Annotated in this window: 48 protein-coding genes (1 of these 48 running past the window's edge); 22 read left to right on the forward strand and 26 right to left on the reverse strand. The window is 36.3% G+C overall.

Translation table 11 applies throughout. The features are described 5' to 3' along the window. From porK to H344_RS0108055, 5 genes are all read left to right on the forward strand, one after another. On the forward strand, positions 1-230 hold the 3' portion of the coding sequence (porK, locus tag H344_RS0108035) for a T9SS ring complex lipoprotein PorK/GldK (RefSeq protein ID WP_026809855.1). The gene continues 1,159 nt to the left of window position 1, outside the view; only the last 230 of its 1,389 coding nucleotides appear in the window; the start codon falls outside the window, past its left edge; the stop codon is at positions 228-230. A gap of 87 nt (positions 231-317) precedes the next feature. Next, on the forward strand, positions 318-974 hold the full coding sequence (gene porL, locus H344_RS0108040; RefSeq protein WP_026809856.1) for a type IX secretion system motor protein PorL/GldL: 657 nt from the start codon (positions 318-320) through the stop codon (positions 972-974). A gap of 57 nt (positions 975-1,031) precedes the next feature. Next, complete coding sequence (gene porM / locus H344_RS0108045; RefSeq protein WP_026809857.1) at positions 1,032-2,600, forward strand: type IX secretion system motor protein PorM/GldM; 1,569 nt, start codon at positions 1,032-1,034, stop codon at positions 2,598-2,600. Between the two features lie 110 nt (positions 2,601-2,710). Next, complete coding sequence (gene porN, locus H344_RS0108050; protein WP_026809858.1) at positions 2,711-3,613, forward strand: type IX secretion system ring subunit PorN/GldN; 903 nt, start codon at positions 2,711-2,713, stop codon at positions 3,611-3,613. A 133-nt stretch (positions 3,614-3,746) separates the two neighbouring features. Then, positions 3,747-4,793 (forward strand): NAD(P)/FAD-dependent oxidoreductase, encoded by a 1,047-nt coding sequence (locus tag H344_RS0108055; protein ID WP_026809859.1) that lies wholly within the window; start codon positions 3,747-3,749, stop codon positions 4,791-4,793. Here the strand turns inward: H344_RS0108055 and H344_RS0108060 are convergent. Next, a complete protein-coding gene (locus tag H344_RS0108060) occupies positions 4,790-5,179 on the reverse strand; it encodes a DUF983 domain-containing protein (protein ID WP_026809860.1) in 390 nt (129 codons plus the stop codon). The genes H344_RS0108055 and H344_RS0108060 overlap by 4 nt on opposite strands. Before the next feature lie 65 nt (positions 5,180-5,244). On the opposite strand from H344_RS0108060, the gene H344_RS0108065 reads away from it, so the two are divergent. The 3 genes from H344_RS0108065 (at position 5,245) to H344_RS0108075 (ending at position 8,769) form a co-directional block, all read left to right on the forward strand. Then, entirely contained in the window at positions 5,245-7,161 is a 1,917-nt protein-coding gene (locus H344_RS0108065) for an ABC-F family ATP-binding cassette domain-containing protein (protein WP_026809861.1), read from the forward strand. Between the two features lie 316 nt (positions 7,162-7,477). Continuing rightward, positions 7,478-8,380, forward strand: coding sequence for a leucine-rich repeat domain-containing protein (locus H344_RS0108070; RefSeq protein ID WP_026809862.1), 903 nt, complete (start codon positions 7,478-7,480; stop codon positions 8,378-8,380). A gap of 209 nt (positions 8,381-8,589) precedes the next feature. Next, a complete protein-coding gene (locus tag H344_RS0108075; RefSeq protein ID WP_026809863.1) occupies positions 8,590-8,769 on the forward strand; it encodes a CPXCG motif-containing cysteine-rich protein in 180 nt (59 codons plus the stop codon). Positions 8,770-8,946: 177 nt separating this feature from the next. Here H344_RS0108075 and H344_RS0108080 read toward each other — a convergent pair whose 3' ends face one another. Next, positions 8,947-11,664, reverse strand: a complete 2,718-nt coding sequence (locus tag H344_RS0108080; protein WP_026809864.1) for a M16 family metallopeptidase — start codon at positions 11,662-11,664, stop codon at positions 8,947-8,949. Positions 11,665-11,837: 173 nt separating this feature from the next. Here H344_RS0108080 and H344_RS0108085 point away from each other — a divergent pair, with 173 nt between their 5' ends. From H344_RS0108085 to H344_RS0108100, 4 genes are all read left to right on the forward strand, one after another. Beyond that, positions 11,838-12,839, forward strand: a complete 1,002-nt coding sequence (locus H344_RS0108085; RefSeq protein ID WP_026809865.1) for a formylglycine-generating enzyme family protein — start codon at positions 11,838-11,840, stop codon at positions 12,837-12,839. Positions 12,840-12,876: 37 nt separating this feature from the next. Then, the gene (locus H344_RS0108090) at positions 12,877-13,413 is read left to right on the forward strand and encodes a YceI family protein (protein ID WP_026809866.1); all 537 of its coding nucleotides are present in this window, start codon (positions 12,877-12,879) and stop codon (positions 13,411-13,413) included. Positions 13,414-13,586: 173 nt separating this feature from the next. Further along, positions 13,587-14,591, forward strand: coding sequence for an FAD:protein FMN transferase (locus H344_RS19870; protein ID WP_051254199.1), 1,005 nt, complete (start codon positions 13,587-13,589; stop codon positions 14,589-14,591). Between the two features lie 222 nt (positions 14,592-14,813). Next, positions 14,814-15,998 (forward strand): M20 metallopeptidase family protein, encoded by a 1,185-nt coding sequence (locus H344_RS0108100; protein WP_026809867.1) that lies wholly within the window; start codon positions 14,814-14,816, stop codon positions 15,996-15,998. An 84-nt stretch (positions 15,999-16,082) separates the two neighbouring features. Here the strand turns inward: H344_RS0108100 and H344_RS0108105 are convergent, their stop codons facing one another. Continuing rightward, positions 16,083-16,553, reverse strand: a complete 471-nt coding sequence (locus H344_RS0108105; protein WP_026809868.1) for a hypothetical protein — start codon at positions 16,551-16,553, stop codon at positions 16,083-16,085. A 265-nt stretch (positions 16,554-16,818) separates the two neighbouring features. On the opposite strand from H344_RS0108105, the gene H344_RS0108110 reads away from it, so the two are divergent. The 3 genes from H344_RS0108110 to H344_RS0108120 all read left to right on the forward strand — a co-directional run bounded on the left by H344_RS0108110 (position 16,819) and on the right by H344_RS0108120 (position 19,605). Next, the gene (locus H344_RS0108110; protein ID WP_026809869.1) at positions 16,819-18,375 is read left to right on the forward strand and encodes a hypothetical protein; all 1,557 of its coding nucleotides are present in this window, start codon (positions 16,819-16,821) and stop codon (positions 18,373-18,375) included. Positions 18,376-18,465: 90 nt separating this feature from the next. Beyond that, entirely contained in the window at positions 18,466-18,888 is a 423-nt protein-coding gene (locus H344_RS0108115; protein ID WP_026809870.1) for an arsenate reductase family protein, read from the forward strand. Positions 18,889-19,122: 234 nt separating this feature from the next. After that, complete coding sequence (locus tag H344_RS0108120; protein WP_026809871.1) at positions 19,123-19,605, forward strand: Dps family protein; 483 nt, start codon at positions 19,123-19,125, stop codon at positions 19,603-19,605. A 222-nt stretch (positions 19,606-19,827) separates the two neighbouring features. Here H344_RS0108120 and H344_RS0108125 read toward each other — a convergent pair whose 3' ends face one another. The 9 genes from H344_RS0108125 to H344_RS0108170 all read right to left on the reverse strand — a co-directional run bounded on the left by H344_RS0108125 (position 19,828) and on the right by H344_RS0108170 (position 25,160). Continuing rightward, a complete protein-coding gene (locus H344_RS0108125; RefSeq protein ID WP_026809872.1) occupies positions 19,828-20,859 on the reverse strand; it encodes a helix-turn-helix domain-containing protein in 1,032 nt (343 codons plus the stop codon). Between the two features lie 232 nt (positions 20,860-21,091). Continuing rightward, entirely contained in the window at positions 21,092-21,244 is a 153-nt protein-coding gene (locus H344_RS21655) for a hypothetical protein (protein WP_157378186.1), read from the reverse strand. A 263-nt stretch (positions 21,245-21,507) separates the two neighbouring features. Next, complete coding sequence (locus tag H344_RS0108135) at positions 21,508-21,954, reverse strand: response regulator (RefSeq protein ID WP_026809873.1); 447 nt, start codon at positions 21,952-21,954, stop codon at positions 21,508-21,510. 12 nt (positions 21,955-21,966) lie between these two features. Further along, positions 21,967-22,527: a helix-turn-helix domain-containing protein gene (locus H344_RS0108140; RefSeq protein ID WP_026809874.1), complete on the reverse strand. Its 561-nt coding sequence runs from the start codon at positions 22,525-22,527 to the stop codon at positions 21,967-21,969. A 242-nt stretch (positions 22,528-22,769) separates the two neighbouring features. Then, complete coding sequence (locus H344_RS0108150) at positions 22,770-23,072, reverse strand: hypothetical protein (protein ID WP_026809875.1); 303 nt, start codon at positions 23,070-23,072, stop codon at positions 22,770-22,772. A 169-nt stretch (positions 23,073-23,241) separates the two neighbouring features. After that, positions 23,242-23,433: a hypothetical protein gene (locus H344_RS0108155; protein ID WP_026809876.1), complete on the reverse strand. Its 192-nt coding sequence runs from the start codon at positions 23,431-23,433 to the stop codon at positions 23,242-23,244. Positions 23,434-23,512: 79 nt separating this feature from the next. Then, positions 23,513-23,674, reverse strand: a complete 162-nt coding sequence (locus H344_RS21365; RefSeq protein WP_026809877.1) for a DUF1328 domain-containing protein — start codon at positions 23,672-23,674, stop codon at positions 23,513-23,515. 161 nt (positions 23,675-23,835) lie between these two features. Next, the gene (locus H344_RS0108165; protein ID WP_026809878.1) at positions 23,836-24,573 is read right to left on the reverse strand and encodes an SOS response-associated peptidase family protein; all 738 of its coding nucleotides are present in this window, start codon (positions 24,571-24,573) and stop codon (positions 23,836-23,838) included. A gap of 137 nt (positions 24,574-24,710) precedes the next feature. Then, entirely contained in the window at positions 24,711-25,160 is a 450-nt protein-coding gene (locus tag H344_RS0108170; protein ID WP_026809879.1) for a ferritin-like domain-containing protein, read from the reverse strand. Between the two features lie 142 nt (positions 25,161-25,302). Between H344_RS0108170 and H344_RS0108175 the strand changes: the two genes are divergently transcribed. Beyond that, entirely contained in the window at positions 25,303-26,571 is a 1,269-nt protein-coding gene (locus tag H344_RS0108175; RefSeq protein ID WP_026809880.1) for a hypothetical protein, read from the forward strand. Between the two features lie 15 nt (positions 26,572-26,586). Here H344_RS0108175 and H344_RS19875 read toward each other — a convergent pair whose 3' ends face one another. Continuing rightward, positions 26,587-27,468 (reverse strand): mechanosensitive ion channel family protein, encoded by an 882-nt coding sequence (locus H344_RS19875; protein WP_034256331.1) that lies wholly within the window; start codon positions 27,466-27,468, stop codon positions 26,587-26,589. A 518-nt stretch (positions 27,469-27,986) separates the two neighbouring features. Here H344_RS19875 and H344_RS0108185 point away from each other — a divergent pair. Both H344_RS0108185 and H344_RS0108190 read left to right on the forward strand, forming a co-directional pair. Next, entirely contained in the window at positions 27,987-29,285 is a 1,299-nt protein-coding gene (locus H344_RS0108185) for a DUF2254 domain-containing protein (RefSeq protein WP_026809881.1), read from the forward strand. 44 nt (positions 29,286-29,329) lie between these two features. Continuing rightward, positions 29,330-30,691, forward strand: a complete 1,362-nt coding sequence (locus tag H344_RS0108190; protein WP_026809882.1) for an NAD-dependent succinate-semialdehyde dehydrogenase — start codon at positions 29,330-29,332, stop codon at positions 30,689-30,691. Positions 30,692-30,797: 106 nt separating this feature from the next. On the opposite strand, the gene H344_RS0108195 is transcribed toward H344_RS0108190, so the two are convergent. The 5 genes from H344_RS0108195 to H344_RS0108215 all read right to left on the reverse strand — a co-directional run bounded on the left by H344_RS0108195 (position 30,798) and on the right by H344_RS0108215 (position 35,082). Next, the gene (locus tag H344_RS0108195; RefSeq protein ID WP_034256332.1) at positions 30,798-31,409 is read right to left on the reverse strand and encodes a nitroreductase family protein; all 612 of its coding nucleotides are present in this window, start codon (positions 31,407-31,409) and stop codon (positions 30,798-30,800) included. A 317-nt stretch (positions 31,410-31,726) separates the two neighbouring features. Continuing rightward, entirely contained in the window at positions 31,727-32,635 is a 909-nt protein-coding gene (locus tag H344_RS0108200) for a YihY/virulence factor BrkB family protein (RefSeq protein WP_026809884.1), read from the reverse strand. A gap of 214 nt (positions 32,636-32,849) precedes the next feature. Further along, positions 32,850-33,869, reverse strand: a complete 1,020-nt coding sequence (locus H344_RS0108205) for a TQO small subunit DoxD (protein WP_026809885.1) — start codon at positions 33,867-33,869, stop codon at positions 32,850-32,852. Positions 33,870-33,922: 53 nt separating this feature from the next. Further along, a complete protein-coding gene (locus H344_RS0108210) occupies positions 33,923-34,297 on the reverse strand; it encodes a hypothetical protein (RefSeq protein ID WP_026809886.1) in 375 nt (124 codons plus the stop codon). 257 nt (positions 34,298-34,554) lie between these two features. Continuing rightward, the gene (locus tag H344_RS0108215; protein ID WP_026809887.1) at positions 34,555-35,082 is read right to left on the reverse strand and encodes a hypothetical protein; all 528 of its coding nucleotides are present in this window, start codon (positions 35,080-35,082) and stop codon (positions 34,555-34,557) included. 272 nt (positions 35,083-35,354) lie between these two features. Between H344_RS0108215 and H344_RS0108220 the strand changes: the two genes are divergently transcribed. Beyond that, entirely contained in the window at positions 35,355-36,668 is a 1,314-nt protein-coding gene (locus H344_RS0108220) for a serine hydrolase domain-containing protein (RefSeq protein ID WP_026809888.1), read from the forward strand. 222 nt (positions 36,669-36,890) lie between these two features. Here H344_RS0108220 and H344_RS0108225 read toward each other — a convergent pair whose 3' ends face one another. The 3 genes from H344_RS0108225 to H344_RS0108235 all read right to left on the reverse strand — a co-directional run bounded on the left by H344_RS0108225 (position 36,891) and on the right by H344_RS0108235 (position 39,543). After that, entirely contained in the window at positions 36,891-37,136 is a 246-nt protein-coding gene (locus H344_RS0108225) for a hypothetical protein (protein ID WP_026809889.1), read from the reverse strand. A gap of 24 nt (positions 37,137-37,160) precedes the next feature. After that, positions 37,161-38,552, reverse strand: coding sequence for an MBL fold metallo-hydrolase (locus H344_RS0108230; protein ID WP_026809890.1), 1,392 nt, complete (start codon positions 38,550-38,552; stop codon positions 37,161-37,163). A gap of 184 nt (positions 38,553-38,736) precedes the next feature. Beyond that, a complete protein-coding gene (locus H344_RS0108235) occupies positions 38,737-39,543 on the reverse strand; it encodes a sulfite exporter TauE/SafE family protein (RefSeq protein WP_026809891.1) in 807 nt (268 codons plus the stop codon). A gap of 243 nt (positions 39,544-39,786) precedes the next feature. On the opposite strand from H344_RS0108235, the gene H344_RS0108240 reads away from it, so the two are divergent. Together H344_RS0108240 and cydB are read left to right on the forward strand one after the other, a co-directional pair. Then, positions 39,787-41,127 carry a cytochrome ubiquinol oxidase subunit I gene (locus H344_RS0108240; protein ID WP_026809892.1) on the forward strand — a complete coding sequence of 447 codons (1,341 nt, stop codon included), beginning with the start codon at positions 39,787-39,789 and terminating at the stop codon, positions 41,125-41,127. 3 nt (positions 41,128-41,130) lie between these two features. Then, a complete protein-coding gene (gene cydB, locus H344_RS0108245; protein WP_026809893.1) occupies positions 41,131-42,207 on the forward strand; it encodes a cytochrome d ubiquinol oxidase subunit II in 1,077 nt (358 codons plus the stop codon). Positions 42,208-42,429: 222 nt separating this feature from the next. Here the strand turns inward: cydB and H344_RS0108250 are convergent, their stop codons facing one another. Next, the gene (locus H344_RS0108250; protein WP_026809894.1) at positions 42,430-42,843 is read right to left on the reverse strand and encodes a YeeE/YedE family protein; all 414 of its coding nucleotides are present in this window, start codon (positions 42,841-42,843) and stop codon (positions 42,430-42,432) included. A gap of 119 nt (positions 42,844-42,962) precedes the next feature. Further along, positions 42,963-43,520, reverse strand: coding sequence for a YeeE/YedE family protein (locus H344_RS0108255; protein WP_026809895.1), 558 nt, complete (start codon positions 43,518-43,520; stop codon positions 42,963-42,965). Between the two features lie 356 nt (positions 43,521-43,876). Here H344_RS0108255 and H344_RS0108260 point away from each other — a divergent pair, with 356 nt between their 5' ends. Then, entirely contained in the window at positions 43,877-44,332 is a 456-nt protein-coding gene (locus H344_RS0108260; protein WP_026809896.1) for a DUF4168 domain-containing protein, read from the forward strand. Between the two features lie 114 nt (positions 44,333-44,446). Here the strand turns inward: H344_RS0108260 and H344_RS0108265 are convergent, their stop codons facing one another. The 3 genes from H344_RS0108265 to H344_RS0108280 all read right to left on the reverse strand — a co-directional run bounded on the left by H344_RS0108265 (position 44,447) and on the right by H344_RS0108280 (position 50,896). Then, positions 44,447-45,487 carry a proline iminopeptidase-family hydrolase gene (locus tag H344_RS0108265; protein WP_034256334.1) on the reverse strand — a complete coding sequence of 347 codons (1,041 nt, stop codon included), beginning with the start codon at positions 45,485-45,487 and terminating at the stop codon, positions 44,447-44,449. Positions 45,488-45,773: 286 nt separating this feature from the next. Next, positions 45,774-49,076, reverse strand: a complete 3,303-nt coding sequence (locus H344_RS0108270; RefSeq protein ID WP_026809898.1) for an amidohydrolase family protein — start codon at positions 49,074-49,076, stop codon at positions 45,774-45,776. Between the two features lie 275 nt (positions 49,077-49,351). Next, the gene (locus H344_RS0108280; protein WP_026809899.1) at positions 49,352-50,896 is read right to left on the reverse strand and encodes an IS1182 family transposase; all 1,545 of its coding nucleotides are present in this window, start codon (positions 50,894-50,896) and stop codon (positions 49,352-49,354) included. Positions 50,897-50,971: the final 75 nt, after the last annotated feature.

Raw genomic sequence — 50,971 nt, forward strand, 5'->3', positions numbered from 1 at the left:
GGACGAACAGTAGTTACGACCCAAATTCTTATGAGTATGTATCTACTATGAACCCTAATGCTGGTTCTGCCAATAACAACCGGAAAGTAATTCGCGGTGGATCTTGGAAAGATGTGGCTTACTTCTTACAGGTGAGTACCAGAGATTATGAATACCAAGACTCAGCACGTAGCTATATTGGCTTTAGAACGGTGCAAGACTATATGGGCGAAGAAGATACAACGAGATAATCTAATGTATAAAGGTGCATTTGCACTTTAAAAATAACAACCAAAACCAAATACTTATTATTAATTTATTTATTTAAATCTTGAATTATGGCACAATCAAAATCAACAAAAAAATTATTTCAAATGGCCTATGGCCTGGGAGCATCTATAGTTATTATAGGGGCCTTATTTAAAATTCTTCACTGGCAGTTTGGTCCTTTAACAGGAGGGTTGCTCTTGGCAATTGGTCTTATTACAGAAGCTTTAATTTTCGCTATTAGTGCATTTGAGCCTGTAGATGACGATGTAGATTGGTCTTTAGTGTATCCTGAATTAAACGGGGGTGAGACTTCTAGAAAATCTAATGCTGTAGTTGAAAACGAGGTTAAGGAGGCAGAAGTGTCCTTATCTAGAAAACTAGATGAGCTTTTAAAAGAAGCTGGTGTAGATGCAAATCTTATGCAGAGTCTTGGATCTAGTATCAAGAATTTTGAAGGAGCAGCTAAAGGTATCGCACCTACAGTAGATGCTATGGAGTCTACCAGGAAATATTCTGATGAGATGATACAAGCAGCAGCTCAAATGGAATCTTTAAATAGCCTTTACAAAGTTCAGTTAGAAAGTGCAAGCAGACAGGCTTCTATTAATGAAGAAGTAGTTCAGAACTCTAGTGCTTTAAAAGAGCAGATGCAATCATTGGCTACAAACCTTTCTTCTTTAAATGGAGTGTATGGAGGTATGTTGTCTGCAATGAATAGAAACTAATTAGTTGTCTTATGATAACCAATCCCAAATCAATTAATAATAAAAACTAATTAGAAAATGGCAGGAGGAAAAGAAACACCACGTCAGAAGATGATCAACCTAATGTATTTGATCTTCATCGCGATGTTGGCCCTAAATATGGGAAAAGAAGTGCTATCGGCTTTCGGTCTTATGAACGAAAAGTTAGAAGCTTCTAACGTAAAGACTACAGAAAATAACCTAGCTTTTTTAAGTGGTCTTGAAACTAAAGCGTCTGAAAACAATGAGAAATTTGGACCTCTTTTGGCAGATGCAAAGAAAATTAAAGAATTATCCGAAGAGTATTATTCCTATTTAGAAGGTATTAAGAAGGATATGATGGCTAATGTTAAGGATCCACAGGACTACCAAGTAATGGATATGACCGATTATTTGGATCAACGATTCTTTAAAGGAGGAAAGGTTAGTCCAGAAGGAAAAGAATTCTTGGATAAACTAATAGACTATCGCACCCAAATTTCAGCTGTGATGCCTGAAGAGCTTGATGCAGTAAAATCTTCAGTGCAAACTAGGTTTGAAACTGGTGATGAAAATGGGATGGTAGAAAAACGTGATGGTACTAAGCAAGATTGGTTAAGCTACAACTTTGAGGGATATCCATTAATTGCGTCTTATACGAAGTTAACCGCCCTTCAGGCAGATATTAAGTCTACAGAGGAGGATGCTTTAAAAGCTATGTTGCAAGGGCAATTAAGTAGTGAAGTTTCTATGACCAACTACACCACCTTATTAGAGCAAGAGAAATCTGCTTTTTATGCTGGAGAAAAATTTGCAGGAAATATTGTGTTAGGTCGTAAAGATGCTAGTACTAAACCTAATGAGGTAAACCTAACTTTAGACGGAAGAAAACTGAACGAAGGTACAGATTACGTTATAGAAGACGGTAAGGTCAGATTAACGATAAGTGCTGGTAATGCTGGTGACCATAAAATTGAAGGTAACTTGGTATTTATACAAGATGGAGAGCGTACAGAAGTGCCGGTATCCTCTACATTTGCTACAATTACCAAACCTAATGCAGCTGTAATTTCTGCAGATAAGATGAATGTGGTTTATCGTGGAGTAGCTAACCCTATTACGATTTCTATTCCTGGAATTCCAGATAATAATGTAAATGCGTCTGCACCTGGTCTTTCTAAGCGTGGTGGAAGTAAGTATGTTATGAACCCAGGAACGGGAAGAACGGTTTCCATTTCTGCTTCTGGTAAATTACCAGATGGTCAAACGGTAAGTTCTTCTACGGAGTTTAGAATTAAGGATATTCCAAGACCTTCAGGATCTATTAGAGGGGAAACTGGAAGTGCAAGAATGGGGAAACAAAACCTAGAGATTTCTACTGTAGGTGCCCTATTAGAAGACTTTGATTTTGATTTAAATATTGGTGTTAGTGGCTTTAAATTTAAAGTTCCAGGACAGCCAACTGTTAGTGTAAGAGGTAATAAATTAGATAGTAGAGCTAAATCTGCTCTTAACAGAGCAAGTCGTGGAGATGCTGTTCAGATATTCGATATTGAAGCTTATATTACAAACAACAAAAGCTATAAGCTTCCAAAAGTTTCTCCAGTTGTAGTGGAGATTACAAATTAGTAAATGATGAAATTTACCATGACAGAAGGCTTTAGTTTAGCCGTCTGTCATTGGTAATTAATAGCTGCCGTTAGGTAGTCTAAGTTTTTAATACAATAAATTTAATATAGATGAATTGGAAAAATGTTTTGTTAATTGGAGCTGTATCGCTGCTTCCCCTATCTATTTGCGGCCAAGCAAATATTCTGAATGCTAAGAAGCCAGAGGAGATAGGTAAGAAAACAGCAGCACAGAAAGCATTGGATAATGACGCCCCATTGCCATATGGCTATGTAGACGATAGGGATATCCTTTGGTCTAAAACAGTTTGGGAGGTAATTGACCTAGATGAACGCGTTAATTTTCCGCTTTATTATCCTTTAGATACCATAGATATTGGTCCGGATAGAAGGTCTTTATATGATGTTTTGATTAAAAACATTAAAAACGGAAGACTTAAAGATATCTATGTTGATTCTTATTTTACGGAAAAAAGAAACTTTAGTGACTTAGAAGCTACTTTAAAGAAAAGCGACACTTTAGATCTTGGTTATCAGCAATTAAATGCAGGAGAGCCTATTTCTCCTGAGTATATTAACCAAAGAACTCTTGTTGCGGCTGATTTGGAGGAATACCTTATTAAAGGAATGTGGTATTTTGATAAAAGATTAGGGGAACTTAAATACAGGCTATTAGGAATAGCTCCTGTGGCTCCGGACGTTAACTTTATAGACGACGAATCTATGGACCCGGCCGACGCAAAAGTAGCCTTGTTTTGGGTGTGGTACCCAAGTGCTAGACAAATTCTACACGAAGCAAAGGTTTTTAACCAACGTAATTCTGCACAGCCAATTTCATTTGATATGCTATTGAACGCAAGACGTTTCAATGCTACCATTTACAAGGAAGATAATGTGCACGGAGATCGTGAAATTAAAGACTATATTACCGATAATGCCCTGTTTCAATTACTTGAAGCTAAGCGTATAAAGGAAGTTATAAGAGACAGAGAGCAAGACATGTGGGCCTATTAGCCTAAAATATATCCAATTCATACATCTATTAAAGTGCTGCATCGTAAGATGTGGCACTTTTTTTATGCGCCTCATTGTGGATTAATTTGCTGTACGTGATACAGAATTAAAATTCCTTCTCTACTTTTACAGCATGGTAGATTATATAGTAGTGGGCATGGGGCTCGCAGGTATTTCTTTTTGTGAAGTCCTTAAAAAAAATAAAAGATCGTTTATAGCAATAAGTGACGATTCCCAGGTTTCTTCGGTGGTTGCAGGCGGCTTATACAATCCTGTTATCTTAAAACGTTTTTCCCTCGCTTGGAATGCCAAAGAGCAGATGGAAAGTGCTATTCCTTTTTATAAGGAAATAGAGGAGCGATTAAAAAGAAGATTGCTATATAAAATTCCAGTTCTAAGGAGATTTACTTCTATAGAAGAACAAAATTTGTGGTTTGAAGCTGCAGATAAACCTAATTTAAAGCCCTTTCTTTCGCCTGATTTAAAATTTAATACTAATGAGCATATAGAAGCGCCCTTTGGATATGGAGAGGTGTTAGGTACAGGAAGGTTAGATACTGCTGTACTGGTAGAGGCTTATGCAGCTAATCTACGTGAGAAGAAGTTATTATTATCCGAAACCTTCAACTTTAACGAGCTTAGAGTTTTTGATTCCCATATAGAATACAAGTCCATTAGTGCCAAACAAATTGTATTTGCTACTGGTTTTGGCTTAAGAGAGAATCCCTATTTTAACTATTTGCCTCTTAACGGGACCAAGGGGGAGCTATTAACAATTAAAGCACCGTTGTTAAAAGAACCTAATGTGATTAAATCTTCGGTATTTATTATCCCAAAGGAAAAAGACCTTTATCGGGTAGGGGCTACTTATAATAGGGAAGACAAGACCAATTTAGCTACAGATGGAGCTAGAGAAGAGTTGCTTAAAAAGCTAGATAGTTTTCTTAAGTGTCCTTATGAAGTGGTAGATCAAGTTGCCGGTGTGCGACCTACTGTTAAAGATAGAAAGCCATTAATTGGAAGGCACCCCCGGTATCCTCGTTTGTATTCTTTAAATGGTTTTGGTTCTAGAGGAGTTATGTTAGCACCAACTGCAGCTCAACAACTTTTTGATTTGGTAGAGAATAATAAGTCCTTAAATAAGGAAATAGATATTTCCCGTTTTCCCTATAGTAATTAAGAGGTTTTTTTTGCAGCATTGGGGTCGTAGTGCACAAAGAAATTAATCCAAATATTTCTAGATACCCTAATTATAAATGGCATAAATACCACTAGTGTTAAGGTGATAGCTATAAATGTATTGATTAAAGTGGTTTGAAAAATTAAAAATGCTATAACGAAAGCGGCTACTCCAAAAGCTACTCCCACCGCATAACTAACATACATTGCACCAAAAAAGAAAGAGGGTTCAATTTTATATTTAGTTCCGCAATGCGAACATTGCTCGTGCATTTTAAAAATGTTTAACATGTTATAGGGGTTCTTATCCTTATACATGCTCTCTTCGTGACATTTAGGACAAGTTCCTGTTAAAATACTATAGAGTTTGGTTCCTTTTTTTAACATTTGCAAAAGTTTATGCGAACTTACAATTTTTGTACATTATTTCATTCTGAAAATCAACACAAATTATGCTGAATATCCATAACCTCTCTGTTTCTTTTGGAGGGGAATATTTATTTGAAGAAATATCTTTCCGATTGAATTCTGGGGATAGGGTAGGGCTTATTGGTAAAAACGGAGCTGGAAAGTCTACCCTCTTAAAAATTCTATCCAAAGATATGCCTGTGGATTCGGGGACAATAGCTGCAGATAAAGATCTTAAAATGGGTTTTCTGCGTCAGGATATTGATTTTGAGCAGGGAAGAACCGTAATGGAAGAGTCTTACCAAGCATTTGTAGAGATAAAGGAACTGGAATTAAAATTGGATGAGATTAATCATCAGCTAGCGGAACGTACCGATTATGAATCTGAAAGTTACAGTCAGCTCATTGTAGATTTAAATGACGTTACCCATCATTTCGAAATCTTAGGGGGTTATAACTATGAGGGGGAGACAGAGAAAGTATTATTAGGCCTTGGTTTTAAGCGTGAGGATTTTGATAAAAAGACAGAAACTTTTTCGGGTGGATGGCGTATGAGGATTGAGCTAGCAAAATTGCTTTTACAGAACAATGATGTATTGCTGCTGGATGAGCCTACCAACCACTTGGATATAGAATCTATAATTTGGTTAGAGAACTTCTTAAAAAATTATTCTGGTGCAGTAATGATTGTATCTCACGATAAGATGTTCTTAGACAATGTTACTAACCGAACTATTGAAATATCCCTAGGAAGGATTTATGATTATAGTAAGCCTTATTCTGAATACTTGGTATTGCGGAGCGAGATGATGCAGCAGCAATTAAATGCGCAAAAAAACCAGGAGAAGGAGATTCAGCAGGCAGAGCGCTTAATAGAAAAATTTAGGGCAAAATCTACAAAAGCCTCCATGGCGCAATCCTTGATTAAGAAATTGGATAGAATGGAGCGTATAGAGGTAGATGAGGATGATAATAGTGTGATGAACCTTAGGTTTCAGGTATCCGTTACCCCAGGAAAGGTTGTTGTAGAAATGGAGGGGCTAAGTAAAAGCTATGGGGATAACCAGGTGCTAAAAGATATAGACCTGTTGATAGAAAGAGATAGCAAAACTGCCTTTGTTGGTCAAAATGGTCAAGGTAAATCTACATTAGCAAAAATACTAGTAGGCGAATTAGATTATACAGGGCATTTAAAATTGGGGCATAATGTTCAGATAGGATATTTTGCACAAAACCAAGCGGAATACCTAGATGGTAACAAAACCATCCTAGATACCATGATTGATGCCGCTAATGAAAGTAATAGGAGTAAGGTAAGAGATATTTTAGGGTCCTTTTTGTTTAGGGGAGATGAGGTAGATAAATACGTAAAAGTATTGTCTGGAGGAGAGCGAAACCGCTTAGCATTGGCAAAGATGCTATTACAGCCCTTTAATGTCCTAGTAATGGATGAGCCCACCAACCACCTAGATATAAAGTCTAAGAACGTCTTAAAACAAGCGTTGCAGAATTTTGATGGCACCTTAATCTTGGTGAGTCACGACCGAGATTTTCTTCAGGGGTTAACCAATAAGGTGTACGAGTTTAAAGACGGGAATATTAATGAGTACTTGGGAGATATCGATTACTATTTGGAAGAGCGAAAAGTGACCGACTTTAGAGCGATTGAGAAAAAAGATACTCCTTCCAAAAATAAAGAGAAAGTTAAATCGGCCTCCAATAATTTTGAGGATCAGAAGAAATTAAAATCTCTGAAAAACAAATTGAGTAACACCGAGAGTAAGATTTCCAGTTTAGAAAATAAAATTGCGGAAATAGACCAAGAGTTGTTAGAGAATTATGATGCAGCTATTGCAAAACCTAATTTTTTTGAAACCTATCAAAAGAAAAAAAAGGATTTGGAAAAACTAATGCAAGATTGGGAAGATCTTAGCATGGAATTGGAGGAGTTTCAGGAATAAGCGCTACTAATTATACTCGGTTTCATCATACCCTTAATGTCTATTTAATATAGGTGAGTTGGTCTCAATTAAACTTTAAGTTATTATAAGGCTAGGGTTTTGTTGTTTGTAAAGCAAAACTAATCTTTAAGGTGGCGCCTCATTATTGTTATAGGCTATATTATTTCGCCACACATATAGCTACTTTCACAACAAAATTTGGGCTTAGCATTACCATTGAACGATTATTTTTGCGTTTAGGCGTATAAAACACGTCGTTTGTGAGGTAATTAATTGGACTATAAAGGGTTAGTCTTAATTAGAAAATCTCGGGTATATGAAAAATCTAATAGGTCAATTAGGAGTTAAGGTTACCATACTACTCGTAGGATGCTGTTTTAACTTTATTGCGGTCCAAGCGCAAGTTCCTAAGCAGGAAAAAGAGGCTCTCCTAGCCTTATATAAAAGTACTGAAGGTTCTAATTGGAATACTAAATGGAATCTAGAAGAGGAGGTAGATAAATGGTATGGAGTAAGCGTAAAAAATGGACATGTTTATGCCATAAACCTATTGATGAATAATTTAAAGGGGAGTTTGCCTAATACTATTGGGAGTCTTAAACATCTAGAGCAGCTAAACCTTGCTTTTAATACCATAGAAGGATATATTCCAGAAAGTATAACTACACTTACAGAATTAAAAATTCTAAAATTAGAAATGAACCGTTTAAGTGGTCAGATTCCAGCCCGTATAGGAAATATGGAAGCGTTGGAGGAGTTTGTAGCATTTAATAATTTCTTATCTGGGAATTTGCCTGAGAGTCTTGGTAATCTTAAGAATTTAAAGGCTCTTAATTTATCGAGTAATAAATTAGTTGGAGAAATTCCGGATTCTTTAGGGGGCTTAGTCAATTTAGAGCGATTAGGCTTGTTTGAAAATAAACTAGTTGGAAGTATCCCCATGGAATTGGGTGGCTTAGGGAAATTAAAAGAGTTGATTCTAGCTAATAATGAATTGAGAGGGGCAATTCCTGTGGAGTTTGGTCAATTGGTAAGTTTGGAAGTGCTCCAAATTCAGAATAATAATATCTACTCATTTGATGGGTTAGAGGGGTTAATTTCCCGTGAAACTTTGGTGTTGGATTACGATAAGAAAAAAGAGAGAAAGAAATTTAAAGAATTTGATACAAATCTATTAAGAATGGTGGATACCAAATTTGAGGATGATGTAGATGAATAAAAGATGTGGTATGGCAGTTTAGTTAAGTATTATGAAGGGGAGTTAATTAGCTCCCTTTTTTTGTGCTTAAAGATATCGCTAATAAAAGATAAGTGAGCGGTTACTTATTTAATTAACTTAACTAATTTTATGAAGAAGCTATTTCATTAAGAAGGTGTTTCTTTAATTTAAGGATCACTATTTTTATCTAGCATGAATAACATTTAAATATGTACGAACACTTTTTTCAATGTCCCTACTGTTGGGAGGAAATTTCTATGTTGCTAGATCCCTCCATATCAGAACAGACCTATGTAGAAGACTGTGAGGTCTGTTGTAATCCTATATCGGTGAGTCTTTCTTTTAGTGGTGGTGAGCTTATTGGGTTTGAGGCAACGGATGTTGGCTAATCTAAATTGACTACCTACTAAGTGAAATTAGAAGTGTCACGGATCTTACCTTGATTTCATATCTATAATTTCGGAAATAGGTAGAGTGTGATTGTAGACTAGACTATTAATAAAAAAACAGCCTAAAAAAAATAACTTTTTAGGCTGTTTTTAGTTAGGAAATGATTATTGAAGAAGTTATTTTTTATAATCTCCAGCATTAACCACAGTCCATTCTTTGTAGGGTTTAATATATGTCCTGATTGCTTTATTGACGTCTTCAACAGTTAAGCTTTTCACTTTTTCTTCTAACTGCTTTTGGAAGTCCATACTGCGGTTATAGAAAATGTTGTTGTTGATTAGACTAGCCAATTCGCCATCTTTTGCTCTAGATACATTTTCTTCTTGAATCCAACCGTTTACTGCATTCTTTAATTCGTCCTCGGTTATACCATCTTTTATGAAACGATCTATCTCTTCTTTGAATCCTTGCTGAACCTTTTCGTAATTAGTAGGTGCGTAGATAGCATATAGGTACATGGAAGAATTTTGGTCGTCATTATCTAAATCGACCTGAAAACCTGCTCCTGCTCCATAACTAACTCCATCTTTTTGGCGTAGTCTTTCTGCAATCCTAGAATTTAAGAAACCTCCTCCCAAAATGGTGGAGCCAATACTCAATGCAGCATAATCTTCACTATCCTGACTGATTTTTATATTTAAATTTCCTAGAGTCATAGCATTCTGCTTGTCTGGTGTTAGGATATCTTCGCTTATAGGTTGCGACTCAAAATATGGGTTTTTAAGCCTTGCATAAGGATGATCGCTCTTGAAATTTGAGAATTCTTTTTCCATAAAAGACGTTACTTCTGAAGGTTGTAAATCTCCAATGCTTACCATAATGGACTTGCCTAAACCGTAAAATGATTTGTGAAAGGCTTTAAGATCTTCTATAGTTAACGCTTTTACAGCAGCTTCTTCTTCCTCTATAGTCATAGCATATAGTGGATGTCCTTTAGAATAGCGATTGTTTATTTGTGATAATCGTTTAGAGGCTAGGAATTGAGGCTCGGTTTTATTGCTCTCTAACATAGCGAGATGTTCGGTTTTTAGCTTTTCTAATTCCGCTGCACTAAACGAGGGGTTTTTTAACATGTCGGCCATTAGATCCAAGGAAGCCATAAGGTGTTCTTCCGTAGAATTTATGTATGCATAAATGTTTCCATTACTCGCTCTAAAGCCAACAGAGGACTGTAGTTTGCTAAGTTCATCTGCTATCTGTTGTCTTGTCTTTGTTTGGGTGCCCTTGTCTAGCATTCTTGCTGTGTAGGAAGGTATTATTCCCTTGTTAAATAGAGATTGCTCATCTCCGTTTCTCATACTGAAATTAAGAAGCACCGTTTTCCCTCTATTGTTTTTCTTAATGATGCCGTAGTTAATTCCGTTAGATAATTCACCCGTGTCTAGCCTTTCTGATATAGCATCATAAGAAACATCAAAAGCTTCTCCTTTTCCCATATCTTCCTTGCCCTTATAGTTAGCAACTAAAGCGTCTAAATCTTTCGTATGCTCAATAGTCACTCTTTCTGGCTGTTTGGTAGGGATAAACCTTCCAATAGTCCTATTGGTAGGAATAAGATATTTGGTGGCAGCACTATTCACTTGCTCCAACGTCATTGCTTCTATTCTGTCTCTATGTATAAATGCTAAACGCCAGTCGCCAGCACCAATAAATTCGCTCATATACGTGCCCAGGTAAGAGGAGTTTCTAGAGATTTGGTCTATTCGTTTTAGTAAGTTGGCTTTTGCTCTATCTAATTCCTCTTGTGTTATAGGATTTGTTTTTAAGCCATCCATAGTGTCTTTAAGCTCACTTTCCGCCTGCTCCATATTTTTTGTGGAGGGAACATCTACATTTATGTAAAGGAAGCCAGGCTCCTTTGTAAAAGGAGAAAACGACCATAAAGAAGATGCCTTTTGAGTTTCTATCAAGTTTTTATAAAGTCTTCCTGATGGCTGATCTGTAAGTACATTCTCCACAATAGCCATGGCTGCATAATCTTCATGTGAACCGGCTGGTGTATGATACATCGCTGAAACTACTTGTAGATCACCTATTCTACTTAGGCTTACAATTTTTTCACCGTCTTGGGCAGGTTCTTCGGTATGGGAGTCCCTCAAAGGAGTACTAGGTTTTTGAATCTTCCCGAACTTTTTTTCGATAAGCGCTAAAGTTTTCTCCTCATCAAACTTTCCGGTAACCATAAGAACAGCATTGTCTGGTCTATAATATTTCTTATAGAATGCTTTTAGGTTTTCTATAGGTACTCGCTCAATATCTGATCGGTTCCCAATAGTAGAATTTCCATAGTTGTGCCAAAGGAATGCTGCACTGATTACTTTTTCCATAAGCACTCCAACGGGATTGTTTTCCCCACTTTCAAATTCGTTTCGCACAACGCTAAATTCGCTTTCTAAATCTTCTTTGGCGATATAAGAATTCACCATTCTGTCTGCTTCTAAATCTAATGCCCAATCTAAATTGTCCTCAGTGGCATTAAAGGTTTCAAAGTAATTGGTCCGATCGTACCAAGTAGTGCCATTGGGTCTTGCACCACGTGCACTTAATTCCTTTGGGATATCTGGATGGTTAGGGGTGCCCTTAAAGACCATGTGTTCTAGTAAATGGGCCATTCCTTTTTCTCCGTAACCTTCATGCCTAGAACCTACTAAGTAGGTGATGTTTACCGTAATAGTCTGGGCAGAATTATCTGGGAACAACAATACTTTTAAACCATTGTCCATCTGGAATTCAGTAATGCCTTCTACGGATGCCACCTTTTTCATTTGCCCATACGAGTTGTAAGTGCATATGAGTAGACATACGATAAAAAGGTTAAATATTTTACTTTTCATATTATGTGGTTTTGATTCTAATCAATAATACGATTATTTTCTGTAAGAATACCTGTCAGTATTATTAGATTTTTTATAGTTGTGTTCGGCTTATTGGATAAATAGTAATATTTTTATCGCTTAAATCAAATGTCAACTATATAATGCACAGTTTATCCAAATTGAAGTTTAATATGACTTTATACCGTATTTTTTTCTCCGTTTTCGTGTTGTTTGCCTTAGGATCTTGTAAATCTACTGCTCCTGCAGTTTCAGAATCCAACACTAAGGAATTTGTTGAGGAAACTTATGTAGAGGAAATTCCCGCTACTGATTTATCTTTTGAGATGGTTTTAATACCGGAGGGGAATTTTATGATGGGGAGTCCAGAATCTGAAGCAAATAGGAAAGCTGATGAAGGGCCAAGACGAGAGGTAGCTCTAGATGCTTTTTATATGGGTAAGTACGAGGTTACTTGGGATGTTTTTGAACTTTTTTTCAAGCAAAATCAAGAGTTGTTTAAACAATTAGAAATGAGTAAATTGGAGGCTATAGATGCTATTACAAGACCTAGTCCTCCTTATGAAGACCCTTCTTATGGAATGGGGAAAAATGGATATCCTGCAATTAGTATGTCTGCCTATTCGGCATTGGTATTTTGTAAGTGGCTGAGTTCGGTGACAGGGACATTCTATAGGCTACCTACAGAAGCGGAATGGGAATATGCCGCTAGAGCGGGGACGGATACCGCTTATTCTTTTGGGGATGACGTTTCAAAAATTGACGATTATGCGGTTTACTACAAAAATGCCAATAATCAATATGCTAAGGTAGGAACTAAGTTGCCTAACCCTTGGGGGTTATATGATATGCATGGAAATGTTGCAGAGTGGACCTTAGATGAGTACAAGGAAGACGCCTATGCTACTACAGAACCTAAAAATCCATGGGTGCAGCCTACAGTTATTCACCCTAGGGTTGTAAGAGGTGGTTCTTGGGATGATGATGCCCATGTGCTAAGATCATCGGCAAGAGTAGCATCTAGTTTAAAATTACAAAAAAGAGATCCCCAGATTCCAAAAAGCTTTTGGTGGAATACGGATTCTAACTTTATTGGATTTAGAATTGTAAGTCCAAAAGTACAGCCTAGTAAAGAGGAGCAAGCGCAATTCTGGGCTACCGTTCTAGACGAGTAAAATTAGGAAGGGAAAAATTAAAAGTTAAATCGTTACTATGAAAATTAAATTGTCATTATTAGCCTTAATGTTGGTTACCTTCATGGGCTTTTCTCAAGAAAAATATATTTTATCTGAAGACAGTGAACTCACGATAACTGGTACATCTACACTGCACGATTGGACTGTGAAGGCAGGTTCAATGAATGGAGTATTGACCTACGGGGATGAGCTGGTAGATGTTGAATTTCAGGTTGATGCATCCGAGATAAAAAGTGAACGTGGTGCTGCTATGAATAAAAAAATGCATGGTGCCCTTAAAGCAGAACAACACCCTAAGATTATTTTTAAATTCCAAAATAGTAGCAATACGGATGGTTATGTTATTAATGGTAAACTAACAATTGCTGGGGCAGAAAAAGAGGTTGCACTCTCATCCGAGATTACTAAGCTAGATAACGGATATAGCATAAAGGGAAATTACCCTATAACCTTAAAAGATTATGGGGTGGAACCACCTACTGCCATGTTTGGCCAAATAGTAGTTGGGGATGAGGTAACCGTGAATTACAACCTAGTATTTGTAAAGGAATAAACTTTTTCCAAAAGAGCTTTAAATAAGTTTATTGAAGCAATGCTTAGGTGTGAAGGAGTTTTTAATTCTGAACCTTATAAGTAAGTTGTATTTTGATTGCGAAGTTGGAGTACTTCAAGTTTTTAAGAATTGGGAGTGCCTGTTCTTACCCATTATTTACTGCATTTCACAATATGAAAACAACTAAGTATTTCCTTTTAGTTTGTACACTTCAAATAGCTTTTTTTTGCGGTAATGCTCAGAAAAGGGTATCCTACACCCATCAACAAATGGGCACCCAAATAGGGTTAGTGTTTTATGCTCCAGATAGCTTAAAGGCTGATTCTGTTGCTCAATTGGTTTTTGATAGGATTGATGAACTGAACTTGATTCTTAGTGATTATTTGCCCCAAAGTGAGTTAAATAGGCTTGTAAAAAAGGTAAATGTCAATGTTAAGGTAAGCGAGGATTTATTTAATATTTTAAAACTATCTGAAGCAATTAACATCAAAACCAATGGTGCTTTTGATGTAAGTATGGGGCCTGTAGTTGCACTTTGGAGAGCGGCGAGGAAGAATGGCGTATTGCCCACCGATCAGCAGATAGAAGCAGCTAAGAATAGATCTGGATTTAATAATATAAGGGTGTTACCAAACTCCGAAGTAACCTTATCTACTTCTGGGATGCAATTAGACTTAGGTGGCATTGGGAAAGGATATGCGGCGGATGAAGCTATAGCCTTGTTAAAAGAAATGGGAATTCAGTCTGCCTTAGTAGATATGGGCGGAGATATAACCGTAAGTGATGCTCCGCCAGATAAAGCATATTGGACTTTGGGGTTTAGTTATTACGATTCTAAAGGGAACGAGATTTTTACCAAGATTAAACTGAAGAACCAGGCGGTAGCTACCTCAGGCGATTTATATCAGTATTTTAATATAGATGGAAACCGCTATTCACATATTGTGGATCCACAAACGGGCATTGCAATCACCAATAACATTCAAGTAACTACCATTGCCCCTAATGGTGCTATGGCAGATGCTTATGCCTCTGCACTAAGTGTACTTGGGGTAGAAAAAGGTAAGTTTCTTCTTAACTATACTCCAGGGCTAGAGGCGTTCATGGTAGCAGATATTCCTGATGCCTATCAAAAGTGGAATACTTCTGGTTTTTTAGATTACGTAATAGCAGAATAGACGTACTAGTTGTTTAGCGAGTGGTAACTAGCAGATAACATAGGTTTCAAATGAATTATCCCTTCTAATTTTCAACTACAAAGGCTTGCAAAGTCAACTTCCCCTAGTCAAGGGGAGATGATAGTATCATGTAAAAAGTTATTTTAGTGAAATTAAGGGGTTTCCTTGGTTAAGAATCTATTAAGAAGAGCCTTATCATCAACCTATATTAAAATAAATACCATGTATTTAAAGGAGAGAATTAAAGAATTGGCAAAACAATTTACGTCAGAGTATGTTGGAGTAAGAAGGCATCTTCACCAATATCCAGAGCTTTCTTTTAAGGAATATGATACTTCAGCTTTTATTAGAAAAGAACTCGAAAAAATTGGGATTATAGATATTGTTTCAGTGGCAGGAACAGGGCTAATGGCAACTCTTCATGGCCGGGAAAAAGGAAAAACTATTCTTTTACGGGCAGATATGGATGCCCTTCCCATCCAAGAGGAGAACCAAGTGGACTATGCTTCTAATATTGCCGGTGTAATGCACGCCTGTGGACATGATGTTCATATGAGCTCCTTATTGCTAACCGCCAAAATTCTTTTTCAGCTGAGAAGTGAATTCATAGGTACTGTAAAATTTTTGTTTCAACCAGGAGAAGAGTTAATGCCAGGTGGGGCTACCTTAGTTATGGAGGAGAAAGCCTATAAGGAGTTGGGAATGGTGCCTCATTTAGGGCAACACGTGATGCCTAAACTGCCAGCCGGGAAGGTTGGCTTTAGAGCAGGGCAATTTATGGCTAGCATGGATGAGGTATATCTTACCGTAATTGGGAAAGGGGGGCATGCTGCGGTCCCGGAAGAGTGCGTAGACCCTATTCTTATTGCTTCACATATAATTGTGGCTTCACAACAATTGGTAAGCAGAATGGCATCACCAAAAACACCAAGTGTGCTAACTTTTGGTAAAATCATTGGAGATGGGGCTAACAATGTTGTTCCTGATCGTGTGACCATAGAGGGTACGTTTAGGACCTATGATGAGAACTGGAGGGATCTTGCAATAGAAAAGCTTACTAAATTGGCAAAGGGCCTAGCAGAGGCTATGGGGGGAGAGTGTGAAGTAAATATTCCCAAAGGATACCCACATCTTAATAATGAGGTGTCATTGACCAATTCAATGAAAAATAGTGCTATCACATTCCTAGGAGAAGCTAATGTAGTGGATTTAGATCTGTGGATGGCGGCAGAAGATTTCGCTTATTATTCCCAAAGAAATCCGGCATGCTTTTATCTCCTTGGAGTAGGGAATACGGAAAAGGAAATTACATCTGGTTTGCATACTTCTACCTTTAATATAGATGAAATGGCCTTGGAAACAGGCGGTGGATTAATGTCATGGTTAACTATAGAGGCGCTAGTATGATAAAAAATAGGTCAATAAAAAAAGGTATTGGAAAACCAAATCTCCAATACCTTTTGTGTTATACCTTTAAGTTAGGTTATATTCTTAGAATTGATATCTAATACCAAGGGCGATATCCATATCTAAATCGTCAGAGTATTTGCTGGTAAGTCCTAATTCTGGTCTAAAATCTAAGGATAAAATAAGTGGAATATCAAAATCATATTCAATACCTATATCCCCGGCGATAAGTGCGAAAGTACCATTAGAGTTATCAGCATCATATTGTCCTATACCTGCACCAGCCCCAACAAACCAATGGAAGCCACCATCTATTGGCATTACCCATTGATAGAGACCTACTAATTTAAAAGCGTCTACGTCGTTAGAGTTTCTCCAGCCAAGATCAAACTCCAATCTGTTGTTTTCCTTTAAATATCGCTGATAGGAAATCTCTCCTCCAAATCCGTCATTATCCCCTAACCTTAATCCTAGGGCATTTTCAGAAATAGATTGCGATTGGGCGCTTATTGTCATTAAAAGCGCAACAGTAAGTAAACCAAATAATTTTTTCATTTTAAATGTGTTTATAGTTATGTTTAATAGTAATTATGGATCATAATATTTCTTGTATTATGATCCTAAACTAGGAAGCAAAATTAGTAAAAAGAGTGAGTGCAACAGTATCTTATCCATTAAAATCCTACCTCAAATAAGAATGATTTTATTTGAGATAAAGATATTTTTTATAACGCTATGTCGTCTAGAGTTTTATGGCAATTTTTATAGGTATTTAGCTTATATTTAGTTGAAAGCAAGTTTCTAAAATCCAGTTTTGTTTATGATAGGAAAAAGAATATTCAGAATAGTCCTTATACCAATTTTGTTGTTGTTAGGCTTATTTGTAATCCAAATTACAGTTAAATCTAAACTATCCAAAGCCTTGGTTAATGAGCTGCCTGAGTATATTCAGTTAGACTATGAGAGGTTATCAGTTAATGTATTAATGGGGTCCGTTAGCTTGCATCAAATTAAATTGGAGCTTTATAGTCAAGACACCTTATTAATGCATACTGATGTAAAAGCGGAGACTTTAAACTTAGAAGGGTTTGGGTATCTAGATTTCTTTTTTAGTAATGATATTACTGTTCGTGAGTTAGAACTTGTAAAACCGGAGATTCACTATTTTCCTGCTAAATTAGCTTCTAATAAAAGTGCGACTGATAAGAAGGAGGTAGCTTTAGACCGCAAATTGATTATAGATAACTTCAATATTATCGAAGGGAAATATGTTCAGATGCAGGAGAGTGCAGATGATAAAAAGCTTGAGGTAACTTCTTTTGATTTTTCGTTAAACCACGTGGTTGTTAGTAGGGAGACTTTAAATCAAAAGATTCCGTTTTCATACAAAGAGCCCGTATTTAAAGCTAACCAATTATTTCTTGATCTTGGTCCCTACGAAACCCTTAATACAGCCAATGTAGCGTTTAGTAAACAGAAGCTAATCTTGAAAGACCTATTTATAGGTTCCAAATATAGTAAGGAGAAATTATCTGAAATGTTAACCACAGAACGGGATCATGTAAATCTTAAAATTCCTGAGATACAATTTTCTAGCTTAGATTTCGGATATAATAATGGAAAGTACTTTCTATATATCGACCAAGGAGAACTACAAGAACCAAATTTAGAAATATATCGGGATAAATTGGTTAATGATGATTTAGAGTATAAAAAATTATATAGCCGCATGCTAAGAGAGCTGCCGTTTAATTTGGATGTAGAATACTTAAAAATTAAAAATGGATATATTTCCTACGCTGAGCGAGTGGATAAGATGGTGAAACCAGGAGAAATTGTGTTTACAGCTTTAAATGCAGATCTCAAGCAAATTTCTAATAATAGAAAAAAAGGAGAAGAAACGAAAATTGAGATAACTACCAAGTTTATGGATACAGCACCACTCTCATTAGACTGGAGTTTTGATACGCAAAAGGAAAACGATGCTTTTTTGGTTACTGGAGAGCTGAGAGAGTTTAATTCTGAAAGCATTAATCCCTTTTTAAAAGCGAATCTAAGGGCAGAAGCCAATGGAATGATAAATGAGCTTTTCTTTACTTTCAGTGGAGATGCGGTAAGTGCTACTGGAGATATGAAAATGAAATATGAGAACTTCAACTTTGTAGTATTACAGAAAAATAGGAGGGCAGTGAATAAATTATTAACCACAATTGGTAATTTATTTACTAGCGATGGCTCTCGTTCAGATGCCCATGGATATAGATATGGGAACATATATGCCGAAAGAGATACTAGTAAGTCGTTCTTCAATTATTTATGGCTTAATGTTAAAGCGGGGATGTTAAGTACCCTCACGGGTAATGGGAAGAAAGACTGAATTAAAAACACGTTCTATTGAGTTAATATTATAATTGAAAGCGCCCAAAGATTTTAAGTGATTGCCTTATCTTCTCAACAAAAATTAAAGATGGGAGTAATTGAGAAGGACGAAAGGAAAATAACGCTTTATTATCATTCGGAGACGTCACTTGGTAAGCAGACCTACGCTTATGTGAATACTTCTGAGAAAAAGCTTTTAGCCATTGATATTTCAAAAACAAAGGTTACCGGAACCCAATGGGTAGAGATTGCCGAAAATTTGGGAATTAAAATATGTGATCTTATCAATATGGAGCATCCCGATTTTGTTGCACAATATGGAGATGATAAGGCTAATCTTGATTATGAGGGGTGCTTAAAAATCCTCGATAAAAACCCAATTGTTTTAGCTTACCCTATTGTACTTAATGGGAATACTTGGAGAATGATTAAAGCACCTTCCGAATTTGTAAGTTATTTGGGAGCAGATAGTGCGGCAATAAAAAGAAAAGACCAAAATCCTGAGGTATAAAAACAAAGAAGAGGGCTCCTTTTATTATATCATTTTTCACTTATCCTTCATTTGCCAAATAAGTTTCATTAGGAGGTGATGAAACTTGCATCCGCCTGTTATCGGGCTATAGGTTCTTTATATCGTTAGTTAGACTTATTAATCATGGAATTAGAGTAGTAATTTACTTTTTAGGGTCAATTCAATCTTAATTTACGCTTTAACTTGTGACAATTAACAGAAAAAAACTTCAAAATGGATTCAACACAAACAACCATAGGAATTAAAAAAGAGAATAGAAAAGCGGTAGTAGAGATGCTGCGAAAACTCTTAGCAGATGAATATTTAATGTATACTAAACTGAGAAATGCTCATTGGAATGTTGAGGGAATTGACTTTCATACCAAACATGTATTTTTTGAGGAGGAATACAATAAAATAGAGACTATAGTAGATGAGGTAGCAGAGCGGATTAGGATGCTAGGCTTCTATTCCCCAGGTACCCTTGGCGAATTCTTAGATTTAACGCATTTAAAAGATGAGTGTCCAAAGAAAAATGATAGTGCTACCCTTATGGCGGCACTTTTAGAAGACCATACAACCATCATTAAATTTATAAGAAAAAGCATTGGTGATAATGCAGAAGCTCATAATGATGAAGGTACAGCAGATTTTATTACAGGAATCTTACAGGTACACGAACAAATGTCTTGGATGTTAAGAGCTTCCTTGAAATAGGCTCTTAATTCCTTTGTCATAAAAAAATCCACTAAATTATGTTTAGTGGGTTTTTTTATGAACTAAGTGCTATTCTCATGCTCCGAATTTGATGGGAGAAATGGTTTTATTACTCTTGGTCTTAAGGTAGTATTTAATACATTGCTATATCTATCTAGAAAAGAACACAAAAAAATCCGGACTATAAAATCCGGATTTTTTGTATCAACACGTTTAATATTATTAAGCTGTTATAGCTAATGACTTTTGGTGGTCCTGATAATGTTTTGGACTACAGTTATAACGTTCCTTAAATATTTTAGAGAAGTAACTTCTACTAGTTAATCCAACGCTATAGACAATTTCAGAAATATTTAAATCGGTGGTTTTAATCATGTGTTCCGCGGTTTCCACACGTACATTTCTTATATAATCTGTAACGGTTCTATTGTGCAGTAATTTAAAACCTTCTTGAAGCTTAGCTGGAGATAAACCAGATTTAGAACTTAAGTATTTTAAGTTATATTGAATTTCCGGATAGTTTTTAATAAACGCTGAAAGCTCTCGTATATCATCCATCTCCTCTTTTGATAGGGACCCAAAATTATGCTTTGCGTTTGTACGATCTTCTTTGTGTTGTTGAATCTCCATTGCTAGCATTAAATGGACTGTTCCTTGAATCAGTAAATGACGCACTATGCCTTTCTGAGAAATGGCAGCTAACTGCTCCATCTGTTCAGCAATCTTTAAATTGTAGGAACCAGTATAGGCGAAAGTAGTTGCTCCATTTTGAGGTTTAAAAGTTTTTAATAGCTTATCTCTTAATTGGTCAATATTTTCGTCTGAGGATGCTTCTTGGTTAGTAGCGACCATAATATTTGATATTCTCACCTGCTCGTCCTTTTTAAAATAGAGGACGGTATCTTTGCTAGGGTCGCTAGAGAAAATACCTGTCTGGAATTGATTTAAAATATATTTCTCAGTTTCATTTCCAAAGCTATGAGTTAAACTCCCTTTTGCACAATACATAAAGTGAATAGGGTTTTTAATAGGAGCATGACTAGTTATTAGGGTATTTTCCTTAAAAGTTACATCATATTCCATAAAACAGATACGGCTTTTAAAGCAAACACCTGTAATTACACCACTCACCACATCGTTGTCTAGAACTAAATTATATTCTTGAGGACGAACTTTTAATGTTCCACCCAAATTTTGTTCTAATTGATTAAAAATATCCTCTACGTTACTTGTGTTGATATAAACTGTTCTCATGGTCTTGTGTATTTAAAGGTTATTAAACATTAATTCTCTTATCGCTTTTATGCTGTATCAAGACAGCTGGTAATAAGAAGAGTGTATTTACATACCTATTGTTGAAAATAAATAGGTTGATTGTCCAAACAACAAGCACTCAACTGTTGTTATTATTATTATTGTTGTTGTTTGTGACATTTCTAGGCTATTTATTTGTAAAAGCTTGGTGTATCTGTAATAAAAATTAGACCTAATCGGATTCTATAGTTTGATTGGTCATACCTAGGATAAAATTATCCGATATGCTGTTGTCCTTAATTCTTGAGTTTGTCTCCCAACTTTTGCCGACTCTAGTTTTACCAACCCTAGAATTTAAGGAGGTGATTTCTTTGGTTTTTTTCATAATCAGAATCTTTTATTATCTGATACCAAAGTTCTACAAAAGGAAAGGCATATGCGTTACAGAATTATTCTATAGTGTTATATAATTACGTTAAAAGGTTCGCTTTTTTCCTTTAAGTGAATGAAAATATGGGGATTGGGGAGATTTAATGGAGAGAAGGGCTAAGAATTAGAAGTAATTGTAGCGTACAAATAGGGGAGGTAAGATTGGGAATAGAGAGAGATCTAGAAGCTGATAACTGGGTTAATAATCGTCAATGCTATTTATAATCGCAAGAGAAAATTGTCTCTATTTAGGGAAGAGGTGTGGTACTGCCAATTAAGCTGTAAAGCTTTTTCAATGGCTTTTTTTAGACCACTAAAGCTATTTGGCTTGTTGATGTAAATATTTGCCCCGTTCACAAAAGTTTCCTCAATATCCTCTTCAGACGATGAGGTTGAGTATATAGCAACAAGAAGGTCATTTAATCTTTCGTGACTTCTTATTTCATTTAAACATTGCATTCCATTCTTAAGTGGCATATTTAAATCTAAGAAAACAATTTCGGGTAGGATTACCTTAGGAAGGGTTAGATAATCCATTAATTCCTGTCCATTATTAAATAAGGACAGTTTCGTTTTTATCTCAATCTCTTCGATGGCTTCTTTAAACAAGAGCCTATCATCTGGATCGTCATCTGCTAGTGCAATATTTAGAGTGTTAAAGGGCATAGTTTAATAAATTTACTGAATTGAAGCCCTTTCCTTCCTTTTTTGGATTATTTTTTGAAAGGTGGATGGGGTAAGGCCGGTTGTTTTTTTGAATTGAGCTGATAAATGCGCTACACTACTGTAATTAAGTTTATGCGCTATTTCTGTTAATGTATAATCAGAATCGATAATTAAACTCTTAACACAATCTATTTTTTTTAGGATAATAAAGTTTTCTATAGATGAATACGTTGTTTCCGAAAATAGAGATGATAAATAGGTGTAAGAATAGGCTAACTTTTCTGAAAGATAAGTAGAGAAGTTATACTTTTTTGGGTTTTCATCATCCTGTACCCATTCGGTTATTGCATCCTTTATACGTTGTACAAGGGCAACTTGTTGGTCGTCCATAACTTCTATGCCATAGCGATCTAGAGTGCGCTCCAATTTTAGCATTTCTGCCTGGGTAGGGGGACGTTCAAACTCTACTTCTCCAGCTCCATGAAGCACATATTTAATACCCAAAGTATCTAATTGCTCCCCTAAAACTGTTTTACAGGTTTTATTAAAATCGAATTTTACGTAGACTCTCATAAAGGGCAGAAAATTGTGCTTAAGATAAGAAAATTACAAATATAGCATCTATTCTTATAAGGTAAGTGTTTTTTATTTAAGGGTAACCACTAATAATGACTTTAAACGTTTTAGTACGTTTTAACTTTTTGGTAAACCTTAAAAATGAAGAAAAAATAAAAAAGAAAAATAAGTCTATAGCGTACCATCGCTATAAAGGAGAAAGTTAAATCTAGATTGTTGAAGAACGCGCTGAGTAACGACTATCTTTTGTAATTTTCTTTTGGAACTTTTTGGAAGAAATCTGCCATTTTAGAACTTTCTGCTGGATTGTAATTAACTAATATTGTTCCCTTGCTCTGGTCTTGGGTATCCACAACATACAGGATGGACATGTCTGAGGGATTACTCATGCCTTCAAATCGATGTTCTGCTATAATTTGAACTTGCTGTGGAGTATAGCTTTTCTTGGTATCCATGTCCATTAATTGGTTGTTTTCTATAGAATAAATACTAGTGTATCCTTCTTTTTTATACCGGTTTATTATTACACTTTCGTTTTTCATGATCAACTAATTATTTATTTTTTTTGGTCTTACCTTGTATTATATAAAAACTGTAGAATCGTCTAATTCCTTATATATCCTTTTCTATAGATATTAAGGGTAATTAAAAATAAACGGGCAAAATCCATATAGAAAAGTGCCCGTTGTAATGTATCGTTATCCTGAGATTCTATAGACCATCTGTTGCATCGTCTATCTCATCACCAACTTCTTCTACACCTTCTTCAATTCCATCTCCTACATCTTCTATGCCTTCCTCAATTTTTTCTCCGGCAGTTTTGTCCTCACGACATCCTGTAAAAGTTGATAGAGATGCTGTAAAAAATAGTGCAAATAGAAAGTAAACTATTGTCTTTTTCATGTTGTTTTATTTAAAGTTTAATAATAAATATTTACTAAATTTCTTGTCCAATTTTATTCTTTGGGCGTAAAGTTCACACTTAAATCTTCTTTCTTCCGGTAAATAAAGATATAACAAAAAGAATTAAAAAGATAAAGAAAAGAACTTTAGCGATACTTGCTGCTCCTTCAGCTATACCTCCAAATCCAAAAATTGCGGCTATAATTGCCAATATTATGAATGTAACTGTCCAACGTAACATAGTGCTTGGTTTTTAAATGGTTATACATCTGGGATGATTCTCACACCCTTCACTACAAAATTCGCTAGAATTTAACATTTCTATTAATCACATCGCTTTAATAATTAACTCAAATAGAAGTAGATAACTGATGTTTTATTAAAATCTAAGCAATATGTTGGCTATTGAACTATAAGTTCTGAACTCCTAGAAAGAACAATTTTACTAGGTGCATCGTCATATAAAACTTTAGATAACATAGAGGAGTAGGATATATTATTATTGTAAAACTCTTTTGAAATTGGGTGTCCTATCAGTTTAAAATCTGCTTTAGATTTTAATAGATTTTTTATTTCGATATCCGTTAAATCTTCATTTAACCAATCATTATGCACTGCTTTAGAAAGCATTAAAGGTAGGGTTCCATTTATATTTGATAGCTTTCTTAGCGGATAATCGGAAGTGGAAGTAAGGATTGTGCAAGTTGAGAAACCGTCTTCAGTTTTATTGTAAATTCCTAGTAGGCAAAACGGAACGTCTAATTCGTTATGGAAATAATAGGGATATAGTTCCCCGTTAATAAGGTAAGAAGTATAGAAGCCTGTAACGGGTATAAGACATCTTCTCTTTTTAAATGCGGTATTGCACCAAGAAAGTTGACTTAAAGATTCAATGGGAATATTTAAAGAGTTATAAACTTCTTGGAAGGAATGCCAATTGTTTTTGTAGTTTTCTGGAAGAATACCCCAAATGGCAGGCACTAATAGTTGATTTTCTTCTGAGGTAATTATAAGGATAGTAGCTTCCTCTGCCCCATTTATCAAAATTTGTTTTCTATAGAGATTTGGATATTTAAGGGACTTATTGAATATTGTTTTTAAAGTAGTGCTGCTTGCGGTATTTGATAACTTGTAAATCATATAGGTTTAGGTGAGATATGTGTAGCACTTGTTTCTATGCGAAGCCTGTACCTGTAAGGGTACATAGTTTTAGGGTTTTAGGTGAAAAAGGGTGCATTGCACCCCTATGATTTTTACTTTCACTTATTGTTCTGAAGTTACCTAAGATCTTCCAAACGCCTAACCCTATTTAAATCGGCTTGTATCTGGTTCATTTGTTTGGTTAGGAGAGTGGAGGTGCTTGGAGGTAGAGAAGTTTCAGATAAGACATCATTATACTCGTCTACTGCTGACTTCTCACCTCTTATGGCTTCTTCCAACATGGCTTCTGGACTATCCGATGAAAAGAAAGCTTTTACATCCATCCAAGCCCTATGTGCCGTACCTGCCATGCTTCCTTCACTCTCAGCTTTTTGACCAAAACTAAAGATTTCACTTTTAAGGTTTTTGGCAAAACTGTTTCTTTCTTTGCTTTTTCTTTCAAAAAATGCTTTCAAGAGCATATGATCTGCGTTCTCTGCAGCTTTTTTATACCCTTTTTCTGCATCATAGGTTTTTTCTAATAGGCTGTTTAGTTTTTTACCTACTTTTTCTGTGTATGTAGTCATAATTAGCTATATTTTAATTTTCGATGGTGTATAAAGATGCCCATCGTTTAACATCAGTGGTGCTAAGTTAAAATACTAGTATATAATGTTTTAACGCTATAAAATTAATTTTTGACCCATTGCCCTCTCCTAATTTCCTAGGATGGTAATTATCAAATTTGTTTTCACTACTTTTAATCCTAGGATAGGCTTTGGCAATATGAAAGGAGGTTTGAATTATTTTATAGGGTTGGGGTTTGTCCTATTCATTTTTGTAATTCACATGTTACCCGTATCGGATAGTATGTTGAATGAGAATAATACCAAGCTGTCTCAAGTATTTTTAAAATCCCAAATAAGATACCACCAAGAATTTGCTCCATTTGCACGAAGGCCACTTACCTCAATGCTCATTGAAGGGACCTCGGGAGTTTTCGGAATATCCTTAGGGGAAGCTTTTGTGCTAGTAAACTTTACTTTGCTCTATGTCTGTAGTTTGTTGGTATATAAAATTTCATTGAATCTTGGTGGAAGTTCTAGACAAGGACTGTTTAATTTGGCGTTCTTCTTTCTAACATTCTCTATTTTGTTTTCTTTCTTTCCGCCAATATTTACTTATGATGAGCCCTTACAATATTGCCTGCTTTTGCTATCCCTATTGGCTCTTTTAAATAATAAACGCGGCTATTTTGCAGTGTTCTTTTTTTTTGCCTTGGTAGCTAGAGAAAGTAGTGTTTTCCTTTTTCCGGGTATGGTATTAATAGGATTGGGTTTAGATACCGTGAAATTATGGGCTTTTAAAGATGTTCGAAAATGGGTGTTATTATTCTTACCATTGCTCCTTTACGGAGTTTATTTAATAATGTTTTTTCGATTAGCGGGAATATGGGGGGAAACTACCGATCTTGAATCCAATAGGTTTCAAAGTATTTATGAAAACTTCGGAACTCAAGCTAATGTCGTAGAAACTGTCTTTTCTTTTATCCTAGTTCTAGGGCCAGTGCTCTATTTGTTGTTTGTGAGCAAAAAATCCAAGACTTTTACCAATATACAGAAGCGGTATATTACAGCATTTTTTATAGGAGTAATTATAAATACTCCCGTAATAATGTTGGCCACGTTGGCAAGGGAAGCGCGATTATACGCCTTGCCACTAATTTTTTTATGGCCTTTAGCAGGACAAATGTTTAGTAGGGAAATATGGCTGATGTGTAGGCCACAAAACTATTTGAAGTGTTTTAGTAGTTTGCGGAATAAGCTGTATCTTCTAATAACTTTACTCCTTAATTATTACATTTCCTTTAGATTGTATGTGCCAAGTTTTCCTTCACAGGATAATTTTTTTAACGAGTACCTATTTATAATGTTACTTGTAATCTCCGTGCATTATATAATGCACAGCCACCGAAATAGTCAATACACAAAGGAATGATATTGTAGATACAAGCTACGATTCTTTAATTGGATTCCTAAAGTCTTTAGGGAAATCCAAGGTTCTAATGGGGAATGGAATGTTGATGTTATGTTCGTCAAATGCTTTTTTAATAACAATCATTGCCTCTGTTTTTGCTTTTAGTACTTGCAGGGCAGAGGTAGAATCTATCCAAAACCGAGTTTCAAAATTTATGGAACTATCTCCAAATTCGGTATATAAAAATATCACTTCCTCTTCCGAATTTATGGATTCGAAGGATTCGGCAATTGTTTTTTTAACCAAGTTGCGTACAAATTCTAAGTCCGAGGAATAACCTACGCCACAAGTGAAAATAACTCGTGATTGTGCGGTGGAGGAAAAATTCTTTATCGGATTTTCTAAGACTATTTTATTAGGGAGATAAACTAAGTTGTTGTCTGTTTGTCTTATGGTTACTGCTCGCAAATCTATACTAATAACCTCTCCTGCATAACCGTTACTTTCTACCCAGTCTCCATATTTTATCTGTTTAATATAAGAAAGCACTATCCCAGAATAGGTGTTGGTTAAAGCGCCTTGTAGAGCAAGACCAACGGCCAAACCGGCAACTCCAGCTCCTGCTAATATGGTATTAAAGGTTTTACTAAGATCTAGGATGCCTAAAATTAAAAATATGGCCCCAAAGATTACCAAGATGGAAACTATCTTGGCAATAACACTCTTCATAGATCTTTGCATGCTGCTTTTCTCCAGCAGCTTTAAGGTGAGTTTTGAAACGTATTTAGAGATAAAAATAGCCACAACAAAAACAAGCAATGCTATTATGAAGTTGGGCAGGTTAATGATTAAGCTATCTAGCCAAGAAGCTAACCTTTTAATCATTTCCTCCCATGCTTTTTCTAGTCTAAGTATCATAATTTCAGGATAATGTGATTTATCTTGTTCTCTTGAATAGTATCTTCAGAGGTTGAATTAGAATTATTTAAAATCTATTCTGAAGAGTTTAGAGGAGTAATATACAATAAAAATGGCTCCGAAAATGAAGAGTATCGGAACCATTTTTCAACAACCAACCAAATTTTTAGTGAATTATTTTATTGCTAAACCCAATTGACTGCCTATAAATAAGGTGGCAAACCTTCAGTCATTTTGGTTATATGGAAAATAAGTTATCCCCATAATTTAGTAACGTTTAAATCCATTATATTTATTTAATGATGATATTACCTTTCTTATTTCAAAATTACATCAATGTTTTTTTTGAAATAGACGCTATTCCAAAAATTTTTGTCCCTTATGGATAATTTGGTTGATGTTATGAGCGAATTTCGGAAAGTGCCATTATTCAATTGATTGTACTAGGTTTTTAATTAAATAGGCTATCCTTGGCTTATATAATCCCTATCTTTAAAATTACTAATTGATAGCAAAATATGTTTAGATCTATTGTAAAATTCACTAAAGGTATCTATGGAAGAGTAATACAAAGTATTGCGTTTTACCCCGTTATAATCACCCTGGGATTCTTGCTCTTTGCCTTTGCCATGTTGGAGTTAGAAAATTTGGATTTGGCCAAAACCTTAAAAGAAAATCTGCCTTATCTTTTTATATCTGATTATGATACTGCACGAGATATATTAACTACCTTGGTAGGGGGCGTGCTATCTTTAACAGTATTTAGTTTTTCTATGGTTATGGTAGTGCTGAGTCAGGCTTCTTCAAACTTTTCCCCTCGTCTTTTGCCGAGTTTAATTTCTAATAAAAACCATCAATTTATTTTAGGGGTTTACATAGGAACCTTATTGTATTGTATTATCCTTTTAGTTGTTTTGGGGGCAAGAGGAATTGATTCTGCCTCTCTAGGTTTTTCTACTATGTTGGCAGCTATGTGGGGAGTTGTATGTGTTGCATTGTTTGTGTATTTTATTCACAATATATCTACTTCCATACAAATCCAGAATATAATTGAAAGCATTTATAATTTAAGTAATAGGCAAATAGATAGAGAGATTGAGCGTGCTAAGGATTCTCAAGTGGAACTACAGATGGTGAAAACTGATGATTTTACAACTATATCTGCTCCTAAGACCGGATATTTTAGAGGTTTTGACGTCTCCTTACTGCCAAATTCATTTATCGAAAGGGGGAATCAAATAGAAGTTATTCCTTATTTGGGAGCTCATATTTGGGAGGGAACACCCATGTTGCGACTCAAAAATAAAGTGGAAGAGGACGATTTAAATTCAGTTCTTTTTTGTTGTCAGCTATCTAGGAATAGAAATGACCATAACGACGGGGTAGGAGGAATGGTTAAGCTAATGGAAATTGCAGTAAAAGCTATGTCCCCAGGAATAAACGATCCAGGTACTGCCATTGACGCTATTACTAAATTAATTCCCTTGTTACAAAGGGTTATGAGACTCCCTAAAATTACATCAGTATCGTTACATGAAGGTAAAATAATCCTTATGAAAAATAATATTACAGCGAGTCAATTGATGCAAACCCTAATACAGCCAATTCGATTATACGCAAAAAAAGATAATACGGTCGTTGCTACTCTTATTGGGGCATTGAGTTTTTTGGAAAGGGATACACAGATTTCTAGGGAGAATAGAGAAGGAATTAGACAGGAAATTCAGGCATTGAAAAAGGATGTTGAGGATAATATTAATAATGATTTGGATAGGGAGCGAATCCTAAAACTATTTCAAAATCATAATAATACTTAAGCAACGATTAAAATTTATATATAACTATAAAAGAAATAAAGAATATGGAAAATATACATTCAATAAACCCTTATAACAATCAAGTGTTGGAAAAGTATAAGCCATTTTCCGACGCGGATATAAAATTGGTGTTGAATAAGACCGAGGCAGCTTTCTTAGAATGGAAAAAAGAAAGTTTAGAAAACAGAGTAGAGCTGCTGCATAATTTGGCAGATCTATTAATAAAAAATAAAGAACGTTATAGTGTTTTAATGGCTAGGGAGATGGGGAAACCTGTGAGTCAGGCCGTAGCGGAAGTTGAGAAATGTGCTTGGGCATGTGAATTTTATGCTGAGAATGCTGTAGATTTTCTATCGGATGATCTTATTGAAACCGAAGCAGGGGAGAGCTTTATAAGTTACGATCCTATAGGGAGTGTTTTGGCAATAATGCCCTGGAATTTTCCTTTTTGGCAAGTTATTAGATGTGCTGCTCCAACTCTTACAGCGGGAAATACTCTTATATTGAAACACGCCAGCAACGTTCCTGGTTGTGCAATGGCTTTGGAGGAATTATTTCTTTCCGCAGGATATCCGGAAGGATGTTTTCAGGTGATTTTGGCAGATCATAAACAGTTAGAAGTGGTGATGGAGAGCGATATTGTACAGGGAGTAAGTCTTACTGGAAGTGAAAAGGCAGGACGTGCCATAGCTTCTTTAGCAGGGAAAAACCTAAAAAAATCGGTCATGGAGCTCGGGGGGAATAATGCTTGCGTGGTTTGGGAAGATGCCGATCTAGATAAGCATTTGGATACAATGGTTAGCGCTAGAATGCAAAATAACGGTCAAAGTTGTATTGCTGCGAAACGATTTATAGTAGTGGAAGAAATCTATGAGGAATTCCTATCTAAATTTAGAGATAAAGTCAAAGCTTTAAAATCAGGAGATCCTTTGGATAGTAACGTAGATATTGGTGTGTTGGCCCGTGAAGATTTGGGAGATGACCTAGCTAAGCAGGTAGACAAGTCAATTGATATGGGAGCGAAAGTAGATTTGGGCAATTCCCGAGACGGCGCCTATTATGAGCCTACAATACTTACAGGAGTTAAACCTGGAATGCCTGCATTTGACGAAGAGCTTTTTGGACCGGTGGCAGCAGTAATTAAGGCAAAAGATAGAGCGGACGCCTTGGCGTTGGCAACAAAATCTAGATTTGGATTAGGGACTATGTTATTTACGGAAGATATAGATACGGCCCTTAAGGCGATAGGAGAAATTCCAGATGGGGCTTTTTTTGTAAACGAGATGGTAAAATCTGATCCAAGATTGCCTTTTGGCGGTACTAAAGCTTCTGGATATGGACGTGAACTCTCCTTGGAAGGGATATTAGAATTTGTAAATAAAAAAACAGTCTATATTGGGAAATAGACTTTTGTTTTAATTTTCTATAAAAAGAGGGGGATTCTATAAAAAGTAATGCCTTAAGTGCAGTAATCATTGCATTTAAGGCTTTTATAACTTTACGGTTTAAAAATTACTGCTGTCCTCCCCATACTCCTTTATAAACAAATTCTGATTGTGGAATTCGTTTTCTAGTGGCAACTTCCTGTTTCTGAAGGTCATTTGGCAGAGCATCTAAATCTCCTCCATAGTATCCCATAGCAACCGCTGTTGTTACGTGATAGCCCTCGGGGACATTAAATATTTCATGAGCCTTTTTCCAATCTACACCTGCCATATGATGTAAGGCAATACCCATATATTGTGCTTGTACCGTCATGCTACCCATGCAAAGACCAAGATCATGCAGCGCATGGAAATTCTCTTTGTCTTCCTCTGTTTTTTCCTTGTAGGCGGTCAACATTAATAAGGGGGCATTGGAAGCCCATTTTTTATTAAAGTCGCTTAAACAATCTAAGATTTTATCATAGGTGTCTGTATCTTTTTCGGCGTATAAAAATCGCCAAGGCTGAATATTATTTGAACTAGCAGACCATCTGGCCGCTTCAAAAAGTTGATTTAATTGTTGTTCTGAAATCTTTTCGTCCTTGAATATTCTAGGACTGTACCGTTGCTTTAGTAAAGCAAATATTTCGTGATCAACATCAGCTATATTTTCTAATTGTATTTGTTCGGTGGAGGTCATGTTTTTGTATGATTTAAGTGAAAATATTAATAATAATTAACAATGGAAAGGGGGATAGATACAATGTAAAAATCCCATTTTTCCAATATGGAATATCGCAGGTAATTGTTCTATAGGATGCTTGTAGTAGGTGCAGGGAGGTAGGCTTTAGCTATTTTGCCTTGTGATAGGTAACCTATCGTTAATATTTGATTTTGCATCGGTTATAGAACGTTACCGCATAGTCCTTTTTGCAATACTAAAGAATAATGTCATATTTTATTGCCCTTTTTACTTTAGATGTTGATGCAATTGCAATACCGGAAGGTTAAGGACGACTATGACCTGGAATTTGCCTTTTTAGCAATACTACTTGGTTTAATACCCTGTCCATAGCGTTGCGCATAGATATAGGTAAACTGAGCACCAAAAAACAAAATTAAGCAAGAGTAGGAAACCCATAACAATATTAATACTATAGTGCCGGCTGCACCGTAGGTAGAGCCTGGCTCTGCTTCAGCAAAGTAGAGTCCTAATAACGTTTTTCCAATTACAAAAAGGACACTAGTTAGGATAGCGCCTTTCCATACAGTTTTCCATCTAATATAGGCGTCTGGCAGGTATTTAAACATTAATGCAAACAATACTGATATTACGCCTATGGATATAGTCATATCCAATATGTAAGCGATATATATTACCAAGTCTGGGAACATCTGTTTAATATAACCGTTTAACACACTTATTGCTGCCGTGAGAATAAAACTAATTAACAACAAAAAGCCTATAACTAATATAAAGGCAAAGCTGCGAGCCCTATCGGTAATCAACTTCCATATTTTGGCATCTGGATCTGGTTCTACCTTCCAAATTTGGTTAAGAGATATCTTTAGTTGATAAAATACTCCGGTAGCACCAAAGAGTAAGGTTCCAATTCCAATGAGAGTAGAAATAAGATTTTTATTTTTATTTTGAGTTTCGGATATTATAGATTCAATGGAAGATGCTGCTTCACTGCCCAAAGCAACGGAAAACTCCTCTGTAAGTTGCCCTTGTACTATTTCTACACCCCAAATGCTTCCTACCACGTTGATGATAATCACCAATAATGCAGGAAGAGATAATACGGCATAATAGGCTATAACAGCACTTAGACGCCATGGATCATTGGCCATCCAAGCATTATAAGTATCCTTTATTAAGGAAGGAATATCTTTTAGTTTAAACCTTCTACGTTCTTCTTTCATAAAACGGTGAAATAGATAAGTGTACTATATTTTAGTGTTTTAATAAAAAGATGGCTTTAGCATCCATACCCATTGTACTTATTGGTCGGTTTGTCTAATTAATAAAATTTTTACTAATCGGCATTTTGTAATTTAAGGCAAGATATAAAAATTAAAAAGGCTCTAAGTTTAAACTTAAAGCCTTTTTATTCTATTAGTTTATATTAAGTTACAACTAATAAACTAATTTACTTTCCCATTCTAGTCCGCTAATATCAATTAATCTTAGGGTGTATTCTTCCCCTTTAAATATGTCGATATCATCTAGCTCCAAAGTAAGATCGGCCTTGGCTCCTAATGGAATTATAAGACTGTGCTTTCCAGGTTTTATCTTAGCCACATAATAGTTGTGGATATCTTCTGTTGGAAAAACGGCAAGATCAGATCCCTTCTTGTTTATAAGGATGTTGCCATCCTGATCTAATAGTTGAATGCCGATTAAAAAGGATCCGTAAACATCAGCGCCTTCCACTCGGAATACTTCAAACTGTAAGTAATCGTCATTGAGAATTGTATTGCTAATTTCTAACTTAGGTTTCACCGATTTGTTGTGAAGGGTTCCAAAGATACCTCCGTGAAAATACTGATTGGTAAATAAGGTTAACGCTAATATGGCCAATGATCCAGTTAATACAACAGGTTTAATGTTTTTTATAGGCAAGGTTCCAGAACCTAACCAAGAAAACCATTTTGTACGAGTGAACTTTGCATTCTTGTCAATAAAGTATTGGTCTAAAGAATAAGCGCCACTTCCGGTAAGAAATAAGGTGAAGCCGGTAGCAATACCTAAGACTCCTATTTGCCATTCGTCTAAACAGGTAGTACCAATCCAACCAGCTCCCAATAAGATTCCCATGGCCAGTTTAAAAACACCAATACTCATTAATCGGGTGAAAAGCCCTAGCATTATAAAAAGTCCTACCAAGCCTTCAATAATTGTAAAGGTTACCATGGCCCACCAAAGGGTGTCGGGATTACTTACCAAATATTCTATCATGGGACCAATGCCTAGGGCATTAGGTAAGAAGTGGTTGAATTTTTCTCCTATATATCCTGCCTCTTCAGGGTTTAACTTATTGTCTATTACTAATCTACGCCAAAATGCGGAAAAATAAGTCCAGCCTACTACCAGACGAATTGCTAATGTAAAGAGACCAGCCATACTTTGTGACTGATCATTTTTATTCTGATTCATTTGAAAAATATATATAAACGATTGTACTTAAAATTGAATAGCGAAAGAAGAGATTAGGCTATATCAAATTTAAGACGCTTATATAATATGTACATAGGCGGGCTATTGCCCGTAGTTCTTTTTGCGTATTGTTTGAGGGCTACCTTTTTACATCCAGATATAATAATAGGGGTAGTAAATGAGGTATCTGGAACTTTAAGGGCTCCTAGCTGTATATTATTATCTGTATATGAGAGTGCAAATGCTTGAGGCTCACAATCTGTGCTGGCAATTTGTAGTAACCTGGTTTTATTTATAGGGCGTTCAAAGACGATATCAAAAGAACTGAAAACAGTTTCCTTTATAGAGCAAGGGGTTAATGCTACCGCAATAACCAGCACAAATAGTACTCGTTTTAAGTTTTTGATATGTAGATGTGTCCCTTTCATAAATGTGACCTACAAAGGTACATAAATCTTCATATGATAACGCCTAGATAAGTAGCGTTGGTATGTTATTTAGGCTAAAGATTTGTTAAAGAAATAGCGGTTGTTAACTATGCATTAGGAGATTCTAAATTAATAGTTGTTTGTCTCGTGATATATCCCAACAAGTAGGTTTGTACATTTAAATTGTAACTTTCTAGTTTGCTAACAAATTGTCCTTGGCTTAATCTAACAAGATTCCTTTTGTCATTTATAATAAGTCATAACTTTCTTATATTCTTCAGGGAAATACCAACAAAGCAGTCGTCCATACAACCATTTTCAACATACCCACAGGTAGAGATAAGACCTTCGTTTTCAGCTTCAAAGAAGGTTTTAGCATTATTCCTGTCAATTAACCATTCCCTTTTGGCCTTCTCATATATTTCATCTAGTGTTAAAGCTTGGGCTGCGATTGTATTGGTTCTACTATTTATTTCACTTTCGTTCTCTGTCCACTCCAATTCTTCCTCTGGAATTTCAGTTGTTAGATCCACAGTAGACGTAAACTTAAAATGTCTTTGTATGATGGTACCTTCTGCAACTTGGATGGTTGTTTCCCATCTCAATCCTGTCCATGAAGCGCCTGGAACTACAAACTCATACGAATTGTTGGATGTCTCTTTAAAATCTAACCACGCATTCACGCTTTTTTCAAAATCGTTTTGGTGGTTAATATCATCCTTATCACAAGAAGTTATGATACTTCCTAGAAATACGAATACAAGGCAATAAATAAAGGTTTTCATTATATGGTATAGGTTTAAGGATTATTAGATATTACAGAAGATGTTGGTAGCGTGAAAAGGTTGCTTACAGGACAATGGGTATGTGAGTTGTTTTAAATAGTAGTGAGACACGATAAGGCAAATAATTCGTTTCTGCATCTCGGGGATTGGATTTATTTACTTACATTTAATAAGGAGGAATAGGCTATGGTGAACATCTTTAAATAAAACGCTATTATTCTGACGATAGATAATCAGTCGTAGTAACCGTAGCAACTTTAAAAACCAAACAAATGAAAAAGAAATTCATCTTATTATTCCTTGCGGCCTTGTCATTGCAGGTAAGTATATCCCAAACTATTGATAGTGTAAAACTAGATGACTACTTCAATGCTTTAGAGGAAAACAATAAGTTTATGGGGAGCGTTTCCCTTAAGAAAGATGGGGAGATCATTTACACCAAACAAATTGGTTTTTCCGATATTGAAACAAAGAAAAAGCCAGATGATAATACAAAATATAGAATCGGGTCTATTTCAAAAACGTTTACGGCTGCCCTAGTATTTAGAGCAATTGAGGAAGGTAAGATAAAATTGGAGCAAACCATTGAGGGCTATTTTCCAACGGTAAAGAACAGTAATTTAATTACAATTGCTAATTTATTAAACCACAGAAGTGGAATTTATAACTTTACCAATGACGAAGCGTATTTGGAGTACAATACCGAACCTAAAAGTGAAGAGGAGATGCTGTCCATTATTTCAAAATATGACAGCGCTTTTGAGCCCAATTCTAAATCTGAGTACAGCAATTCTAATTATGTTCTTCTTTCCTTTATTCTTGAAAAACTTTATAAAAAGTCGTTCGCTGAGATTTTAAGTGAAAAGATTGTTGATCCAATTGGGTTGAAAAACACCTATTTCGGTGGTAAAATCGATATTGAAAAAAATGAAGCTAATTCGTATAAGGGAGACTGGGAGAAACAATCAGAAACGGACATGTCTATTCCTTTAGGAGCAGGAGGAATAGTATCTACTCCAACGGATATTTTACTTTTTGCAGAAGCACTTTTTAATTACAAAATTATTTCTGAGGAGAGTGTGACACAAATGCAAACACTTAAAGATAACTATGGGATGGGGCTATTTAAAATGCCGTTCTATGAAAAATATAGTTTTGGGCATACCGGGGGAATAGACGGGTTTAGTTCTATGTTTGGGTATTTTCCAGAAGAGAAAAGTGCTTTTGCTTTAACCTCCAATGGTTCTAATTTTAATAATAATGATATAGCTATAGCCTTATTAAGCGCTCTTTTTAATAGGGATTTTACCGTGCCATCCTTTGAAACATATGAAGTTAGCTCAGATGATTTAGAGATGTATCTAGGGGTATATTCTAGTCCTAGTTTTCCCTTAAAAATATCCATTACTAAATCGGGTGCTATTTTAATGGCACAAGCAACAGGTCAGCCTTCATTTAATTTAGATGCTACGGAAAAGGATAAGTTTAAATTTGATCAAGCAGGGATTGTTATGGAATTTGATCCTGCAAACAATCAAATGACCCTTAAACAAGGAGGAGGCGTTTTTGTACTTACCAAAGAATAGATTGTTGAGGTAACAAAATTCCATTTGATCAATCGGACGGAAAATTACTCTTCAACCAAAAAGGTTGTCTGCATATATTTTGATTTTTAATAAAAGACCTTCCTACTACAGCATCGAATAGGAAGGTCTTTCTTAAATTCATAAGCATTTGTCTAGATGCTAAGAGTTAATAAAGTATCGTTGTCACCTGTTGCCATTAAGAAACCCTATTAAGAATGATAACTATTTAGACTTTACCTCTTCATATGTAAGCTCTTCTGAATTAGATCTATTTTCATTTGTAGGTGAAACGGAACAGTTTCCCGTAGCACAGCAGCCAATGTTCAGTAGAGGCATCACAGTAAAGGCAACGCCTATGGCAATTAACATCCACATTCCTGTTCTTACTCCGTCAATTAAAAGGTAGAGGCCAATTGCCAATCTAATGAAGCGAAATAGGTTCCAATTATTACGAATATTGTTTATCATTTCTAGTTTTCCTTAAACCTGAATTTATTGGGCAACTTTGTTGCCTTTTTCTAACCATTCTTTCATTCCTCCCGAATAGTTTTTCACTTTATCAAAGCCATTTTTTCTCAATAACGAATAAGCAGTGGTAGCCCTATCCCCACTTTGGCAGTGAATAACCACTTGTTTGTCCTTACTTATTTTATCTAGGTTGTCTTGAAGTGTACCCACAAAAACATTATCTGCACCCTCTACGTGTGCCGTTTTATATTCACTTGCCCCGCGAACATCTACTATCTGTACGTTCTTATTTCCTAGGTAAGATTTAAAAGATTCAATATCGATTACATCTGCTGTTTGGAGTTCTAATCCTAAATTGTCTACTTCTGAAATATAACCGTAGATATTATCTAAACCAATACGCATTAGTTTTCTAGTAAGATCTTCCATTTGGTGGTCGTCTGCTACCAATACAAACTGTTCTTGGTAATTTAAGATCCACCCAGCCCAAGTAGCGAAGGAGTTGTTTCCTTGAATATTGATACTTCCTGGAATAAATCCTTTAGCGAATTCTGTTTTATCACGAGCATCTATAATTTTAAGTCCATTTTCATATGCCGTTAAGAACGCTTCTTTATCTAATTTGGGATGCTTTGGAACTTCTACCAATAAAGGACGATTCACTTTGTTCAGATGCTTCATCATCGCAAAATACTTTGGTGGCTCTGGTTGCCCTTCTAAAAGGTTATTGGTAAAACCCCTTTCATCACCTTCATATTGGAATGCCCAATTTCGAATCTTCTCGTATCCTACGGTAGAGCTTGGTACGGCTCCTAGAGCCTTTCCGCAAGCTGATCCGGCACCGTGACCAGGCCAAACCTGGATGTGAGCGGGGAGTTCTGCAAATCGCTGTATAGACTCAAACATTTGCTTAGCGCCCTTCTCTTGCGTACCCTTTAATCCGGCAGCTTTCTCCAACAAATCAGGTCTACCTACATCTCCTACAAAAACAAAGTCGCCCGTAAAAATCATCACAGGTTCATCTGTAGCTGGGTGGTCTGTCAGTAGAAAACTTATACTTTCTGGTGTGTGACCAGGAGTGTGCAATACCTCTAAACTTAGGTTGCCAACGGTAATTTTATCGCCATGTTTTAATCCTTCATGGGGGAACTGGTACTGCCAATCCTCACCACCTTCATCGGATAAGTATAGTGCGCCTCCGGTAACGGCTGCCAACTCCCTAGATCCAGAGAGGAAATCTGCATGAATATGGGTTTCAGCAATATGAGTAATTTTCATATTGTTCTGTTCAGCAATTTCTAGGTATACATCAATATCTCTTTGAGCATCTATAACAATGGCTTCATTTTTTGCTTGACATCCTATAAAGTAGCTCGCTTGCGCTAAACTTTTATCATATACGTGTTGAAAAAACATATCTTATTTCTTTTAATTATTTATTGTTTTTATAATCTAATTCCCTAACCTATTAGTTAATGATATTTTGTCTAGGGGGTATTTTTTAGATATTTAGTCATACAGTAAAAATACCAACTGTTTTTCACTTATAAAGTAACTTAGGTTACATAGAATATTTTATTTAGTTGGAAAAACCCTTTATTTAAAAGAACAATTCTTTGATGAGTACATAGATTCCCATAAGCAGTACAAACCAACCAAACCCTACTTTAAGTCGACTTCCTCCTACTTTTTTAGATAGAAAGATACCTATAAATATGCCCACTACAGATAGGCCAGTAAAAGTTGATAGCATTAGCCAGTCTATCACCTCATCTCCCTGTAGGTCTCCAATAAAACCTAAAAGTGACTTTGCTGCAATGATAAAGAGGGAGGTACCTACCGCTAATTTCATGGGCATCTTTGCTAATAGTACTAGTGCGGGAATGATTAAAAATCCACCGCCTGCACCAACCAATCCGGTAAGAATTCCAACTACCGTTCCTTCTAACAAGATCATTGGATAGTTATATATGATTTTTTCTGAATTGGTATCGTTACACTTGGGGCATGGGCGAATCATGGAGATAGAGGCTAATATCATTACAATGGCAAAAAGCACCATTAAAGCAATTGATTTGGTGAAATGGAATTCTCCAATAGAAAATAGTACATCCGGAATTATAGGTACTAAAAAAGCTCTAGTTATATATACGGAAATAATAGAAGGAATACCGAAAATAAGCACTGTTTTATAATCTACCTTTTTTTGAAATGCATTTTGTATGCCGCCAACAAGTGAGGTGGTGCCTACTACAAAAAGGGAGTACGCCGTTGCCAATACCGGTTCAACTGCCATGATATAAACTAAAATAGGGACTGTTAATATAGATCCTCCGCTTCCTATAAGACCTAAAGAGATTCCTACTAATACGGCAAGAGCATATCCTATAAGTTGTGAAATTTCCATGATAAAAAAGGTGTTATTTTATGAATGCGAAATTAGTACTCCTTTTCTCTATGCACAGTAACATTGGTTACAGAGGGATTTCACTAGTCTAATTAATATAAAGAAATATAATTGTTTAGATATCTAAGAAGCGTCTAATCGTCCACATGGCTGTTTTACATTATATTTGTATAGGTCTATTTCCATGACTTTTATTGAGAATGAGCGAAAGGCTAGTAATTAAATAAACAAAGTATTTCCACTATGGAGGATATGATTCTTTACAATAGGCTTCAATTTGCCTTTACAATTACCTTTCACTATTTGTTTCCACAGCTTACTATGGGGCTCTCCCTGATGATTGTTTATTTTAAATGGAAGTTTTTGCGGACTGAGAATGAGGACTACAATCACGCTTCTAAATTTTGGATGAAAATATTTGCACTCAATTTTGCTATGGGTGTTGTTACAGGGATTCCAATGGAATTTCAGTTTGGCACTAATTGGGCTAAATTTTCTGAACTTACTGGTAGTGTCATTGGACAAACTTTAGCTATGGAAGGAATGTTTTCCTTCTTTTTGGAATCTTCATTTCTAGGAATGTTCATTTTTGGAGAAAAACTCTTAGGGCACCGACTTCATTTTCTTACGGGGTTGTTAGTTTTTATTGGGTCCTGGGCTAGTGGTTTTTTAATCATTGCTACGCACTCTTGGATGCAGCATCCGGTAGGTTATGAAATCCTTGAAAATGGAAAATTTGTACTCAATAACTTTAGTGCTTTGTTTAGTAACCCTTGGTTATGGCCATCTTATTTACACAATCAGGCAGGTTCACTTATAACTAGTTCCTTCTTTGTAGCTGCTATAGGGGCTTTTTACCTTCTGAGCAATAAGCATAGTCGTTTCGGTAAATTATTCGTGAAAACTGGGGTGATTTTTGGATTGATTTCTTCGATTATAGTAGCGTTTCCTACAGGGGATTGGGCTGCTAAAAATGTAGTTAAATATCAGCCAGTAACCTTCGCAGCAATGGAAGGTATATTTGAGACAGAAAAAGGAGGAGCAGAAATAATATTGGTGGGGCAACCCGATATGATCAATAAAAAGATAGATAACAAAATAGCCGTTCCTAATATTTTAAGCTTTCTAACCTACCAACGATGGGATGCCGAAATTAAAGGGTTGAATGAGTTTGATGAGTCGCTTCACCCCACCAATGTTCCAGGTTTGTATTATGCGTATCATATTATGGTTGGGCTAGGAACAATCTTTATTGGTATTATGGTGCTGGCCACTTTTTTACTGTGGAAAAACAGATTGTATCAAACAAAGTGGCTACTCTGGGTGCTCATGTTTATGATTCCATTCCCATACATTGCTAATACAGCAGGGTGGTATACAGCAGAATTGGGAAGGCAACCGTGGTTGGTTTATAACTTAATGTTAATGAGAGATGGTATTTCCCCTACGGTATCGTCTGGGAATGCATTGTTTACCCTACTTGGGTTTGTAGGCTTATATCTGCTTCTTGGATTGTTATTTCTTTTGTTGGTAGCAAAAATTGTCAGAAAGGGACCTGAAGCTCCAATCGTTTTAAAACAATAAGCTATGGAAATATTTTGGTTTGTAGTGTTGATGTTCATGTTGGCCGTTTACGTAATTTTAGATGGTTATGACTTTGGTGCAGGCATCGTTCATTTGTTTTTCACTAAATCCGAGGAAGAGAAAAAGGCGGTAACCAATGCAATAGGTCCTTTTTGGGATGCTAATGAAGTATGGCTTATCGCAGTAGGGGGTGTGTTGTTTTTTGCCTTTCCTACCTTATATGCATCGGCGTTTAGTGGATTTTATTTACCACTGATAATGGTACTCTGGTTGCTTATCTTCCGAGCTATTGGGTTGGAATTAAGAGGCCAAATACATAATAGGTTATGGGAGAAATTATGGGATAAAGCTTTTGGCATAGCAAGCCTTTTATTAGCACTGTTTTTTGGTGTTGCTTTAGGAAATGTAGTTCGTGGTGTAAACCTGGGAATGGTAGAGAATGGTGTGTCTACCCAAGAGTCTCATTACTTCTTTCTAGCACTATGGAATCCCACCTTAGATCCGCTAGCAGAGCAGCAGGGGGTTATTGACTGGTTTACGGTTTTACTTGGTATAGTTGCGGTGGTAACTCTTACCATACACGGGGCTAATTGGGTAATTTTTAAAACATCAACACACTTAAATGCACGATTAAGAAATGTTATCTATAAACTTAATTTTGTTTTATTAGGTCTAGTACTTCTTTCTGCTAGTTTGTGGCATTTTGTAAAGCCATTTCCCTTAGTTAATTTAAGAACACATTATTGGTTATGGGTGTTTCCTATTATGGCGGCTATTGGCTTATTGGGACAGTTTTGGATAAAAAAGTTTAAAAAGGATCTGACAGGTTTTTTGTTTTCTGCCATGTTTATTTTTGGGAGCTTTGCAACAACAGTAGCCTCCATGTTCCCTAACTTATTACCCTCTACCAATGGGGTAAATCCTTCTTTAACCGTTCAGAACATGGCGGCCCCGGAGTATGGACTTTCTGTAGGGGTATACTGGTTTGTTATAGCAGCAATTCTTGTGATACTGTACACTGTAATCCAATTTAGGGTGTTTAAAGGAAAGATGGATGATGTTGGATATGGAGATCACTAAAATGTCTGGTATTGCTAAGGTTGATGTAATCTACCATTAGTGAAGTTTACCGTTTAAATATACAGATACCGTGTTGATGGTTTTCATTGTAAAATCACTTTAGTACAAATAAAAGCACCTTCCTTGGGGAGGGAAGGTGCTGAATTAGAAACTCAATATTAGCTTCTAAAACTAAATTCTGACTGTTATATTCCGTTTAAGATTATAGGGAGTTTAAACTAACTAATGCGGTAATTTATGTCTTAACATACCATAGATCCAGGTACCTAATACCGCTCCAAAAATTACGATCAAAATAGGGAAATAACCTGCACCTGTTAATACAAACATAGGTCCTGGACAAGCTCCTGCTAAAGCCCAGCCTAACCCGAACAGAATTCCTCCAATTAAATAACGGGAGATGCTTTTGTCCTTATCAGCAATTACAATAGGATTACCGTTGATATCTTTTATGTTATTTCTTTTTATAAACTGCACTATAATAATCCCTACTATAAGTGCAGATCCCATTAGGCCGTACATATGTATGGATTGAAAGTTGAACATTTCATAGATGCGGAACCAGGATGCTGCTTCCGATTTATACATCACTATTCCAAAGAATACTCCTATGATTGGGAAAACTATATTTCTCATTGTAGATATGCGTTAAAAATTAAATGGTGTTCTGTTTGTTATACTTACCCTTGAAATAGCACTATTTTAATGCTGTTTTCCATACTGGATAAGTTTTTAAAACGGGTTAATAATATCAACTAAAATATAAACGGGAAGATTAAATGAATCATAATCAATCCGCCTATAAAAAAGCCAATGGTAGCAATGAGCGAGGGCATTTGTAAGTTGCTTATACCTGAAATAGAGTGCCCAGAAGTACATCCACCCGCATAACGTGCTCCAAAGCCAACTAGTAATCCGCCAATCAACAATAAAATTATTGTTGTAGGAGAAGAAAATGCATCGTCTCCAAATAATTCGGTGGGTACATAGGTGGTTCCGGCACTCTCAAAACCTGAGGCTTTTAACTGCTCAATTGTTTTGGGATTGAGGTCGGGAACCTGATTTTCTGATAAATACTGTGATCCTACAAATCCGCCAATAATAGCTCCTATCATTACCAGTAAGTTCCATCTTTGGGTTTTCCAATCGAACTGAAAGAAATTACTAGTTTTACCAGCTCCACCCATGGCGCATAGGGTTCTTAAGTTAGAAGACATTCCAAAGTTTCTACCTACATAGAGAAGGGTAAACATGGTTATAGCTATCAAGGGGCCACTTACATACCAAGGCCAAGGTTCTAAAATCCATTCCATAATTAATTGTAATATTTAAAAGGACTGCAAATATCATTCTTTTTAAATAGATGATATGTTACTTTGGTTACAAAGACTTCATCATATTTTACAATTATCATTTCAGAGTAGTAGTAATAAATGTTAGTAAGGGTGATTTTTTCTAAATTAAACGAAGAGATATGCTGTAAGAATCATAAAATTATATTAAAAACACCTTGTTTTAACGTTAATTTGTTGGTTTTAATTTGATGGGAATTGTAAGGCCTTTAGCTTTGATTACTAGAAGATTGATGGAATTAACCTTAAAAAGGCTAATTAGGTGGGACATATGATCCCCAAAAAAGTCAATCTAATATAAACTTTAAAAATAATTTATGTTTAAATCAGTAAGAGTTAAAAGTGTGTTTTTATTTGTAGCGTTGTTGGGGACAATTGGACTGTCTGCCCAAGGAACTAGTGTTTCTGATGCGGAATTGACCAGGTTTGCAACTGCCTATCAAAAGTTACAGATACAACAACAAGTGACCCAGCAAACTATGATGAAAGCCATAGAGGAGGAGGGGATAGAAGTAAAGCGCTTTAGTGAAATTCAGCAAGCTTCCATGGATCCTAATAAGGAAGTAGAAGCTACCAAAGAGGAGATGGAACTGCATAAGAAAGCCCTTTCTAAAATAGAGAAAATGCAACCGGAATTAGAGAAGAAAATTAATGAGGAAATAACTTCTACTGGAATGACGATGGAGCAATTTGAAGCGCTGGCTAAGGAAATACAGCAAGACCGCTCTTTGCAAGAAAGATTACAGGCTATTATGGTGAAAAGTCAAGGTTAGTCTAAATGATAGACCAATAAAAAAGGAGAGGCAATTGTTAGCCTCTCCTTTTTTGTTGACCTTATTTAAAATACAGGTTGTGTAAGGTGATTATATGCTAAAAGGATAGCTGGTTTATTGAGTTTGACTTTCTTGGTCCACCTTTTTAATAAACTTTATTACCCCTCTAAAATAATTCTCAGCATCATCATGCATGGCAAAATGACTTCCATTTGGGCAATGAAGGTATTGTCCGTTTTGCACCTCTGTGGCCATCCATGCCATGTGTTTAGGGTCCATGGTATCGTATTCTCCTCCTATGGTGAGGGTGGGAACGGTAATTTTGGATAACTCGGAGGTAATGTCCCAGTCTTTTAATTTAGCATCGCCCACTACGCCAAATTCGCTAGGTCCCTGCATGGTAACATAAAGGTCCTCATTTATATTGGACATGGCTTTGTTAACATCATTTGGCCATTCGTCCAACGGCAACCGTAGCACATGTTTGGGGTAATAATGGGTGTGGATTAGTTCTGTATACCGGGGATTGGCATAATCTTCCTGTGCCTCCAAGGCTCTTATTTCGGCCAGAACCTCTGGATCTAGTTGAGGAGCAAGTACCTCATTGGCATAAGTGATATAATCTGGGATAGAGGCCATCATATTGGAAATAATCAATCCTTTTAGATTGTCCTGATACTTTAGAGCGTATTCCATAGACAATAGACCTCCCCAAGAACTGCCCAAGAGGTAGAAATTATCCTTGTTTAACCCTAGTGCTTTTCTTACCTGCTCTACTTCATCTACGTACCTTTCTACGCTCCATAACTCTTTATTGTTGGGCTGGTCTGAGTGGGCAGATTCCAATTGGTCATAATAATAGTATTCTATATTAGCTGCAGGAAAGTAATCGTCAAAAATTTTAAAATATTCATGAGTGGCACCAGGACCACCATGTAACAATAATACTTTCATGGTGGGATTATCGCCCATTTTCTTGGTCCACACCTTAAACTCTCCCACAGGAGTCTTAATGGGAATCATTTTTACCCCTTCATTATTGTTATTGGCAATTTCGAGGGATTTAGAATCCGAGTTGGTTGTTTTGGTTTCTTTGTTGTTTTTGCAGCTCGAGAGTCCTAAGAACAAGGAAAGAAGGAGGATTGCGTTTCTCATGGTATAGTGATTAATTGGTTTTTATATAAGAGCTAACCTAAATTCTACAAAAGCTTTAATTTAGAAATGGCTTCTAGTAAAGATAGTAAAAAAGATAAGTTGTTCTAAATCTGGGATTTAGTAGGCTTACTAAGAAGAGATTGATTAAAAAAGTAAAGGATTCAAAGAGAATGTAATAACCATTCTCTTTGAATCCTTGTTTACATAGCTTTCCTGCAATCCCTAAGGCAGCTTTGCTTTACCTTTTAAGCAGGGAGCTCGATATAGAAACTAAATACCTCTAGTTTTAGTGACCTGCTTCACAAGAGCATCCTGTTGTGGTTTCTCCATGCCAATCAAAAGCAGGCGCATAGTCGTTCATTTCCCAATAAAAAGGGCCTCTAGGCTTTTCTTCGTTTCCAATTTCGTTCATTGTTTCCGTATCGTATAATCTACCGTTAATCATGGTGTAGATTACAGAGTTGGAGTGTTCTATATCTTCAAGTGGATTTTTATCTAGCACGATTAAATCGGCTAACATTCCAGGTTGTAGCACACCTAAATAATCGTCCATTCCTAGGTAATGTGCTCCATTGATGGTGGCTGCTTTTAATGCCTCCATATTGGTCATGCCGCCTTGTGCTAGCATCCAAAGTTCCCAATGCGCACCAATACCTTGTATCTGTCCATGTGCACCCAAATTAACCTTAACGCCTGCATCGGATAATTTTTTCGCACTTTTTGAAACTAGGATATGACCGTTTTCATATTCTTTCATAGGCGCCATGGTACGATGTCTGGAACGAGAGTCTATAATACCCCTTGGAGTATATTTTAAAAGCTTTTCATCTTCCCATACATTGGTGGTCTGGTACCAGAAATATTCTCCATTTAATCCGCCGTAGTTAACAATAAGGGTAGGGGTATAGCCTGTTTCACTAGCGGCCCATAATTGAATAACGTCCTTGTGGATATCGGCCACGGGAATGTTATGCTCTATCCCTGTATGTCCGTCTAAAATCATAGACATATTGTGGAAGAAAGTAGATCCTCCTTCAGGTACTACAGCAATTCCCTTGTCATGGGCTGCTTTAATTATCTGCTGCCTTTGATTCCTTCTCGGCTGGTTATAGCTTTTAACTGAAAAAGCGCCAAATGCTTTTGTTCTATGAATGGCAGACCGTGCATCGTCTAAATTGTTTACGGTAGCTTTAAAATCTCCATCTGCTCCGTACAAAATGGCTCCAGTAGAAAAAATTCTGGGTCCAACCATGTTTCCGGCTTTTACCATCTCCGATTGTGAGAAAACCATCTCCGTATTAGCAGAAGGGTCATGTGTGGTAGTTACCCCATAAGCTAAATTGGTATAATATTGCCAGTGTTTTTGAGGACTAAGACCAAATCTAAAATGTCCAAGATGAGCGTGTACGTCTATTAATCCTGGCATAATTGTTTTTCCACTAACATCTATGATCTTAGCATTAGCAGGTATGTTTACAGAATTCTTCCCACCAATACTTAGAATTTTATTTTCGTCAATTAAGATGGTGCCATTTTCTATAACTTCATCATTATTCATAGTAATAATTCTGGCTCCTGTAAGAGCTATAAGCCCCTCGGGTTTATCGGTAGGTAGACTTAGGTTGATTTTAATTCCCACAGTATCCATTTTTGATGCGGTATCAGGAGCACCATCCAAAAAGGTGAATTTTTGATTTATAGGCGTACTGAAATATTCATCTCCTAAAGTCCAATTAAGCTGGTCGCTATTGGCAGACCAATGCAAATTAATTCCAGCATCACGAGCTACTTGAGCCACGGGAACATTGGTAGATTTTCCGTCCAATTCAATAGTGTTGCCAGTCACGGGTAGTGCGGCAATATACACTTTGTATAAGTTGGAGAAGGCTATCCAGTTATCGTCTGGACTTGGTATAATTCTCTGTGCATATTTAGATTTCACTAATTCTCTAGCATCTTTACCATCTAAATTCACAGATTTTAGAGTTTTGGTCAGAGATCCAAATAGATACCCTCCGGTTTGGTAGTAAATTCTACTTGCATCCTTGTTGAAGGTAGGATATTCTCCTTCTTTTGTTACCAGTTTTTTTGTGGAGTTATATCCAGATCTTCTATTGTGATTAACTTCTAGTAGATAAATCCCGGGTTCTTTGGTATTTACATAACCTTGGTTGCCATTTCCACTTTCTTCCCTATATACAATAAGGTTATTGTCTTTAGGAGAAAATGACGGCACCCTATAAATGGCTTTCTCGCTAGTTAGTTTTTGAGGTTTATTTCTGTTAGAAGTTAAATCTAATCTTTGAATGGCCCCCATATTTTCATCATTCCAAGTTACATAAACCAGGTGTTTACCATCCTTAGAAAATGAAGGCTCAAATTCTAAATCCGTTCCTGTGGTAAGTCGTTTTGCTGTGCCATTAGGAAGTGATTTTTTCCATAAATATCCAGCAGCATTAAAGATTAAGGTTTTCCCATCAGGGGAGGTTACCGCATTGCGAATGGCTTTTGGATTAAAGGTTTCTGGGGAAGGGTCATTTTTAAATCGTAAAGCATTTACCAGCTTGTGCTCTGCAGTTGCTGAAAAAGGAATGTCTTTAACTTCTAGGGAATTAACGTCTATTTTTTTGATTTTCCCCTGTGCCCAGATAACAATATGCTTATCATCTGGAGTAAAATTGAATCCGGTGTAAGGTCCAAATATTGCCCATGCTTCTTGATGGTCTTTACTAAGTTGGTCATATATAGGCCATTCTTTTCCGGTTGCAAGATCATGGAGGTAGAGCACGGTTTTTTCCCTTACTCTTTTTATAAAGGCTAATACCTTTCCATCATGAGAGGTAACGGGACGAATGGCACCACCAGGACCTCCAGTTACTCTTTCTATCTTCCCATTTTCTAAGTTGTATCTGCTAATAGCATAGATCTGACTGTTAGGGTCTTTATTGTATTGAAAAAAACCACCGGGATATACATCCTCACTGTAGTAAACATATTTACCATCTGGGGATGCCCATGGCTCACCAACATCTTGTTGGTCGTTTTTCTTTTTTGTAAGTTGAATTCCCTTTCCGCCAGATTTATGGTACATCCAAATTTCTCCGGCCCCTAAGGATCGGGAGGCAGTAAAATGTTTTCTGCAGAAAATGTAATTTCCGTCAGCAGACCATACGGGATTGTTTACCAATCTAAAATCTTCCTTGGTAATTTGCTTGGCTTCGGAACCATCGGTATTCATAATCCATATATTATCTCCGCCACCAGCATCACTAGTAAAGCTTATACTCTTTCCGTCGGGACTATATCTAGGTTGTACCTCAAAGGCATTTCCGCCTCTAATTAAGGTGGCATCACCACCCGTGATAGGCATGGTATAAATATCGCCCAGCATATCAAAAACAATCTGACTGCCATCTGGACTTACATCTAGGCTCATCCAAGACCCCTCATCTGAGGTAATAGTAACTGTTTTGTAGGGTAGTGCTGGTTCGGATACATCCCAGCTTTCTTTTTTTGCTTCTTCTTTCTCCTGAGAATAGGAGGTTAGTCCATTAAGAAGAAGTAAGGCTAATAGAAAATAATTTTTCATTGTATTCAATAGAAGTTTTAAATAGATTTTTCAAAAATACTTAATAGTATTGTGATTAGCCTGTTTTCATATTTGGATTTCCATAAAATGAGAAAACCAGCTATTTCTAGCTGGTTTTCGTCAATCCTTCAGGAGGCTTTTGATTTTTATCCAAAAAAGAGGTCGTCTAAAAACTATTTAGGCGACCTTTTATTTTTTGGTTTTTCTGATATTATTTTGATCTTGGTTTGTTAATTAGGTGATTAGTGGCTAGTTAAAATGAGTCAAAGCGATTCTTACATCGCTAAACTCACTTTTTTAAGGTTGTGCGCCATTGCAATTAGACCTATTTCTGTTTCTACTTTATCCAGACCTCTTAACATAAACCTTCTAAAGTTCATATTGTGTTTTATGTTGCCAAATACTGCCTCCACATCCCAACATCTTTGTTTTCTGTGAGCAATACCTTCTGGACTTAGTAACTTTTGTTTCGCCATTGCTTTAAGTCTGACCAGCTTGTGGTTTCTCTCAACGATCCGATTGCCTTGAGATTTATGGCACAGGCTTCTAAGCTGACAGCCTGTACAGTTTTTAGCCTGGTATCTGTTTATTTTTTGCTGGTATCCATTAGCAGTCTTTTTTACATAGCTTCCTATGTTTTCCATGGACTGTCCCATGGGGCAATAATAGGTGTCTGTTTCATTATTGTAAAAGAGCCTATTCGCTGCAAATGGTTTTTTGTGCTTACTACGTTTTTCATCCAACTGTTCCTTGTGGAAGTAATTGTATTTCACAAAGGCCTCAATGTTATTATCTTCGAGGTAGGTGTAGTTTTCATCGCTTCCATAGCCTGCATCGGCCGTTAGTGTCTCAGGTGGTTTTCCATAACCTGCTATAAAATCTTCGGTATGCCCGATAAGTGTGGTAGTATCTGTCGTGGTCCGTGCAAGGGTATAGTTTGCTATAAACTGATTATTGGTGGCTGCTTGTAGATTGTACCCAGGTTTGAGCTGACCATTTAGCATGTGGTCCTCTTTCATCCTCATAAAGGTCGCGTCGGGATCCGTCTTGCTCATGGAGTTGCGTCCGCCCATTTGTTGCTCGTAGGTATTGTACTTGGCAATATTCTTTGGCCAGTTCTTCTTGGCGTAATTGAGTTTTTGCCTTACTTTTTTATCAATATCCTTCCCTTGAAGTGCCTTGTTGATCTTATCGATCGTTTGTGATACTTCATTAGGGTCTATTGCTTTAAAGTTATCCGGCTGGTTAGGCATTTGTTCTTCCTCTGCATATACGGTCTCTACATATCTCCATAAACTCTTGAGTTGATTTTCAATACGCGTGCGTGAGGTCTTGATGCTCTTTCCCCACACAAAAGTATAACGATTGGCATTGGCCTCGATCTTGGTGCCATCGACAAAGATGTCTTTTAAACTCAAGTAGCCTTGTTCTGCCAGCAGAATGACAACTTGGTTAAAGATCTTTTTGAACTTTCCTTTGAGTTTTCCTGAACGAAAATTACTGATGGTATTATGGTCAGGCCGGATACAGCCACTGAGCCACATGAAATGAACATTCTCGCCCAATGCCTGTTCGATCTTACGGGATGAATACAAGTTGCGAAGGTAGGCGTAGACTAAGATTTTGAGCAAATCCCGAGGATGATAGCTTGAGGTGCCACCGCCTTTATAGGTTCTTTCTATGGAGGTAATATCTATCTGGTCCAAAATGTTGTTGACGATACGTACAGGATGGTGCTCTGGAACAAGATCATCATAACTGGGTGGAAGAAGACTCAATTGTGCCTGACTGTTGGTCTTCCATGCAACTTTTCTTTTCATACCTTAAGATACGAAAAACAGTACTTTTCTTAAAATATAAAGCACAAAAAAGAGGCTGCCTTTTTAGACAGCCTC

This window comes from Arenibacter latericius DSM 15913 (assembly GCF_000424985.1).
Lineage (GTDB): Bacteria > Bacteroidota > Bacteroidia > Flavobacteriales > Flavobacteriaceae > Arenibacter > Arenibacter latericius.

What these genes read in the sequence shown, in the direction of transcription:
- H344_RS0108135 (WP_026809873.1), bottom strand. Translation starts at nt 21,954, where the DNA reads ATGCCCTTTAACACTCTAAATATTGCACTAGCAGATGACGATCCAGAT.
- H344_RS0108220 (WP_026809888.1), top strand. Translation starts at nt 35,355, where the DNA reads ATGAAAAAGAAATTCATCTTATTATTCCTTGCGGCCTTGTCATTGCAG.
- porM (WP_026809857.1), top strand. Translation starts at nt 1,032, where the DNA reads ATGGCAGGAGGAAAAGAAACACCACGTCAGAAGATGATCAACCTAATG.
- H344_RS0108170 (WP_026809879.1), bottom strand. Translation starts at nt 25,160, where the DNA reads ATGACTACATACACAGAAAAAGTAGGTAAAAAACTAAACAGCCTATTA.
- porN (WP_026809858.1), top strand. Translation starts at nt 2,711, where the DNA reads ATGAATTGGAAAAATGTTTTGTTAATTGGAGCTGTATCGCTGCTTCCC.
- H344_RS0108060 (WP_026809860.1), bottom strand. Translation starts at nt 5,179, where the DNA reads ATGTTAAAAAAAGGAACCAAACTCTATAGTATTTTAACAGGAACTTGT.
- H344_RS0108150 (WP_026809875.1), bottom strand. Translation starts at nt 23,072, where the DNA reads ATGAAAAACGAAAGTGTAATAATAAACCGGTATAAAAAAGAAGGATAC.
- H344_RS0108175 (WP_026809880.1), top strand. Translation starts at nt 25,303, where the DNA reads ATGGTAATTATCAAATTTGTTTTCACTACTTTTAATCCTAGGATAGGC.
- H344_RS0108115 (WP_026809870.1), top strand. Translation starts at nt 18,466, where the DNA reads ATGGGAGTAATTGAGAAGGACGAAAGGAAAATAACGCTTTATTATCAT.
- H344_RS0108155 (WP_026809876.1), bottom strand. Translation starts at nt 23,433, where the DNA reads ATGAAAAAGACAATAGTTTACTTTCTATTTGCACTATTTTTTACAGCA.
- H344_RS21365 (WP_026809877.1), bottom strand. Translation starts at nt 23,674, where the DNA reads ATGTTACGTTGGACAGTTACATTCATAATATTGGCAATTATAGCCGCA.
- H344_RS0108225 (WP_026809889.1), bottom strand. Translation starts at nt 37,136, where the DNA reads ATGATAAACAATATTCGTAATAATTGGAACCTATTTCGCTTCATTAGA.
- H344_RS0108090 (WP_026809866.1), top strand. Translation starts at nt 12,877, where the DNA reads ATGAAAATTAAATTGTCATTATTAGCCTTAATGTTGGTTACCTTCATG.
- H344_RS0108125 (WP_026809872.1), bottom strand. Translation starts at nt 20,859, where the DNA reads ATGAGAACAGTTTATATCAACACAAGTAACGTAGAGGATATTTTTAAT.
- H344_RS0108210 (WP_026809886.1), bottom strand. Translation starts at nt 34,297, where the DNA reads ATGAAAGGGACACATCTACATATCAAAAACTTAAAACGAGTACTATTT.
- H344_RS0108250 (WP_026809894.1), bottom strand. Translation starts at nt 42,843, where the DNA reads ATGAGAAATATAGTTTTCCCAATCATAGGAGTATTCTTTGGAATAGTG.
- H344_RS0108065 (WP_026809861.1), top strand. Translation starts at nt 5,245, where the DNA reads ATGCTGAATATCCATAACCTCTCTGTTTCTTTTGGAGGGGAATATTTA.
- H344_RS19875 (WP_034256331.1), bottom strand. Translation starts at nt 27,468, where the DNA reads ATGATACTTAGACTAGAAAAAGCATGGGAGGAAATGATTAAAAGGTTA.
- H344_RS0108085 (WP_026809865.1), top strand. Translation starts at nt 11,838, where the DNA reads ATGACTTTATACCGTATTTTTTTCTCCGTTTTCGTGTTGTTTGCCTTA.
- H344_RS0108140 (WP_026809874.1), bottom strand. Translation starts at nt 22,527, where the DNA reads ATGAGAGTCTACGTAAAATTCGATTTTAATAAAACCTGTAAAACAGTT.
- H344_RS0108165 (WP_026809878.1), bottom strand. Translation starts at nt 24,573, where the DNA reads ATGATTTACAAGTTATCAAATACCGCAAGCAGCACTACTTTAAAAACA.
- H344_RS0108190 (WP_026809882.1), top strand. Translation starts at nt 29,330, where the DNA reads ATGGAAAATATACATTCAATAAACCCTTATAACAATCAAGTGTTGGAA.
- H344_RS0108185 (WP_026809881.1), top strand. Translation starts at nt 27,987, where the DNA reads ATGTTTAGATCTATTGTAAAATTCACTAAAGGTATCTATGGAAGAGTA.
- H344_RS21655 (WP_157378186.1), bottom strand. Translation starts at nt 21,244, where the DNA reads ATGAAAAAAACCAAAGAAATCACCTCCTTAAATTCTAGGGTTGGTAAA.
- H344_RS0108080 (WP_026809864.1), bottom strand. Translation starts at nt 11,664, where the DNA reads ATGAAAAGTAAAATATTTAACCTTTTTATCGTATGTCTACTCATATGC.
- H344_RS0108235 (WP_026809891.1), bottom strand. Translation starts at nt 39,543, where the DNA reads ATGGAAATTTCACAACTTATAGGATATGCTCTTGCCGTATTAGTAGGA.
- H344_RS0108105 (WP_026809868.1), bottom strand. Translation starts at nt 16,553, where the DNA reads ATGAAAAAATTATTTGGTTTACTTACTGTTGCGCTTTTAATGACAATA.
- H344_RS0108055 (WP_026809859.1), top strand. Translation starts at nt 3,747, where the DNA reads ATGGTAGATTATATAGTAGTGGGCATGGGGCTCGCAGGTATTTCTTTT.
- H344_RS0108215 (WP_026809887.1), bottom strand. Translation starts at nt 35,082, where the DNA reads ATGAAAACCTTTATTTATTGCCTTGTATTCGTATTTCTAGGAAGTATC.
- cydB (WP_026809893.1), top strand. Translation starts at nt 41,131, where the DNA reads ATGGAAATATTTTGGTTTGTAGTGTTGATGTTCATGTTGGCCGTTTAC.
- H344_RS0108075 (WP_026809863.1), top strand. Translation starts at nt 8,590, where the DNA reads ATGTACGAACACTTTTTTCAATGTCCCTACTGTTGGGAGGAAATTTCT.
- H344_RS0108265 (WP_034256334.1), bottom strand. Translation starts at nt 45,487, where the DNA reads ATGAGAAACGCAATCCTCCTTCTTTCCTTGTTCTTAGGACTCTCGAGC.
- H344_RS0108255 (WP_026809895.1), bottom strand. Translation starts at nt 43,520, where the DNA reads ATGGAATGGATTTTAGAACCTTGGCCTTGGTATGTAAGTGGCCCCTTG.
- H344_RS0108240 (WP_026809892.1), top strand. Translation starts at nt 39,787, where the DNA reads ATGGAGGATATGATTCTTTACAATAGGCTTCAATTTGCCTTTACAATT.
- H344_RS0108070 (WP_026809862.1), top strand. Translation starts at nt 7,478, where the DNA reads ATGAAAAATCTAATAGGTCAATTAGGAGTTAAGGTTACCATACTACTC.
- H344_RS0108120 (WP_026809871.1), top strand. Translation starts at nt 19,123, where the DNA reads ATGGATTCAACACAAACAACCATAGGAATTAAAAAAGAGAATAGAAAA.
- H344_RS0108270 (WP_026809898.1), bottom strand. Translation starts at nt 49,076, where the DNA reads ATGAAAAATTATTTTCTATTAGCCTTACTTCTTCTTAATGGACTAACC.
- porL (WP_026809856.1), top strand. Translation starts at nt 318, where the DNA reads ATGGCACAATCAAAATCAACAAAAAAATTATTTCAAATGGCCTATGGC.
- H344_RS0108205 (WP_026809885.1), bottom strand. Translation starts at nt 33,869, where the DNA reads ATGAATCAGAATAAAAATGATCAGTCACAAAGTATGGCTGGTCTCTTT.
- H344_RS0108260 (WP_026809896.1), top strand. Translation starts at nt 43,877, where the DNA reads ATGTTTAAATCAGTAAGAGTTAAAAGTGTGTTTTTATTTGTAGCGTTG.
- H344_RS0108200 (WP_026809884.1), bottom strand. Translation starts at nt 32,635, where the DNA reads ATGAAAGAAGAACGTAGAAGGTTTAAACTAAAAGATATTCCTTCCTTA.
- H344_RS0108195 (WP_034256332.1), bottom strand. Translation starts at nt 31,409, where the DNA reads ATGACCTCCACCGAACAAATACAATTAGAAAATATAGCTGATGTTGAT.
- H344_RS0108110 (WP_026809869.1), top strand. Translation starts at nt 16,819, where the DNA reads ATGATAGGAAAAAGAATATTCAGAATAGTCCTTATACCAATTTTGTTG.
- H344_RS0108280 (WP_026809899.1), bottom strand. Translation starts at nt 50,896, where the DNA reads ATGAAAAGAAAAGTTGCATGGAAGACCAACAGTCAGGCACAATTGAGT.
- H344_RS0108100 (WP_026809867.1), top strand. Translation starts at nt 14,814, where the DNA reads ATGTATTTAAAGGAGAGAATTAAAGAATTGGCAAAACAATTTACGTCA.
- H344_RS0108230 (WP_026809890.1), bottom strand. Translation starts at nt 38,552, where the DNA reads ATGTTTTTTCAACACGTATATGATAAAAGTTTAGCGCAAGCGAGCTAC.
- H344_RS19870 (WP_051254199.1), top strand. Translation starts at nt 13,587, where the DNA reads ATGAAAACAACTAAGTATTTCCTTTTAGTTTGTACACTTCAAATAGCT.